Raw genomic sequence first — 57,671 nt, 5'->3', positions numbered from 1 at the left:
ACAGCGTCTTTATTACGTGAAGCAAGTAAACTCGCAGATGACAAAGAATTTGCAAACTACCTCAACTTACGTGCGGATGCCCTTTTAAATGATGAATACCAAGCATCAGATTTTGCTTGGATGGACATGAAGAATAACCCGATTGATGTCGTTATCGGCCCAATTGAAACCTACGAAGACCAATTATTTGGCTCTCGCGCAGCGTTTGAGTCTTACGTATTAGTTAAAGATTTAGCATGGTCTGAGCGTCTAGCAAAATTTGCCGCATTTTTACCTGAGTTACAAAAAGATTTACCCGTTGATGCTAAATACAAGCAAGAAGTACCCGGCTCTGACGCGGACTTAAATGCCTACGACGTTGTTTACTACGCAGGCCACTCCAATGCGGGCAGTAAAACAATTGCTATCAATTTACCAAATGACGAACAAGTGCAACTAGAAAAAGGCACGCGTCGCCTGCAACTTAAAAATGCAATGCGTGCAAAATTCGACAAAATCTTAGTACCAATTGCACAGCAACTCATTGTGCCTGAGCAGCGTAAACACATTACTTTTGATGCATTTTTTGCTAATACAATGTTCCATGAAGTAGCACATGGTTTGGGCATAAAAAACACCATCACAAATAAAGGCACTGTACGCCAATCATTGCAAGAACACGCCAGCGCATTAGAAGAAGGTAAAGCCGATATACTAGGTTTGTATATGGTTGAACAGTTACTTAAAAAAGGCGAAATCACTGAAGGGACTTTAGAAGATTATTACACAACCTTTATGGCTGGCATCTTCCGCTCAGTACGCTTTGGTGCATCAAGCGCTCACGGTAAAGCCAATATGATCCGTTTTAACTTTTTCGCCCAAGAAGGTGCATTTTCTAAAAACGAGCAAGGTCTTTATAGCGTAAACATGGAAAAAATGGGCCTGGCGATGGCCAAATTATCTAGCTTAATTTTAACTCTGCAAGGTGATGGTGATTACCAAAAAGTGGACCAGCTAATTGCGACCCACGGTGATATCAAAACTGAGCTTGCTAAAGACTTAGAAAAACTCAGCCAAGCAAATATCCCGGTAGATGTAACCTTTAAACAAGGTAAAGCTGTATTAGGGTTAAACTAACCCTAGGCTTTGTAAATATAAAACCGCTGCGGCGGTTTTATATTTAACCAGAACTCAAGTTGCGTTGTTACACATACTTAAAATAAAGCATGCTGATAGTTAACACTGTGATTAACAAATAAGGGTGATCCGATACTGCTTTTCTCGCTGGCATACCTTTGGGTGAGTAATTTCTGATAAATACTGTTTACCCTGTTTTGAAATAAAAACGAAAGGCACTTTCAGCCAACGCGGTGAACCTAGTTGTTGCCAAATAGCTGGTTCAAACGTTTCTACTAACTGATAATATTTATACTTAGCAACAAGCATTACCATCATTAAAACACCTAAAAGAGCTCTTTTAAGAGTGTAATTTGCGCATCACTATAAGGCACAGCTGAAAACTTCCCCCACACAGGCGCAGGCCACGCAACGTCTGTTTTAAAACGCGCTATATGATGGATATGTAGTTGTGGCACCATATTACCAAGCGCTGCAACGTTAAGTTTATCTGGATTAAATATGCTTTGAAGTAAATGGCTAAGTTTAGCTGACTCATTCATCAGCACAATTTGATCATCATCACTCAAATCGATACTTTCTTTTAAACCAGCCTGACGAGGCACTAAAATAAACCATGGGTATTGGCTGTCGTTCATTAGCAACACTTTGCACAATGGCCAATCAGCAACCTCTATACAATCGCGCACAAACTCTGGGGCCAAAGAAAATTCAACCGTCATTTTTATTCCTTTTAAATTAAACACAGTGCATTTTCGCTACTTTATAGCATTTAGTTGCAGTTGCCCACGCTTGGCTTTACCATCATTGCAGTTTTTATTCGAGCGAAGGTAAATACGTGTTAAAAAAAATTAAACACCTCTCATACTTGCTACCTCTAGTAGCAACAGCCATTACAGTCCAGGCCGAACCACTGACGTTAGAACGTGTCTTTGATGACCCTAGTTTAGCAGGCAAAGCGCCCGTACAACTTAAATTCTCGCCTGACGGCAGTCGCGTTACTTACTTGCAAGGTAAGGTAGATGACTACAACCGTTACGATTTATGGGAATACAATTTAAAAGATAAATCTAATCGTGTATTAGTTGACTCTGCACAGTTATTTTCAGGCCCAGAAAACCTCTCTGATGAAGAAAAAGCACGCCGTGAACGTCAACGTATTTTTGGCAAAGGTATATTAGAATATAAATGGTCTAAAGATGGTAAAGCGCTGCTTTTCCCACTCAATGGTGATTTGTATTACTATGATTTAGCCTCAGCAAAAAGCCGCAAATTAACCGATACCGATACATTTGAAACGGACGCACGCTTTTCACCTAAAGGTAATTTTGTATCCTTTATTCGTGAACAAAACTTGTATGCGTTAAATCTTACATCAGGTAAAGAAATTCAGCTTAGCAAAGATGGCGGCGGCGTAATCAAAAACGGCATGGCTGAGTTTGTTGCGCAGGAAGAAATGAGCCGTATGACGGGTTACTGGTGGTCGGGTGATGAATCTAAAATTGCCTTTACTCGCATTGACGAAAGCCCAGTAAAAGAAGCGATCCGTAACGAAATTTACGCAGAAGAAGTTAAGTTGTTTAACCAACGCTACCCATTTACAGGGACTAACAACGTTAAAATCCAATTGGGCGTCGTATCCCTCAATGATCAAGCCGTTGATTGGATTGATTTAGGCAAAGACGAAGATATTTATATCGCCCGTGCTAATTGGCTAAAAGATGATAAAACTCTTGCTTACCAATGGCAAAATCGTTCTCAGCAAAAACTAGAACTGCGTTTTTATAACAGCGAGACCAAGAATCAAAAAGTTGCATTGACCGAGACCAGTGATACCTGGATCAACCTGCATTTTGACCTGCAATTCTTAAACGATAAAAAACATTTTGTATGGGCATCAGAGCGTAACGGCTTTAAACATTTATACTTGTACCGTACCAACGGTAAATTAGTTCGTCAAATTACAGATGGCGAATGGGTTGTAGATGGACTAAAAGGGGTTGATGAGAAAAAAGGCGTCGTGTATTTTGCAGGCAGAAAAGACACGCCGCTTGAAAGTCATTTATACAGCGTACCATTATTTAAAAAAGGTAATATTAAACGTATCACTGAACAAGGTGCATACCATAAAGTTGTACTGGCAAAAGACAACAAAACCTTTATTGATAATAGCTCGTCTGTAAATAAACCAAACTCTGCTGCACTGCGTAAAGTAAATGGTGAGTTTATTACGTGGCTTGAAGAAAATAAGCTTGATAAAAACCACCCTCTTACACCTTACCTAGCTGACCTTGCTGAGCCAGAATACGGCACATTAAAAGCTGAAGATGGCCAAATAATGCATTATCGCTTATTCAAACCAAGTGATCTTAGCAATGGCAAAAAACACCCTGTTATTGTTAATGTGTACGGCGGTCCTCATGCACAGCGTGTTACTAATAGCTGGCGCAGTAAAAACCTGTATTTCCAATATATGGCGCAACAAGGCTATGTCATTTTTCAATTAGACAACCGAGGCTCGTACAATCGAGGTAAAAAGTTTGAAGACGCTATTTATAAAAACTTGGGTGTTGTAGAAGTGGCAGACCAAATTAAAGGCGTTGAATTTTTACGAACGCTTGATTATGTAGACCCACAACGTATTGGTATTTATGGTCACAGCTACGGCGGCTACATGGCTCTAATGACCATGTTTAAAGCCGGTGATTACTTTCAAGCAGGTGTATCGGGCGCGCCAGTAACTGATTGGGCATTATATGATACTCACTATACTGAGCGTTATTTAGGCCACCCAAACACTAATGCAAAAGGCTACACGGACAGCGCTGTATTCCCATATTCAGATGGCTTAAAAGGTCCATTAATGATTTATCACGGTATGGCTGATGACAACGTGCTGTTTACGCATGCAACAAAGTTATTTAAGCAATTACAAGATAACGAAAAGCAGTTTGAAATGATGACCTACCCAGGCTCAAAACACAGCCTTCGTGGTAAAAATGTGCAAACACATTTGCACCAAACCATTACCAGCTTCTTTAATCGTCATTTTGATGTTAAATAAAACGTATTAGTAATTTAATAACTAAAGGCTGATTGCAAAATCAGCCTTTTTTATGTTTAATAATAAACGCTATAAAACCCTTAATTCGATTAAGAAAAGAATACCTTAACTAGATTTCTACTCTTTTTTTACTACGCTTAATAGTACTCGCAATAATTGCGGCCTAACTAAGGAAGTACTATGTCGTATCTACGTCGCTTTACAATTTTTCAGCGTTTGGCTATGCTTGTCGGTGTCGTAGTCGTTGGGTTAATACTATTAAGTGTCACCAGCCTCGCTCAGCAATATAGTTCGCTCAAAACTGAGCAATATATAAAAACTAAAAATCTAGTCGAGACTGCCCATAGTATTATTGTGCATTATCACTCATTGCAGCTCAATAACTCTCTGAGCGAATCTCAAGCACAAGCTAGAGCACTAGAAACCATTGCAGCTATGCGTTATGACGACAGTAACTACTACTGGATTAATGACTTTCAACCAGCGATGGTTATGCACCCAATAAAACCACAGTTAAACGGTAAATCGCTATCTGAAACAAAAGATCCTGATGGTACGCGTCTGTTTGTTGAAATGGTTAATATTGTAAAACAACATGACAGTGGCTATGTCCCTTACAAATGGCCCAAACCAGGTAAAGATAAACCCGTTGATAAAATTGCTTATGTAAAAGGCTTTACGCCTTGGCAATGGATTATTGGATCGGGTGTGTATATCGATACAATTGATGAGTCGTTCGCTTCATTAAAAAGCCTAATGATTATTAATGCCAGCATCATTATTATATTGTTAATTAGTTTAAGTTATTTTATTGGTCGCAGCATTTTACGTCCTACGCAGCTTGCAGCCAATATGATGAAAGACATATCTCAAGGTGAAGGCGACTTAACCCAAACACTGGATGAAAGTGGCAATGATGAAGTATCACGCCTATCTCGTTACTTCAACTTGTATACAAAAAAAATGCGCGAGTCACTCAAGCAAGTCGCTCATAATGCAAATGAAGTAAACCAGCATGCTCACACCGTAGACGATGCCAGTAAAACAAACCACTCATTTATAGAGTTACAAAACGATAGCTCAACCCAAGTTGCTACTGCAATGGAGCAAATGACCCACCAAATACATGATGTAAGCCGTAACGCGGAAGCTGCCGAGCAAGCAGCATCACAAGCCGCAAGCAACGCATCTGACGGTAAAAATGTGGTTGCTAAAACAATCCAAGCCATCGAAACTTTATCCAAAAACATTGAAACGGTCAGCCAAGTAACTGCTGATTTAGCGCAAGAAACTAACAATATTGGCTCTGTACTTGATGTGATCAGAGGAATTGCTGAACAAACCAATTTACTTGCCTTAAATGCAGCAATTGAAGCAGCTCGCGCAGGAGAGCAAGGTCGTGGCTTTGCGGTGGTTGCCGATGAAGTTCGTACTCTCGCTAGCCGCACAGGTAAAAGTACCGATGAGATTCAGGCTATGATAGCCAAACTGCAAACAGGCGCACAAGCGGCTGTTGATGCAGTGACCGCAAGTCGGCAGTTATCAACAAATACAGTGCAGCAAGCAGAAACAGCCAACATATCGCTAAGTGAGATTGAGCGTTTAGTATCAGTGATCACCGATATGAACGGCCAGATCGCTCGTGCTACTGAGCAACAATCAAGTGCTGCAGATGAGGTGAATTTACGCATTGGTGAATTATCGCAATCAACTGAACAATCTCTAGCTAACACATCGCAACTCTCTGGCGCGAGTGATAACTTAAAGCGCAGCAGTCAAGCTCTTACCGAGGTCGTTAACCGATTTAAACTTGATTAGTTCTAGGGCGTGTTGACTTTTCGTGATTGATTTTGCAGCAGTATGTTTGGTATTTAGGCAAGGCAGAGCCTATGTCGTGTGGTTGTTCCCCATAAATAGGCGATAACGCAGTATAAATGCCAAACATGCGCTGCCCAAAGGGTTCTTTCTAGGGGCGATTAACTCTTTGTTGCTCGGTTTTTACTTAGCCCGCTAGGTTACAAACCTCGCGCCGCGATTAAATAGCCCCTAGATTGAACAAATTTCAATCCACAAAGGTCAACACGCCCTAGGCTCTTATATGGACTCCCTCTAAATGAATAGACACAAAAAAGCCCCGTTACATTATCAAACGAGGCTTTTTTGTATAATTGTGAATGTTATAGGCAATAGCGTGCGAATAAGCTACTTAAGCCCGCCGCAGTTGGTTTACCATGCTGCCAGTCACCACCTTCAACACCACTGCCAGCAATATCCATGTGAACGTATGGAATTGGCTCTGCAGAATCAGTACCGTGTTTATCAAGGCCACCAACAACAGCTAAAAATGCCATCGGGAACTGGTGCCCACGGGCTGTGACAGCTGAAGCTGCATTATTACTTGAAAGCACATCATCAGCGAGTGTACGTGGCTTGATAAAGTCATAATCTTCACGGCGACTACGCGAAACTTCTGCGCCATCAGCCCATAAATCACCACAATCAGCTAGCTTGCGCGACACATTTGCAGCACGTGCTGGTCCATTTTCAACATACGCGCTGTAAGGGCCCATCGCACGTGCAGCGTGGCCTGTTAACGTGGCGACAGTGAATAACTCAGGGTTCACTTCGCCTTTCGCTAAATCTTTCATTTCACTGAGTAAATCCCCCATTGCTAGGCGGCCTTCTGCATCCGTATTACCAATACGTACACGTACACCTTCACGGCTAGTAATTATTTCATCTGGTACAAAACAATCTGAGCCAATTGAATTACGTACAACGGCCAAGTAGGCAATTACTTTTACGCCTTGAGGCTGAAAATCAGCAACTGATTTCATAAGGCCAGCAACAGAAGCTGCACCACCTTTGTCACGGCTCATACCAGCCATGTAACCACCTACTTTTAAGTCTGCACCGCCTGTATCGTAAACCAAGCCTTTACCAACAAACATCAGCGTACGAGTAACATCGCCTTGCGGAATATACTCAAGTTTAACCACGCGTGGATGATGACGCTCAACGGCATAAGATGCACGCGCAACAGTACTTAACATTGGGTAATCTTTATCAATTTTTGCGATATCAGAAATCACTTCAACACTCACATTACTGCCTTTGAATAAATCAACGCAGTAGTCAGCAAAGCGCGGTGGCGCCATACGTTCAGGCTCGGTACCACATAGATCGCGAGCCGCATATTGGCCAGCGGCCATGGCATCAACAGCTTTCGCCGTTTTTTCATTTGCACCAATTAAAGTAATTTGAGTAATTGGTTCAATGTTTTGACCATGAAACTCACGCGCTTCAAGTGGTTGCCACAAGGCTTGGCAAGCACCTAAATAAGCAACTTCAAGGGCATATTGATAACGGCTTTCTTGACTTGCTTGCGGTAAATAAATAGCAGGCTGTGTGCAGCCTGATGCCTTAGCTTCATTAATCGCAAGTTTCGCTGCATCAAAATAACGGCGTACATCGTCGTAATCACGATTAAGCGGACCCGTAGGGGCTAAAATAACGCGCTTAGAATCGATTACTAATAGGGTAACTTGTTTGCCAATGCGTGCATCTACAGCCATCTGCGCGGCAATTGACTGGCTTAATGAGCTATCAGTTAAGTGTGAGAAGTCATTACCGATAATAATTAACGCATCATGTGCTGCGTCATCAAATGTTGCTGCTGCAACTGCGTGAGGATATGCCATAAAAAAGGTCCTGTTGTCAAAAGATAGGACCTTATTATCATTTATTTAAGTACCCATTGCCAGCAAAGCGAGACAAGCTAATACGCCGCTGGCAACTTGTGGTTACAGTGTAAAATAAATCATCTATTCACTACTTGCTGATTTACTCTCTGCTCGGTGCTTAGCAATAACAGACCATGCCTCAAGCATCACTAATACACTGATAACCAATACCACAACATCAAGCGTCACGAGCAACCAATTACCTTGTTGATAGTATTCACCCAGCTTTATTACACCTGCAAAAAAGGCCATCACTAATACAAAACTCATAGGGATCAATGTGTACTTAGCTGGACGGTTTGCTTTAATAAGCATCACAGAAATGACTAATAACGTTAAGCTTGCAAGAATCTGATTAGTTGATCCAAATAATGGCCAAATAATCATACCGCCACTTCCATCAGCGCCACCAGCACCAAATGCTAATAACAAGCAGCAAACGACAGCTAACAGCGTTGCAATAACGCCATTTTTTATAATCTTAATATTATAAATATCACCCCACTCTTGGATAATATAGCGCTGTAAGCGAACCCCAGAATCCATGGTTGTACCAGCAAAAAGTACAACCATAACGGCTAGTAAAGTAGACGCTATTTCGTGTGAGATACCCCAGCCACTTTCAATTAAGTTTGCGCCACCATTAACAAATGCACCTACACTGCCAGCTCCTAAGTGACTATATATTTCATGCCACTCTTCAGGGGATACAGCCAGTGCAACACCACTTACGGCGACTAACGTAATAAGTGCAAGCATACCTTCGCCAACAGCCCCTAAGTAACCCACAAAACGGGCATCTTTGTCTTTATTAAGCTGTTTAGAGCTAGTACCAGAGGACACAATGCCGTGAAAGCCTGATACCGCGCCACACGCGATTGTTACAAATAACAGTGGGATTATACTGGGTGTGTCCATCGCAACTTGGGTATTAAATGCCGGCGCCGTAATGTCTGGCATAGAGATAAATACGGCTCCATATAACAACACTAAACCTACAAGCAGTTGCATACCATTAATAAAGTCACGAGGCTGTAATAGCATCCATACAGGTAACAATGACGCAATTGCAGCATAAGCAAATAAAATTATAATCCAGTTAGCATTTGCGCTTAAACCAAATAATTCATCAGGTAATGAAATTGGCATGCTGCTGCCCAGGTAAATGGTGTAATACAAAATTCCAACACCAATAAAGCAAAGCGGTATTAGCGATACTTTTTTACGCAATAACTGGCCAATAACCAATGCCACTACAATTGCGGCCCAAGCAGGAAAAACAGCATTAGGACTACTGATAAATGATTTAGCAATCACCACCCCAAATACCGCGTTAACCATTAGTAGCACTAAAAAAACCACAATCATGAATAATGCACGCGTACGCTTACCAATCACGCTTTCAGACAATGCGCCCATTGATTTACCTTTGTTACGCGCACTTGCCCAAAGTGCGCCCATATCGTGCACACCCGCAAAGAATATTGTTCCAAAAACAACCCATAAAACCGCAGGCACCCAGCCCCAGTAAACAGCAATAGCAGGACCAACAATAGGTGCAGCACCTGCAACAGAGGTAAAGTGATGTCCCCAAAGGACGACTTTATTAGTGGGTACATAGTCCACACCATCTTCAAGTTCATGGGCTGGCGTGACAAAGCTGTCATCCATTTTGAAAATCTTCTCGGCGATAAATTTAGAATAAACAAACCAGCCAAAAAGCATCCCAACCATACCCAGCAGTACAATAACAACCGATTGCATAGCCTTCTCTCTTATAGTTAAAATTATTATTAATTAGGAAGCAACCAAACTATTGCGTATTTAAAGACAATGTTTTATCTCCCATCATCTACACTAACAATATTTAAACAACGCTGACTGTAAACCTTTAGTCTAATATGCTCAATTGCATATGCTGTTGAGGCTCACTTTTCACTCCAACACCAATGCCTAATAACCTAACGGGTTGTTGTACACCACGTTGATAAGCTTTACTCAATAGCTCGGTAAAAATGCTGCTATCTAATTGATGGTAGGCTTGATCGGCAGAAGTTACGACAAAATTGGCAAACTTTACTTTAACGCTCAGTTTACTAATTCGCTGATCTAAACCTTGCTTAGTTAAGCGCCGCGTTAACTCTTCTAACAATAACGGTAACTGCTCAAGACATTCTTGTAGATTAGTTTTGTTATATTCATATGTATGTTCCACACTTAATGATTTACGCACACGATTTGTAGATACACAGCCAATGTGAAGCCCTGCGCACTTTTGATAAAGTGAAACGCCAAAGTTCCCCACATGTTGCTGCATCCAATTAACGCCTTTAGCGCATACATCGGCGCCTGTATATAGCCCTTTTAAATTAAGCTTTTCCAGCGTAACTTTTCCCACGCCCGGTATTTTACCCAGTGGTAACTGAGCTAAAAACGCATCAACTTGATCTGGTAATACAACAAATTGGCCGTTTGGTTTATTTTCATCACTGGCAATTTTAGCAATAAATTTAATAGGAGCGATCCCAGCCGATGCAGTTAAACCCGTGGCGGCATAAATATCAGCGCGTATTTGTTGCGCCATTAAAGTCGCACTGCCATGACATGGCGTGCTGTCGGTAACATCAAGGTAAGCTTCATCTAAAGAGAGAGGTTCTATAAGGTTTGTATAACGCTGAAACACGGCACGTATTTGCTCTGAAGCATGTTTATAAACGTGCATTCGTCCTGGTACAATCACTAAATCTGGGCATAATTGTTTGGCTCGGTAGTTTGACATAGCTGAACGTACACCATACTCACGCGCTATATAGTTTGCTGTAGAAAGCACGCCACGGCGGCTATTACCACCAATCGCTAATGGCACGTTAGCAAGCGCAGGATTGTCTCGCATTTCAACGGCAGCATAAAAGCAATCCATGTCGATATGAATAAACTTTTTCATTTCCCCAACCAAACAACTGTATAAATAAACAGTTATTATTAATTAACTTTGATCTATTAGCAAGTCATGAGGGAGATGATTCTTCTTGTGACGATTTCTTACGATTAAATAAACGGCTGCCAAACAACCAAAACGCACCTTCAAGTACAAAACCAAGGATCACCAATGCAATTGCGCCTGAGGCATTCCCCATTGCATAACACACGAAGGCTAAACAAATTACCGCCAATAGCGCTAACCATTTTATAGCTTTGTTGGTAGGTATATTCATTATTAGCTCCTTTAAATTCAGCTAGACTCTTTATGTCAAGGTTAGTCATTAAACTTAGCACATTTCCCTCATTATTCTAATTATCTTGAGCTACCGCCACGCAATTGCTAACCTAGGTTTTTAGTTTTTACGGGTCATAGTCAATGCAATCATTTATAAAACAATACCCTATTCATACTCAAATTAATGTCGCCTGGGGTGAAATGGATGCCTTACAACATGTTAATAACGTCGTTTATTTTCGGTACTTCGAAACTGCCCGCATTGATTTTTTTAATCAAATAAATTTATTAGAAGATTTGCAAACCACAGGGATTGGACCTGTAATAAGTGAAAACAATGCACGGTATAAACGCCCAGTAACATTTCCTGATACAGTACTGGTTGGCGTAACCATTAGTGACATACAGGCTGATCGTTTTATGATGCATTACAGCGTATTTAGCCAACAGCAAAATGCAGTCACCACGTTAGGTTCTTCACAAGTTGTCATGTTTAACTTTAAAACGGGTAAAAAAGCGCTATTGAGTGAACCATTATTGGCCGCACTTCATACTTATTCACGAGATTAAATTAAAAATAAGGATTTATTATGCGTTATAGCCCACTAGGTCGCAGTGGTATCAATGTGTCACGGGTATGCTTAGGAAGCATGACCTGGGGCGTACAAAACACCCAAGCGGATGCGGATGAGCAGATTGCTTATGCTCTAGAGCAAGGCGTTAACTTTATCGATACGGCTGAAATGTATGCCGTACCGCCGACTCCTGATACATACGGTAAAACAGAGCAAATAATTGGCGACTGGTTATCACGTAATAAAAGTAAACGTGATGACATTGTACTGGCAACTAAAATTGCAGGTAACGGTCTTTCTTGGATCCGTGATGGCGGCGATATTACGCGCCAAGCAATCATTAATGCGGTTGATAATTCGTTACAACGCTTACAAACCGACGTAATTGACTTATACCAACTACATTGGCCAAACAGACAATCCCCCCATTTTAGTAAACAATGGCCCGGTATGATCCGCTTTAGTGACGCCAATACAGAGCAGCACACTGCCGGTATGCTCGATATTTTAGAAGGGCTCAATGACTGTGTAAAAGCAGGTAAAATCAAGCATTGTGGGCTTTCTGACGACACACCGTGGGGCATTAGTCAGTTTTTACGTTTAAGCGAAGAGCATAACCTACCGCGCATGGCCTCTATTCAAAATGAATTTAGCTTACTCCACGCAAAAGATTGGCCCTATCTAATAGAGCAATGTATTCATGAAGATATTGCATACCTACCATGGTCACCGCTGGCTGGCGGCATGCTTAGCGGTAAATACCTTAACGGCGCACGCCCAGAGGGAAGCCGCTGGACGCTAATGCAACGCAATGGCTTATTTCGTGATACCCCACAATCACAACAGGCAATAAGCCAATATGTAGAAATCGCTAAAACATATAAAATGTCAGCGGCACAATTGGCGCTAGCATGGTGCGACCAAGTGGATGGCGTATCGTCATCAATTATTGGCGCAACAACTATGGCCCAGCTAAAAGATAACATTGCTGCATTTAATATTGAGCTAAGCGAACAAGCGCTTACTGATATAGGCACTGTTTTTAGACAATACCCAATGCCATTTTAAACAGCCACTAAAAAGCCCAATAACTCATTGGGCTTCTAGGCTATCTCTAATACCTATCTGCATAAATATATTTGATAAACCTAAATGGCTAACCAGCGCTGCTCTAATAATAACTGCTGTGATAAATACAGTTGAGCAACAAACTCAGATCCCGCATTTACCACCCCGACACCAGCAGGCGTACCAGTCATTATAATATCGCCATCTTGCAAAGTCATAAACTCACTAATTTGCGCAAAAATAGCATCTGGTTTTGTGATCATCAACTCACAATCACCTTGTTGTTGTACCTGACCATTGATGTTCAAACTAAAACTAAATGCGGCTTTACTGTCATCTATTAGCACAAACTCACTAAATACAGCAGAGCCATCAAATGCTTTAGCTCTCTCCCATGGCAGCCCCTTACTCTTTAAATGTGTTTGCACATCGCGCTTTGTTAAATCAAGTCCAATTCCAACTGCCGCAAGGCGATTATTTTGTACTAAAAAACACAGTTCGGTCTCAAAATGCAATTCATCATCGTTATGGTGGCTTTTTAAATTAGTACTAATTGCGCTATTTGGTTTTATAAAAAGTAACAGTTCAGTGGGCGTTTCATTGCCAAGCTCTGCGATATGAGCTGCAAAGTTACGTCCTACACAAACAACTTTATTCGGACTAATTGACTCAGTAGTACACAATACTGTATTCATTAAAGATGTTCCTTTATGTCAAACATTAATCAGGTCTGTTAACAACGATAAATTAATCGGCTTTAACAGTACTTGTTCTATTTCCAACTGCTTAATTTTCACAGGATCTGGCTCCATACCACTGACAATTACCCGCTGTATTTTTGGATAATGTTGTTTTATATAGCTGGCCAGCTCCAAACCGCTGCCATCTGGTAAATGCATATCAAGCAGTACTTTATCAAACTGGCTGTCACTTTTTAAAACCGCAAGACAATGAACATAGCTTGATGCGATCAGCGTTTCGACTCCTAAGCTTTCCAGTAATAGTTGAGTTATTTGCGCAGCATCAGCATCATCTTCAACTAATAAAAAGCGTGCTCTACTTTCACTTACTTTATGCTTTATAGCTGTTTCTTCGGGTTGATTATTATTTATAAGCTTATCTTGCAAACACTGATACAATAAAGTTGAATCTACTGGCTTACCGATCACATCATTAAAGCCTAATGCGGATAACTCACTGTGTATTCCTTTCATTGTAGCGGCAGTCAGAGCAATAATAGCTCCCTTAAAACCCATTTTCCTGAGCTCTATTGTTGCCTCTTTTCCACCCATAACTGGCATATGAATATCTAAAAATATAATGTCGAAAGGGGTGCCATTTTGTTGCGCCTTACTAACCTTATCAAGCGCTTGTTTTCCATGTTCTGCATAGTCTACTTTAGCCCCTGCGGAGGAAATCATATGGCCAACTAAAACCCGTAAATCTCTTAAATCATCAACCACTAATACTCGACCAGTAACCTGACATGGCGCGGTTTTATGCTGCATATTTGGCGTTAAATCAAGTTTAAGAAGCTCACGTTCAACTCCCTCAATATTGCCAGGATAGAGAGAAATAGTGAATTTAGAGCCATTACCAATAGCGGACTCCAAAGATATGCTTCCTTGCATTCTACTTAATAACTCAGAGCATATCGCCAAGCCCAAGCCTGCACCACCAACAGATCTAGACTCTACATCCGCAATTTGTTCAAATGGTTTAAATATTAAGGCTTGTTTTTCAGGTGCTATACCAACTCCTGAATCTTTTATACTAAAAAATAGCATTTCCCGATTATTAACCACCTCGGTCCAGGCTCTAACAACAATTTCACCCTCATCAGTGAATTTAATAGCATTATTGACAATATTAATCAGAATTTGTCTAAACCGTGTCGCATCAACATTAATAATCAACGGCAGAGGTTGCAGTGACTCAAATCGAAGAGACAACCCTTTATCCAACGCCGATACGCGCATCAAGGTAAATACATCAGCCATTAAGCTATCTAAGTTTACATTACTGCAGCTGAGTTCAAGTTTATCTGCAGCTATTTTTGATAAATCAAGCACATCATTTAACAAACTAAGTAAGTGCTTACCGTTACGATAAATCACCCCCAATTCGTTATTTGCATGCTCACTGAAGTCACTTTGCATAAGTAACTCGGTGTACCCCAAAATAGACGATAATGGCGTACGTAATTCATGGCTTAAGTGCGCTAAAAAGCGATCTTTCGAGCGGTTTTCTGCCTCTGCTTTTAATCGTTCTAAACGTTCATCCTCAACATCACGTCGAGCTAACGCGTAACGAATTGAACGTGCAAACCGGCTACTACTCATCTCATTTTTTACAAGGTAGTCAACGGCTCCTGCATCAAGTGCAGCTGAATCTAGCGCATCATCTGATTGCCCCGTTAACATGATTATTGGGCCAGCAAACCCATTTTCTACCGCTTGTTTTAATACTGTTAACCCATCTGATGCACCTAACCGGTAGTCAAGGAGGCAAATATCATGTTCGTTTTTGCTTAGTACTTCAACAGCACTCAGAGGATCACTGATCCACTCTATGTCAAACGTATGCGAACTTAACTGCTCTAGATAATCACAAGTGAGTATATAATCATCTTCATCATCTTCAACAAGCAGCAATTTGGTTGCTTTAGTTAACATAATATCTCCCTATGCTAAAAAGCCCACTTAAACATATCTAAGTAGGCTCAAACCTAAACACCTCAAAACAACATTTACGACTCTTAATCAAAGCGGTTATTTTTTAAGGCGTTTGGATGTGTCTATTATTAATCGTTAAAAGTACTCGGCAGCTCAACAAACTCTACCCAATATTTTCCTAACGTTTTCATTAATTCAACCAACCCCTCAAATGTGACAGGCTTAGTAATGTATGAAGCAGCACCTAGATCATAACCTTTTACCATATCCTCTTCTTGCTTAGATGTGGTCAAAATAACAACTGGGATCCCTTTTAAATTAGGGTTAGCCTTAATTGCTTGTAAAGCTTCTCTACCATCCATACGAGGCATATTCAGGTCTAATAAAATTAAGCCCGGTCGTGGTGACGACTCTTTGCTTTCAAACTTTCCTCTGCGCTCAAGGTACTCTAAAAGCTCAACGCCATCTTCAACAAAGTATAGCTCGTTAAGTACGCGGCTTTCGGCTAATGCATCCTGTGCTAGTAAACGATCATCTTCATCGTCATCAGCCATTAATATCGTAATTGGTTTTACTTTAGTGAATGGCATTTACGCCTCTCCTTGCAGTGTGAAAAGCTCACTTTCCACAGGTAATTTTATGACGAAGGTTGCACCCTCGCCGCTTTCGCTTTTTGCAGTTATTGTGCCACCATGGCGCTCAACTATACGTCGACACACAGATAAACCAATACCAGTGCCTTTGTATTGCGATCGCCCGTGAAGACGCTGAAACGGCACAAAAATCTTATCTGTATATTCGGGATCAAAGCCAATGCCGTTATCTGAAACCCTAATAATTTGCCACGATAACTCAGTATTATGGTCATCGCTAAATTCACTATAATGCTCATGTTCAATAGTGATTACAGGCGCTTCATTTGGCCGCCTAAATTTAACTGCATTAGATATTAAATTTAAAAACAACTGCTGCATTTGACTTGGATCAGCCTTAATAATGGGCATTTCAGCTACGCTAACTTGTGCATCACTTTCTTTTATCGCAATTTCTAAATCACTTAATATCTCAGTCATCACAATGTTTAAGTCAGTGTCTGTAAAGTCCTTACCACGTGTTGTTACACGTGAAAACTCTAGCAAATCGTTGATTAGATTTGACATACGCTGCGCCGCATTTTTCATTCTGCCAATGTAATCAATGCCTTTTTCACCTAACTCGTCTTTATACATTGTTTCCAAGCGGTCGCTGAATGCCTGAATTTTTCGCAGGGGTTCTTGCAAATCATGACTTGCCACAAATGCAAAGTCTTCAAGCTCTCGATTACTGCGACTCAACTCATCTGAGTACAACGTAAGTTCTTGCGTGCGCTCGTTAACTTTGTTTGCGAGCGTTTCATTTTGATGTTCAAGTTTTAAGCGATACTTAGCTTCATTTCGCAAATTTAACCGCGTCAAAATAAACATGCCGATAATTAACAAAGCACTCGTAATCGCTGTAATCGCAAACGTTATTTTTGCTTCATTTTTAATTTGCCTTAACTTTGCAAATAAATGCGCTTTAAAAATAATTTCACGATCTTGAATTTTTGTTACAAGCGCTCTAATTTCTTTATAAAGTTCTCGGCCCCTATCAGTATTAAGTATACCTAATGCACGGCGCTCCTTATCATCTTGAGCCAAGTTAACAGTAAGCTTTAGCCCCTTAATTTTAGCGTCAACCAATAAAAATAATTCAGCTATATGCTGAGCTTGCTCATCGATTTCTGATCGCAATGACTTCAAATGCTCAGTTTGTGACTCTAACTGAGTGATCGCATCAAAATAAGGAAGCAAGTAATCTTCTTTCTCTGTCAGTAAGTAACCCCTCTGACCGGATTCAGCTTGCACAACGGATAAATGAAGCTGTTCTATTGCGGCTGTCAATGAGTTTGTGTTATCTAAACTGCCTTGTGTTTTAGTTAAACTTTGAATTGTGTTCAATGCTAAAAAAGCATTACCTACAATAATACAAAGCACAACAGCGATAAAACTTGCCCATACTATGTTTGTTTTTCCTTGCTGTTTCTTCACGCGTAGTTATTTCCTATATGCTTTATTGCGTATCACTAATTTTTTGCAAGCTATCACTGCATTGCTGACAATTACTGATGATTTTATCTAGTGCAGCAATTGCCTTATCTTTAGGCATGTCATTTTCTAGCACAAGCTTTATCAGTTCTGCATTCATTGATATACGATTAAGTGGTGCACGCGCATCATGAACTAATTTATTTAAAGGTTCTTTATCACTCATATTGCCCTCTATGATTACCTTGTTTACTTGTATTCACCTATGCCGCCGTAAGCATTTAGCCGGTTATAAAGTGTTTTAGTACTGATCCCTAGCATTTGAGCCGCCAAAGTCTTATTGCCTTGTACTTTATCTAAAGTCGCGTGGATCAGTTCTTTCTCAACTTCCTCAATAGTTTGACCGGCACTAACCTGATTAGCTTGGGTTTGCTTATTTGCACGTGAAAAAGGCGATTCTAAATTACCTGGTAACGTAATTACTTTCCCTTTTGGATCGCTCATTATAAAGGCACGATGGATTGCATGGCGTAATTCTCGTACATTACCCGGCCAATCATAGCTTTCAAGCTCTTTTAACTGGCTTGCTTGCCAGTTGAAATCAGTACCATTTTCATCATTTAACTGATCTAAAAAAGCTTTAGCAAGTAGCTCTATATCTTCCTTGCGCTCGCGCAATGCAGGAATATCGATAGGGAACACAGCCAACCTGAAGTAAATATCCTCACGAATAACATTGTTTTGCGCCAAATCAGTTAACGAACGGTTGGTAGCTGATATAACACGACAATCAACAGGTAGCTCACGGTTTCCACCTACTCGTGTAACCTTTCTACTTTCTAGAACACGCAGTAAATTTGGCTGCATATCAATAGGCATTTCAGTTACTTCATCTAAAAATAAGGTTCCTGTTGCTGCTTGCTCAAACACCCCCTCTTTACGGGCGATAGCCCCTGTAAATGCCCCTTTTTCATGGCCAAACAGTTCGCTGCCTATTAGTTCTTTTGATAAAGCACCACAGTTGGTTGCCACAAGCGGCCCCTCACATTGGCTGGCATTATGGATAGCCTGAGCGACCACCTCTTTACCTGCACCACTTTCTCCCATTAACATCACATTTGCGCTTGTATTCGCAACGCGTTCAATCATGGTATACAAACTCTTCATCACTTCAGATTCGCCGATTAGCGTACCAAAGTGCTTTTCAATGCTCGGCTTTGCTTTTTTCTTATTTGCTTTCTTTTTAGGGTTAAGTACTCGCTCAATATCTTCGCGCTGCAAAGGCTTAACCAAATGCCCTACGTTAGGCTCACACATCTCAGCTAATTTACCTTTAACTGAAGGATGACCAGAAATTAACGTGATCTTTGGAGTTTGCCCAATACTTTTTAAGTGCTCAACCAAATGCAAACCGCTGCCATCTGGCAGCATAAAATCTAAAAAAACATGGTCAAAGGTATTATTAACAAACCATTGTTCTGCTTCTGCCAAATTGGCTGCGGTATCAATGTTATGACCTAAAAATTCAACTATATGGCATACAACATCACTAAACTCGGCGTCATCATCGACTAAAAGTATGTTTAACATTTTAAATCCCTATGATTTTTTTCCTATTCTACGCACCCTAATAAATAAATAAAAGGTTCTGACTTTCTCTTATGACATAGAATACGCACTTAACTATATATGTACGCTTAACTGATACAATTGGTTTACTTAATAAGGTATTTTTTTAAATTTAAACAAGGAACTCTATGCGCTTATTAAAAACAGCAATCCACCCGAGTATAAGTAATGCAACTTCAACGCAGTTTACTCGCTTAACGGGTCGCGCAATTGTCCTACGTGATAATACTATTTTGCTTATGTTTACTAAACGCTATGAAGATTACAGCCTACCCGGCGGCGGCATTGACGAAGGTGAAACTATTGAGCAAGGGCTTATCCGCGAGCTACAAGAAGAAACCGGCGCCCAAAATATTAAAGTACTTGGTGAGTTTGGTTTATACGAAGAATTTAGGCCTTGGTACAAAGATGACTTTGACGTTATAAACATTAAATCTTACTGTTATTTTTGCAGTATTGATGCGCAGTTAGGACAATCGCAGCTTGAGCATTACGAGCAGCAAAATGGCATGGTTGCTAAGTGGGTTGATATTCATGAGGCCATAGCCCACAACGAGCGCACACTGGCCAACAGCGATAAACAAGGGCTATCAATTATCCGCGAAACTTACTTACTAAAAGAAATTGTAAAACAACTTTAATGCTCTGAATAAAAATTAAACCTGCTAACTTGCAGGTTTAATATCCTTAGGCAGCACATAAAAACGAAACAACCCAATCAGGTTACTCATTAAAAATAAACACTCCATTAATACCGCAACAGGTGAACCCACCAATATGTTGTGACTTATCCAAAAAGCAGTACCGAGCACCATAAATAGTCGCAACAATACATCCCGCTGTCGAAATGAAGCAAATGTTTGTATCAAGGTTGCGATTAACGCCAAACCGCTCAGCCAATCTTGCCAACTTAGAGCCACGGCAACACAGCTTAATAACATAAACCCTAACATCGCCCATTGGCTACGGTTAAAAATACAGTAAAAGTATCGTGTAGCGGCAATCAGCATCAATAAAGCGGCACTCATTTTATTCAATAAGAAAAAATGAGTGGCAGTTAAAAGCACCGAACTAAACAAGCACAGTAATATAAATTTTCGGGACTTAAATTGAAACGATGCTAAATCTAAAAGTGTGGCAACTGCAACCAAACATTGTGAAAGTATGAACATAGCGACTCCTGTAAAAACAGCAGTCTAACTAGCTTTATGTCGTTTCCCCTTAACTTAAGTTAAGGCGCTTACGAATTCTTGATAATGATATAGCCGATATCCCAATATACAGTGCGACTTCAGTTAAATTCAGTTGAGCAAGCCAATGAGGTTTTTCGTTCACTAAATAACAATACCGCTGCTCAGGTGTATTGAGCAGTAAAAATGCTTCTTTTGCTTCTTTAAAAATAAGCTGTTGAGTAATTAATTGCTGCTTTAAACATTGCCATGCAGGCTGAGTAAAAAGGCTAAGTGGCACAACAATTACTTTTGCAGATTTAATAACTTTCAATTGATAAAAAGCATCAGTATCCGTTAGCCAATTAGTAAATAGCAATGCAAACTCGTCTTTAAAATAAAACTCTTTACACTTCTGGCCGCCATCAGCAGTTGCATGTAATGCCCCAAGCACACCATCAAGTAACAAATACCCATAATATTGTTTTTGCCCTTGCTGCACTAACACGTCATCACGCTCAAATTGCTTTGTCGGATAACGCCCCGCTAATTTATCAGCCAAAGCATGCGCTAATTCACGGTTACTATCGCCCAGTGGTAATATGTGTGATTGTGGCATCTATACAGACCACTTACTCATTAATACCAACGACACTTCAGCTGCGCTCACATTCACTCGAGGAATATACTTTTGCCCACACCAAAGCGGTGAAAAACCACTTTCCTTACGCTCCTCGGCTTTAGATCTAAGCGCCGTGATTGCAATACTTGCATAAGGAAATGGCGGAACATGCTCAGGTATTGAGCCGAGTTCATTCATTACACGATTACAAATGCCTCTGGCTACACGCCCTGAAAACAACGTTGTTAATGATGTAGATCCATCGCCTTGCTTTAATATTGCATCACGATGAAGTGCAGATGTTGTTGCCTCATTACACAGTAAATAAGCACTACCAACCTGTACACCACTGGCGCCTAGTAGCTTCATATTCAGTACGTCATCCGCATCAGCAATACCGCCAGCAGCAATAATAGGAACACTCACGTTAGCCACACATTCTTTAACAAGCTCTGTGGTTGTTTTATGTAAATTCAAATCCATTGATAAAAAATGCCCACGATGCCCTCCGGCTTCTAAACCTTGCGCAATAATTGCATCCACACCATTGTTATTAAGCCAAATAGCCTCGTCGAGAGTCGTCGCGGTTGAGATTATTTTGCCCCCCCAACTCTTGATTTGTTGCACTATATTATTTGCAGGTAAACCAAAATGAAAACTCACTACTGGCGGCTTAAATGGGGCTATAACATCGACTATTTTTTGAGTTATGGGCTGTCGGGATGCCTCACTACTTAGTGCTCTTTCATCAACACCATACTCTGCAAAATAGGGAGCTAAAAGACAATGCCACTGCTGTGTTTGGATTGGCGTATAATCTGATTGCGCATGACAGAAAAAGTTAAGGTTATAAGGTTTATTAGTAATTTGTGTAAGTTGAGTTAATTGAGCTATAAGTTGCTGCTCACTTAACATCGCACATGGTAATGAGCCAAGCCCACCGGCTTCACACACGCTTGCTGCAAGCTTTGCATCTTGCACGCCGGCCATAGGCGCTTGAATAAGCGCAAGGGGAATATTAAAAAGTGACCTTATCATTAGACTCTCCTTGTAACATTTTCTGTTACGTGCATTTTTTACAGAATACAGCTACTTAATAATTTATATAAATAAAACCAAACAAAACACAAACCCCATTATTAACAAGTGGTTAAAAAGCTTATTTAGCTAAAAAATAAAGTGGCGTTAGCTTTGCAATATCTTCTGCACATGATTTGTAAGGAGATAAGTATGACTAACACAGTAACCACTATCAATCCGGCAACTGAAGAAACCATTGCTCAGTATACATTACTAACATTGGAGCAAGCACAGCAAGCAGTGGATAAAACCCACGATACCTTTTTAAAATGGCGCCAAACATCATTTTCTGAACGCACTGATTTACTCAATAATCTTGCCAGTATATTTGAAAAAAATAAACAACAACTGGCCGAGTTAATGACTTTAGAAATGGGTAAACTCTATTCACAAGGCTTACAAGAAGTCGAGCTATGCGCTGCAATTTGTCGTTATACCGCTGAAAATGGCGCGTCGCAGTTAGCGGATGAAACACGTCAAATGCAAAATGGTAAAGCAATTATTACTTACCAACCGACCGGGGTTTTATTGGGCATTCAACCGTGGAACTTCCCACTATATCAAGTGATCCGCTACGCTGTAACTAACATAATGGCAGGTAATACTACCGTACTTAAACATGCCGGTAATGTATTTGGCATGGCTGAAGAAATCGAATCTCTCTTTATTGAAGCGGGCTTTGAAAAATACTGCTTCACTAATTTATTAATTGACGGTAAAACTGCCAGCGAGTTGATTAGCCACCCAGCTATTCGTGGCGTGACCTTTACTGGCAGTGACGGTACAGGTAAAAAAGTAGCTGAACGTGCAGGTAAATACGTTAAAAAAACGGTATTAGAACTGGGAAGTAACGATGCCTACTTAGTCCTTGATGATGCAGACTTAGCGCTTGCTGTAAAAACCTGCTTACAAGGGCGAATGGTAAATAATGGTCAAACATGTGTGGCGGCTAAGCGCTTCGTCGTTGTTGATGCACTTTATGATGACTTTAAAAATGCCCTCAGCGAGCAACTTAAAAGCATGAAAATGGGCGACCCGATGGATAAGGAGACTAATCTTGGGCCAATGGCGCGCGAGGATTTACGCGATCAAATTCATCAGCAAGTGCAAGAATCAGTTGCAAAAGGGGCTACTGTCGTCGCAGGTGGCAACATTCCAGAGCAAACGGGTTTTTACTATCCGCCCACGCTACTTGAAAACTTATCGCCAGGTATGCCCGCATACGATGATGAACTTTTTGGCCCTGTAGCATCGTTAATTAAAGCTAAAGATAACCAAGACGCTATGCGTATCGCTAACGACTCACGTTATGGTTTAGGTGGTGGTATCTTCTCAAAAGATGAAAACAAAGCTATTGAGCTTGCCAAAAATCATTTTGAAACCGGTATGATCAATATAAACGGCTATGGTTTAGCGCAACCAAATTTACCATTTGGCGGAGTAAAAGACAGTGGTCACGGCCGTGAACACGGCGGTTTTGGCATACGAGAATTTGTAAATATTAAAATAATTATGATTAGCTAATTGATTACATCATTGCAAAGGGCCTTTATTGGCCCTTTTTTTATGCGTCCATCACCTTAATGTATATACTCAAGCCACCTCACAATGCAAAATGCAGCGTTCCACAGGTGTTTAATATCAAGGCATTACTTTGCTACAATGACACACCCTTTAAAATGTAGGCACTTGGCCTTTATCTAAATGCTCCATCATTAATGCATCAACATCCTCTTCTAACTCGGTATTCTCATCAAGATTTGAATGCTGCTCAATATCTTCATAAACCAACTCAGTGAGTAACGCAAAGTGATCAGAGCCATACTTGGCCAAACGCTTAATGCGCTTGACGGTAAACCCTGTACTATGAAAAAGATGGTCCAGCGGCCAGCGCATAAAAAAGTAACTCGCATGAAATGTATTAAAAAAGCCACGCCCTTTACGTGGATCTAATAGGCCACTTACTTGCATAAATAAACGAGTACTGCGAGACCAAGCCACATCGTTTAAATCTCCAGCGACAATCACAGGGCGCGTAGCATCTTTAAGCGCTTTGGCCACCATTATCAACTCACTATCTCGCGGGCGAGAGGAATCTTCTTCTGTTGGGCTCGGCGGTGCTGGATGAATGAAGTGACCTTGTATCTCTAAACCATCATCATTAACAAACAAAATGTGAATTGAAGGCACATCACTTTCAACAAGCTCACAAATTTGCGCCTGTTTAATTTTGTATTTACTAAATAGATGCATGCCATAGCGATTATCTTTTGGACAATCAATTGTATAAGGGTAGTCTTTTTTGAGCACACTGAGCTTTTGCTGCCACCAATCATCTGACTCAAGCGTGATCAGTAAATCGGGCTGATGCTTATCAACTAACTTTAGCAATGCATCACTATTATGGTTCGACATTAATACATTGGCTGACATAATACGAATACTATGCTGCGCGTTACTTTGGGCACTTTTAACCTCATGCGCAGCGCACCATGTGTAAGGAAATATCCACCAACCTTGAACACTAACAATAATACTGTTGGCCACCGCTACTGCTGCCCACCACAAATAATCTCCACCAAAAATAAGGAGCATCGACATAACTATAACAAGGTTAAACAACGCCAAATAAAAAACCTGCAGGCGAACAAAATCACAACTTCTCACTAAGTAATGCTGGCTATAAGACATAGGTAATACAGTAAAAATAAATAAAATAGTGGTTATTATTATCTCTGCTATTAACACGTTAGTTCCTTAATTAGGTTAAATATATACCCAAGCCACCTCAAGATGTGAGCGTCGTTGGAATTAAAAGCGATTTAGGCAAGGCATTGATTGCAAGTAATAGTGGTTCTATTGTTAAAATCAATCCCTTATAAAAATAACGCAGTATAAATCGCTTTAAACCAACCCATTGGGCGTTTCACAGTCACTTACTCTCATCGTTGTTCCTTCTTAAAAGGGATTGCCATTGTTGCAAAGCAACGCCTTGATATTAAGCCCCTGTGAAACGCTGAATTCTGCATTTTGAGGTGGCTTGGGTATAAAGCCATTTTAACTAATAATATACAGTACAGGCTGTTCATTAAATTTATTAGCCTAGCAAGATCATCTGAATTAAAGATGAAGAAATATAAGAGTTTCTCTATCTATTAACATTATTTTTATCGTTTTATTTGCTGTTTTTCATCATCGGTTAACGGCTGATACCAGCGTGGATAGGACCAGCCATATCCCCACCTAAATGATGTTGGTAAATAAGGACTCCCTCCCACTCGAACACCCGCTAACATAAGCTGTGCTATTGCAGGTTCGCCAACTTGAGCCACACAGTGTTGTAACTGCTGATCAGCTGTTAAACGCTGCTCATACGTGCCCCCCTGCCAATAAGCATAATCATGCTCTGTACAACAATTTAGCCATAGCTCTTTTTGCTCAAACGTACCATCAGGAAAAGCGCTGCACCCATCTGACGTAAAAGGCTTAATCTCTTCACTATGCGCGCTGTATGAGATTATAAAAAATAATAAAGTAAAAATATAACGCATAAATATTCCGTATCTTGAAAATATAAACCACCTGTTTACAAACCTAACTATCCGACGTGGGCTCGGCTCTTTTAATCGATGCCGGTACTATCATTTTATGCATTGGTTTTACAAACAACATATAAAGCTTACCTAAAAAATTATGCACATGAACCACTGTCGAAATTGAAATGAAATTACCTTGTATCTCATCCCTAAAAATAGAAACTTGCACGTCTAAATGTTTATCTGAATCACCTAAAACAACTTCTTCATCACTTAAATAAAGTAAGGTAAATATACCAACCCTATCACCAACTTTATAATCACTCTTTGGTTTACTTGAATCGAAACCACCTAAAGCACCCAGGTTTTTCAGACCAAAAAGGCCAACAACTCTATTGCGAGTTGTCATTAAAAAATTAACCCAAGCAGGTGTGGTAGCTGCATGATCTAACCACACTTGCAGTGAGCTTCTATTTTTAATATGTGAGTGAAATGAATACACATCAAAAAAATAAGCGTCATGCAATACTTTTGATATTTGACTATTATCTGGCACCTGCGTTTTCACAATATCTACGGACACGACTTAACACTCCTTTACTATTAAACCTTAATCGCCAAGTAATCAAAACAATTGAATATACCTCACGAATCCCTGCATCTCTAGCTGCCACTTTCAATAATCATACCCTATAGTCTCAATATAAACAGTTGATTATCTAAACTATTAATATGCTAAAACCACCTCTAAAAAATAAAAGCGTGACAACCTTATCCTTTATTGTTTAAGATAATCGCACTTTCCTAATGGAGTTTGCGCATTAATGAATAACTAACACCTGTTGAAATTCGTTTTATTTATTTGAATTTACAGGGTTAGTGGGCGCAAAATTCGTCATATTTCGACCTATCACAGTATAAAAATACTATTTTTGCGCGCCATGCCCTGCACTATCCAGAGGCATTATGCATACATTACACGTTCACAATTTGGGTTTTCAATACCCTGATGGTCACAACCAATTCAAGCAGCTTAATTTTTCAGTCACTGAAAAGCTCACTGCAATCATCGGCGCTAATGGCAGCGGTAAATCATTATTGGCAAACATACTAGCTAATAAGATCCAACCAACAGCTGGGAGTGTTGAATTTAGCGCCAATGTGTTACTCATTTCACAGCAACAGGTAAATGAGCAGCCCAAAAGCGCAGCTTCGCAAACAATTGCACAATTACTCGCTATAGATACAAAACTGGCTGCACTTACGCGTATTGCACAAGGCAGCAGCTGTGAAGCTGACTTTAACGCTGTAAATGATGATTGGTTGTGCGAGCAACGCTACCAACAAGAACTTTTAACCCTCGGTATTGATGCACCACTAAAACACAAGCTGACTGAATTAAGCGGCGGCCAACAAAGGCGCTTACTGCTATATTGCGCATTACAAGCTGCGCCAGATTTACTTATTTTAGATGAACCAAGTAATCACCTCGATATCCCAGCAAAGCGCTGGCTAATAGCACAATTACACGCATTTAAAGGGCTGGTAATTATAGTAAGCCATGATCGGCAACTGCTTAATGAATGTGATGCAATTATTGAGCTAAATTCACAAGGTGCTCATTATATGACGGGTAATTACCAACATTTTAGCGAGCAAAAAGCGCTGCAACAAACCGCGTTAATAAAACAGATTAATCACCTTGAAAAAGATCAAAAAAAGCACCAACAGCAAACGCAGCTAAATCACGAAAAAGCCCAACAGCGCGCAGCACAAGGTAATAAAATCCGTAACAATGCTAGTCAGCCAAAAATGATGTTGGATTTTAAAAAAAATAATGCACAAGCCAGTAAAGGTAATAGCGAACGTTTAGCAACAGCAAAACACCAAGCCATAATAGATAAACGCCAAGCGTTGAAAGAGCAACTGCCCACAAGTAGCACCATGAAGCTGCAATTTAACCTACAAACAACACATAAACGGCTGCTATTTGTTGAACAGTTAGTGCTTCCTTTTAAATCTGCATCGCCGATAACATTTAGCGTATTTAACAATGATAAGCTGCATATTAAAGGCCCAAATGGCTGTGGAAAATCAACCTTATTACATCTTATAAGTAACTCAGTTAACCCCCCGTCACGTTCGTTTTCAGGCGCAGTACAATTAAATAGCAAGATACTTTATATTGATCAACACTGCGCATTTTTAACATCATCACAAAATTTAGTTAATGCATTAGAGGTATATTGTAGTAACCTCGACATGCAGCACATGCGTCATTTACTGGCAAATATTGGTTTTAAGGGCGATGATATTTACCGCCCCATAAGTCAATTAAGCGGCGGTGAAAAAATGCAACTAGCAATGTTAATAGCAGCCCACAACGCACAAGCGTATTTACTGTTACTTGATGAGCCCGACAACCATTTAGACCTTGATAATAAGCAGTTACTCGCCAACTGCTTATCCGAGTTTAAAGGCAGCTTTATGCTGGTAAGCCACGATGAGGAGTTTATTTTGCAATGTAATGTCACGGCTGAAATCGACTTAAGCCTAGACTAACAGAACTTTTTAGGTATTTTACGTTCAAACTCATCGGATCGCTTATCACACCAATGTGAGGTTAAATTACCTCGTATTAGTTCATTATAATAATGAATAATAAGGAATAATATGAAAGTTCAGCAATTGATGTTGGTGATTATCATCACCTCTTTAGCAGGCTGTAGCACTTTTTTCAGCCAAAATACGAATCAAAAAACTCGCTCTAGCAGTTTAGTCGATTTTTTATACCCAGATGAGCAAAGCCGTCAGGCACATCTACCCAGTATGCCAACGCTGAATCTTCCTGCAACAGTAGGTATTGCGTTTATTCCAAACAAATATGATTCCGGTATACGCAGCAATGATGAAATAGCCTTACTTGAAAAAGTTAAAAACCAATTTATGCAGTATGACTATATTGACCGGATTGAAATTATTCCAAGTAGCTATTTAAAGGGAGGTCAAGGATTCACAACCCTTGAGCAAGTATCTCGCTTGTATGATGTCGACATTATGGCGCTTGTGTCGTACGACCAGGTGGCTCAAACGCTGGAAAATAATGCCGCTTTTTTATATCTCACCATCGTCGGTTTATACGTCATTCCGGGTAATGAAAATACGGTACAAACCTTTGTTGATACAGCCGTGTTTGATGTAAAAAGTAAAAAAATGTTATTTCGCGCCCCTGGTATTAATAAAGTTGACAAGCGAAGCACTGCCGTTGGTATTGATGATACTTTAAATACGCAATCTCAGCACAGTTTTAACTTAGCGGTTGATGATATGGCAGCTAATTTAGACGCAGAGCTTGGCCGTTTTAAAACACGCGTTAAAGAAGAAAAAATTGCCAAAGTAACCCACAAAAATGGCAGTAGTGGCGGAAGCATTTTTTGGCTACTCGCTTTGCTCAGTGGCGTATTTCTAATCAAGCAACGTAAATGGTTTATTTCAAATATTAAAGACTAAAGCTTTGTAACAACTAAAAAGTTATATACCCTTTAGCTTTAGAATTAATTAGGTAAAGGGTTTTCATGTTATATCGCTTACTGAGCATGGTAATAATTACACCACTGGCTTTTAATTCATTTGCCACACAAAGCCCAATTGAACGCATAACAACCACCGCATCGCGCACAGAAACATTAGCTGATCCGCTGCCTGTCGTAGTAAGCACTATCAGTGAGCAACAACTGGCCCTCATTGCCCCGACCCATATTGAGCAAGTATTAAAGCAAATAGCAGGTGCGAATATTCAGCACGGCAATGGCCAAGAATATTTACCCGCGTTACGCTCTGCGGTTTTAACTGGTGCTGGTGCCTGCGCCAGCTTACTTAGTGCTGAGGATGGCATTCCTTTACGCGCTGCTGGGTTTTGTAATATCAACGAGCTATTTGAAGCACACACCGAAATGGCAGAGCGTATTGAGGTTTTAAAAGGCCCAGGCTCTGCGCTATATGGCTCAAACGCTGTGCATGGTGTCATTAATGTCATCACCCCTGATACAACTTACGGCGATAGTTTACTGGGTATTGATACCGGTTCGTACGGCTATAAACGCCTAAAATTACGCAGCGGTAAAGACTTTGGCACACAAGGAATAGGCTTTAATGCCAGCATCACTCGCGATAGTGGTTATAGAGATGATGAAAGTGTATATCAAGAAAAAATCAACCTTCGTTATCGCTTTGAGAGTAACGATCTGCTACTCACCTCTGGGCTTACTTACACTCATTTAGACCAGCAAACTGCTGGGTTTATTACTGGCTTTGAAAGCTACAAAGATCAAAACCTTGCACAAGCTAACCTCAACCCAGACGCATTTCGTAAAGCGCGTTCATTTCGTGCTTGGTCAAAAGCACAGTGGCAATCAAGTAATAATATCGTCACTATTACGCCCTATTTTCGTAATCAAAGTATGGACTTTTTAAAACATTTTTTACCCGGCACACCGCTTGAAAAAAATGCACAAACAGGCTTTGGTATTCAGTCTTTATGGCAGCATAACTACAATAACGACATTCGTATTCACCTTGGTTTTGATACTGAATACACCGCGGCTGATTTTTTACAAAACCAGAACGAGCCAACACAAGGATCTGCGTTCTTAGTCGCAACAGTCCCCCAAGGCAAGCATTATGATTACGATGTAAATAGCACGCTTTACGCGCCTTTTATTAGTGTTAATTGGCACGTTAAGGCGCTTACCATAAGCGCAGGCGCTCGCTTTGAACATATACGTTATGATTACGACAATAACATGCTAGCTGGCCGCACTCGTGATGATGGCACAGTATGCGAAAAAGGTGGCTGTCGTTACTCCCGTCCTGCGAGCAGCAAAAATAGCTTTAGCAATTTATCGCCTAAACTGGGGCTAAGTTATCAATTAAATAACAATCACTATATCTACGCGAACGTGTCACAAGGTTACCGCGCACCGCAAGCCGCAGAGTTATATCAATTACAACGAGATCAAGAAGTAGCTGAACTAAAATCAGAAACCGCTGATAACTTAGAGCTTGGGCTAAAAGGCCACTATCAACAGTTGCATTATGTGCTTTCAGCATATGCGATGAACAAACAACACAGTATATTTCGTGACAGTGATTTTTTTACTGTGAATGACGGCAAGTCACACCATAGGGGAGTCGAGGTCGAACTTAATTACGCACTCAGTAAATCGATACAATTGGCTCTTGCTGCCACACATGCTAAACACAGTTACAGCTATAACCAAATTTTAAACGACATTAATATTAACGGGAATGATATAGACACCGCACCGCGTACCCTCGCTAACATGCAAATAAACTACCAGCCAACGGATACAACACAACTCGCTTTAGAATGGCATCATGTCAGCCGTTATTTTACTGATCCTGAAAATCGTCATGAATATACGGGTCATCATCTATTCAATTTGCGAAGTGCTTGGCAGCTAACACCACAACTAACTCTCGCAGCACGCATTACTAACCTTACCAACAAAGCTTACGCAGAACGAGCTGACTACACGAGCTTTAGTGGTGAGCGTTATTTTCCAGGAAAACCTCGCAGCTTTATGCTCTCAGCTAGTTATACGTGGTAATAACGCCATTGATGCTGCTTTTAATTCCAACGACGCTCGCATATTGTTTGGGTATTAAAAAGCGCTATTTTGAAAATTCAAAATAGCGCTTTTTAATTATTATATTCGCTCAAATGATATTGACTAACGTACCGCTAACATGATTAATCCTGGTACTATAAAGAAAGATCCTAATACATAACCCAGCGCCGCAGACTTATTATTTGCACCCACTTTAGCTAATTTTTCAGCAAGCGTAATTGGAATTTCTCTTAATACGGGTGTGCCGTAAATTAATGCCACTGCAAATACGTTAAACATGACATGCACCAAAGCAATTGTTAGCGCCACTTCAGCCATTGGACCTGTAATTGAGGTTGCAGCAAGTAATGCTGTTATTGTTGTACCAATGTTAGCACCTAGCGTAAATGGATAAATTTGACGTGTCGTGAATACACCGCTGCCGGCCAGTGGAATCATTAAACTGGTTGTTGTTGACGATGATTGCACCATGACTGTCACTGCCGCACCAGAGGTAATACCCGCGATAGGACCGCGACCAATAGCGCCATGTAATATGTTTTTAGCTTTACCAACAAGTGCTTTTTTCAGTAACTTACCCAATGCTGTTACTGCAAATAAAATCAAACCGATACCAGCAAGTACCATGGCTACACCAAGCATTTTAGTGTCTAAAAAACTAAACGCATCTTTAATCAAGCCCACTGCAGGCTTTACAAGTGGCTTGATAAAGTTATAGCTCTTTAATGACAAATCAGCATCGCCAACAAATAAGTGCGATAGACTCGCCGACATCTTTTGTAATAAACCAAACATGATTTCTAACGGTAAAAATATAGCAACCGCGAGTAAGTTAAAAAAATCATGTACTGTAGACGCTGCAAATGCACGCTGAAACTCTTCTTTAGAGCGAATATGACCAATCGATACGAGAGTGTTGGTAATCGTGGTACCAATATTTGCACCCATTACCATTGGAATTGCAATACTAAGCGGTAAACCACCTGCGACCAAACCCACAATAACCGACGTAACCGTTGAAGATGATTGCACTAATGCGGTTGCAAGTGCGCCAAGTAACAGCGCCACAAATGGGTTAGTTGCAAAAGCAAAAATTTCTTGTGCGCCCTGTGTACCGCCCGACGCTAGTTTAAAACCACCACTTACACTACCCACTGCAACAAGTACTAAATAAACTAAAAAGGCAATGGCAGCCCAATTAAGCGTTTTCATTAATAGCGTGTTCTGGTTTGATTCACTCATGTTTAAATCTCGGTTTTTGTCTTACCAATTATGGCATTTTGATGACGTTTTTGTTTCACGACGCATTAGAACACTCAAATATTACAGAAATATTTCAGTCAGATTAACACGCAGATTAATCACGTTTAATAAACAATGAAAATACTGGATGAAAATTTTACATCATCAAAAAAGCAATCAAATTCAATGAATTAAAAAACACTAAAGATAAATAGATCATACAGAGTGTTTTACATTCGTTTACAGTCAAAATAGACGCTATAACTATTATCTCAACCTCATTACAGCAATATGATTTAGCGAATCAAAATAAATATTAAATGGCGTGAATCTACAATTTTTGTTCATTACAAAACATTATGCTTATATCCAAATCCAATACACGAAAAGCAGCACTATGAATCCACAATTAAAATCGCTCAGTTTGTTTGCACTGTTCAGTATTAGCTTTGTTACAACAGCAAGTAATAGCGTGACCATAAATACATTAGTTAAACCTAATAGCCACCAGCTTAAAATTATAAAAAACGACCATTTACTTTATCATGCTAATACACAGTGGAGTGCATCCGATGTTGTACTTAACGTTAGCGTTGGACATCAAACTCAGCGCGGTAAAATAGTTATAAATCGCAATTCGGTCAGTGCTTTTAATGAGTTAGGTGAGCCGCTTTGGCAAGATGATAGGTTAGATAATAAAGTGTGTTTACCTGAGCTTTTTGCTGAGTTTATTCGCGCTAATTTAACCGAACTTAAAAAAGAGCAATCCATTACCTGTGTAGGTCCTGTTTTAAAAGCCAAAAAACTAGCGCCTTTCAAAGTAACTTTGTTATCACAAACCCCAGAACAACTAATTGTTAATATTGGTCCAGGGTCTTTTGGTATGTGGTTTTTTATGGATAATATTGAATTGATTTTAAATAACGATGCTACTTATGTATTAGCTTATAAAGGCATTACACCAGCCCCCTCATCCCTATCGGGTAAAATGAGCTACTTAAATATGACAGCCTCTTCTAAAGTAAGTTACCCGATAGCAAAAATTGAAAACACTATTTTATGGTAAAGGCTTAATGTTATTTTTGCATAGAAAGTTGGGCATACTGCTTTGGTGTCATGCCCGTCCATAACTTAAATATTCTCGAAAAATGCGCCTGATCAGCAAAACCACAAATAAAGCCAATTTCAGCTGCGCACGATGACTGTTCTAGTAAATAGTGGCTAGCGCTATTTACCCTAACTTCTTGCAATAACTTAGCAAAGCTATGACCTTGAGCACTTAAATGTCGCTGTAACGAGCGCTGTGAGAGTGCTAAATAACGCGCCACTTTATCTAACTCAATATCTAACAGACCCAGTGCGATGATTGCCTGTTTAGTGTTATCAACAATAGCCTGAGATGATGCCTGCTTTCCCTGTGCAACATGGCTCGTAACACTCGTATTTATTGATGTACTCCAGTGAATATACCAAGGCTCATCTGAATTTAATTCAGCTTGGTCACATGCTAATGCAGGATAGCTAAACATTCCTGTATTTACTGACTCGCTGCGACTTAAGTAAACAGTGTGCGCCGAGGTTTCATGCAACAATGCACATAACACACCTAAAACAACTAAGTCTTCCTCAAGGCTTGGTTGCTCTATTGCTGTGGATTTGTGCTTTACCTGTACACAGTTTTCAAAAAATTCGAATTCAACAAAATGCTGGCTATGAACATAACGCTCCAGCCGCTGCCACTTTTTTAAAAGCAGCAGCGGGTCCTTATCATGCAGTAGCGCTTGCCCTATGGGCGAATCTACAAATTTAGTCACCCCTGCGCCTATCTTTAATAACGCAGCAAGCCCATATTGCTCACTCACTGCATTTATAAACGCCCGCTTAGTCGCTAAGGGGATATGTGCATTGGATTGTAGTGGTGGGTGCTCATTCACTTTTTCCAATAATATATCCAACCCAGCACATAAAATATTAAGCATGGCTTTGCTAGCAAACGCGTTTGAATTACTTTTTTCATTAATGAGCATCGCCACCATACTTAATCGTTCCCTATTTTATATAAACTTAATCGCTCTGTAATTTGGGGCTAATCAGCTTTTCTATTTTCTTTCCTATTATAGGAAGTTTCATTAACCAATTTGGTGCTATTTTTATGACGCTTACAACACTGAAAAACCAAACCAACTTACCAATAAAAACAGTGCTTATAATGGTAGGTACACCTAAACCACTTAAAAAACTCAGTACCACCATCAATCGTGGCGGAGTGGGCAATAACGACATAGCTGCCAATGCAATAAAGCCATACTCTTTTATATAACCTTGCAATTCCACCCACCGTGAATACATTTTGCTATCTTGCGTTGGAACAATTAATTGTAAGTAACTATCTAAAACCGTTACTAAAAACAGTAAAATGCACGCCCCAACTGCAGCAGCACTGGCAAACGCCAGTGCTGTCAACGCCGCCTTTTTAGGTTGTAGCCATGCCAGTAATATAACGGATGTTTGCGTCGGTAATGCAGGTATAAAAAAATCACCTACGGAGACAAATGCCAATGTAGGGATCGCATTAGGCTTAGCACCATTTTTACCTATCCATGCTATAACTCGTCTTGAAACGGACTGCTGCTTTTTCATGTTCGTCCCTTTTATAGCTTAATCATAACGTTTTCGATCAAATTAGGAAATAAAGCCCGTACTTTCATTAATATACGCACCTTACCAACATGAATCTCTTTTTGGCCCTTTGCTGCACCTTTTATGACTTCGCGCGCTGCTTGTGCAGGACTTATTTTTCCTCGGCCATAGCCATTTGTCATGTCAGTTTCAACCATAGGCAATATTGCTTCACACACGGTTATACCGCTTTTATGGCGTGTAACCTGACCATTAAATGATTTACAAAACGCTCGAATACCGGCTTTGTTCGCACAATATATTGGCGAACTTTGCTTAGGCGATACAGCCAAGCCAGTTGTAATAAATACCCACGTACCCGCCACTTTCTGCACGTTTGAAAATAATAAACGAGTTAATAAAATGGGCGCGGTAAAATTAATCATGGTTTCGTTTTCAATACTAATAAGTTCGTTATTAGCCGTAAATAAATCTCTTTTTTGCTGCACTGCGGCATTATGGATCACAACATCAAACGACCTATTAATAATAGAAGACGCTAAGTTTTCTATGCTTTTAACACTCATTAGATTACATACTAGCCACTGCACATCAGGAAGTTCTAGGTTACTTTTAGCCACACTGTTTTCATTACTACCCGTTGCATAAACGCTGTAACCCGCCGCTAAATACTGCTTAACTAAAGCTCGACCAATGCCTCTCGTTCCGCCGGTGATCAATACGGTTTTATTCATTACCGTACTCCTTAAAAATAGAAAGGTCGACGGGATTATCAAAAATTGATCGGCCTAAATACTCCACATATTTACCGCGCAAATTACGATCCCTAGGCTCAAGCAAGCCCTCTATTTTAACAAGTGCAGGGACATCGCCTTGAAAATAATAGTTGGTTGAGCCAAATAACATACGCCAAAACCAGTTATTGGGAGTCACACTCACTACACGGTAAGCTCCTTGTTTTTGCATACGAAGGCTAACCCCCGTATGTGCTTGGACTTTTAGTACAGCATAATCAAATGACACAACTTCCCCCGCTAAAAGCGACGTCCAATGATGTGTAATTTCAAATAATATACTCAGTAAAGTGCATGGTCGGCGTGTAAAAGTTAGTTGCTTGATGTTTTGTTGATAGTTCGTTTTTTTGCTGTTTAGCACACTGGTGCTGCTATCGTGATTAATGTCCAAACTAGCAGATTCATCAAGGTGTGGTTGATGCATTGTAGCCTGTAGCAATCCTGCTTCAGGGCTCCAAAGTGCTGTTTCCATGGCAATATAAGGTGACTTTTCACATGGTAACGTATTCCCCTGCCACACTCGTTTAGCTTCAAATAAGCCATCTTTGCGCAACTGCATTGAGATCTCATATTCAAATGTAACTCGTGTACTTTGGTGTTTAAGATTAAACACCTTTGCCGTGGTAGAAAGAGCTTGGGGCTGATTTGCTAAATTCAAAATAACGTCTCACTTTATCAATAGGTAAATACATAAAATATATGCAGTCACATTACCTATTGAGCTAACGTTATTATTGAATATTTACGCCACATTTATCACAATTGTGAAGCTATACCCAAGCCACCTCAAGATGCGAGCGTCGTTGGAATTAAAAGCGATTTAGGCAAGGCATTGATTGCAAGTAATAGTGGTTCTATTGTTAAAATCAATAACGCAGTATAAATCGCTTTTAAACCAACCCGTTGGGCGTTTCACAAGGACTTACTCTCATCGTTGTTCCTTCTTAAAAGGGATTGCCATTGTTGCAAAGTAACGCCTTGATATTAAGCCCCTGTGAAACGCTGAATTCTACATCTTGAGGTGGCTTGGGTATAAATTTAAGTTATCTGCTATTTATTATTTTAAACCCATATTATTGCCAAGCAGTTCTTTATATTTAGGCGCTAACTGTACTTTTTGTTCGGGGTATTTTTCCAATAACTCAATTAGCAATAACTTGGCCTCTTCAGGCTGGCCTTTAGCAAGAAACATATCAACCTGCTTTAACGTAACAGCAAAGTCATTCGCAGGTGCTTGCTTTTTCATGCTACGACTACGCAGTAACTCTGTTTGCACTTCAAGCTTTAGCTCATCAGCCATTGGTTCTGCGAGTAACGAGGCTGGGGCTGCACGCTCACTTCGCTTAATGACTGGCGTTGAATTAATGTTCGCGTCAGGTTCGAGAGCTGGCAAGTCATTTACAGAGGTAAATTGATCTGTATTTTGCCAATACAGTAAACTAACTGACATTAACGATGCTGCTGTTGATAGCCGCCCATACCACGTTTGATAAAAACGTTTTGATTTTACTTTGGGCTGCACTGCATTCACTGCGTTTTGCAATATTTGTTGATCCAGCGCTGAACTTGGTTGCTCTGTTGCACCATCACGATAAAGCGAAGCAATGTTATTACTAGTGAATTTATCAGTCATCTATTCCCCCCATTTTATGCATGATGCACTGTTTTAGTTTGGCCAATCCATAACGTATCCTACTTTTAATATTATGAGCGGACTCCCCTACCAACTCAGCAATTTCATCTAATGTAAAACTTGCTTCATGCTTTAATAAAAAGGCCTCTTTTTGCTGGCGTGGTAATTGAGCTAAGCATGCTTTTAAGTAATGTGCTTGTTGCGATAAATAAAGCGCTTCATCATGCTCACGCTGAATACTTGCATGCTCACTCGACACACATTCACTTGGGGTATACTCCAAACTACTCCCTGATTTATCATCAATATTGTGGTCATCATTCGCAGCTATTACTTTATTGTAGGTAGCACTACGGCGGTAATAATCGACAAGCTCATTATGGGCGATCCGATACAACCAAGTCGTAAACTTTGCGCTGACTTGATAATTTGAACGCGCTTTAATCAGTTTGTTCCACACCTCTTGAAAGAGCTCTTCGGCTAGCGCTACCGATGAGCATTGACGAACAAAATAGCGATAAAGGCTGCTTTTGTGCCGTGTGTACAAAAGTGTAAATGCTTGCACATCACCTTGGCCATATTTAAGCATTAGCGTTTCATCTGCTACGTTTTTCTCGTCTTTCATGGCGCCCCTTTATGAATGGCTGATTTTTATATATTAGCCTCTTACATTAGTACTTTATATTTTAGTGAAGGACATCAGCAGTTTTTACCAGCTGAATAAACTCACTACGATAGCCAAACGGGTCATTCCCCTTATTTTTTATCGCTAATTTAGCGCAATCTTCATAGTGCCAGTCGCTGGTGTATTTTGCACCTTTAAGTAACTGAGCAAACCCAGCAACCGCAGTCGCAAATTTAAAATCTGTACTTGTATCTAACCAGTCACTATCGTTTTTTGGCATAAATACTGGAGTGCTGATTAATTCACTGCGCTCACTATTTGGTTGTTTATAACGCACTTTAACAAACGCAAGCTCTTGGCTATCGTTGCTTTTGTGCTGTGTGGTTTTATAACGTAAGTCATCAATACGTTTATTAGGCGAGTTTGCAAGTGTAATTTCATAAAGGGCTGTTACCGTGTGCCCCGCGCCAAGCTCTGCTGCATCAACTTTATCGTTATTAAAGTCTTCCGTTGCAAGTAGCCTATTTTGGTAGCCAATCAAGCGATATTCAGCCACCTGCTGCGGGTTAAATTCCACCTGAATTCTTACGTCTTTGGCAATAATTTGCATCGTACTACTTAGCTCATCAACCAGTACTTTACGTGCCTCGTTGATGTTATCAATGTAAGCATGTTGTCCATTGCCAATGTTGGCTAATTGTTCCATCAAACCATCGTTATAGTTGCCTTGACCAAAACCCAGCGTAGTTAACGCAATCCCTGTTTTACGTTTGTCGGCCACCAGCGTTTTAAGCGACTCGGTCGATTGTAAGCCGACGTTAAAATCGCCATCGGTGGCTAAAATCACTCGGTTCACACCTTCTTTTTTAAAGTTTTGCTGTGCTATTTGATACGCAAGCTCAATGCCTTGCTCACCATTGGTTGAGCCTCCCGCAGCTAATTGTTTTAGCGCGGTGGTTATTGCCTGATGATCATTACCTTTAGTGGCAGGCAACACAACACCAGCTGCGCCGGCATATACAACGATTGCCACGGAGTCATTTTCATCGAGTTGTTTAGTCAACATGGCTAAACTGGTTTTTAATAAAGGCAATTTGTCTGGCGTATTCATTGAACCCGATACATCCAATAAAAAAACCAAATTAGCAGCTTTTAAATCTGCTTTTTCAATTTCAAATCCTTTAATACCAATTTTTACAAGCTGCCTACGTTCATCCCACGGTGCAATACCCAGTTCAGTATGCACGTTAAAGGGCGTGTCTATACTTGTAGGCGCGCTGTAATCGTAGCTAAAATAATTAATAAACGCTTCTTCTCGCACTGCATCAACCGGTGGTAACTTACCTGCATTTAGTATACGACGAACATTACTGTAACTGCCTGTATCCACATCCACCGAAAAAGTAGAGACAGGCTCAATAGCAGCCTGTTTAACGGGGTTTTGTTGTGACTTTATGTATTTTTCACGATCTTGCTCTGTCGAAAATACAATATGATCACTTGGATCAGGGCGTTTTTCTATCATAACGTTTGAAAGCATTAACCCTTGTGGCTGCGCGGCATAACTAACAGGAGCCAGACGTCGCCTTGTTTGTACATCAGCGTGTATTGCATCATTGGCTAATGCATTAGTTTCTTGTTTGCTTTGAATTATTACAATTGCCTCAGACTGCTGTTTTTTCTCATCATTTGCCTTTTCGCTCATTTTATTTGAGCTTTGGTTACAGGCCGTTAGCCCTAACAAAACACTAAAGCTAATTGCTGCTAAACGATAGTTACATTTTATACCATTAATTTTTTTTGAAGAGTTGTTCATAGAGTCACCTTATTTAATACACTGCTACTAATGCTATTAACGGATGACCTTTGGAAGTGGGGTTAAATTTTTAACTAATAAATTAAATAATATTTTATTCCTCCAAATTTATTACTTTCACCTCATTTATTACCAAGTTCTCTGACGATTAGTTACCATAGGGCTACGTTTTTCATAATTGATGATGTTAGTTTTGTATTCCACTCCCGCTAATCGCACTTTATTTTCTTCTGCTATTTTAATTCTCGGTATTTTTTTTATTGCCGCCAACTTACGCGCACCTGTCACAGGAATTGCACCGGTACTTGATCAAATCATTTTGGCGTTTAGCTTAACGCCAACACAAGCCGGTATGCTCACCACGTTACCTTTAATTGCATTCGCTTTAGCCAGCCCAATGGCAGCAAGCTTAGCCAAAAAGCAAGGGCTTGAAATCTCTCTTTTTATTGCGCTTTTACTTATTGGTGCAGGCCTTAGCTCTCGATTAATTGACTCTGCTTCCGCTCTTTACTTCGGTACAGCGATTATTGGAGTGGGTATAGCCATTGGCAATGTACTCTTACCAAGCTTAATTAAACGTGATTTTCCTCATAAAGTCGCTGTGATGACCTCTTCTTACGTACTTGCCATGGGTATTTTTGGTGGCAGTTATTCAGCATTAATTATCCCTTTGGCCGACTACAAAAATATGGGCTGGCAACTGGCGCTAGCCTGCTATGGCTTACTCACGATTGTAAGTCTTGTCATTTGGTTGCCGCAATTAAAGCTACATACAAAACCTGATAAAGCACTACTCAATAATACCAACAGCATAAAAGTATGGCGTCAACCGCTGGCGTGGCAAATTACTTTACTACTCGGGTTAAATTCGTTTTTTACTTACATAATGATTGGTTGGTTACCCAGTATTTTAATTGAAGGTGGCCACTGTGCACAGCAAGCTGGGGCACTGCAAGGGAGCTTTCAGGTAGCATCAGCGATACCAGGTATCATACTAATTCCTTTATTGGCAAAATTAAAAGATCAACGTTTACTTACTTGTATATTGGCATTATTAGCAGCTTGCTGCTCACTGGGGCTACTATACTTGCCTGAGTTTGCATCTATTTGGTCAATCACATTAGGGTTTTGCTCTGGGGCATGCTTTATTTTGGGGCTGTCGTTTATAAGTTTACGCACGCATGATTCTCGCCAAGCGACTTCGCTCTCAGGTATGGCGCAATGTTTTGGTTACTTACTTGCCGCATCAGGGCCTATTTTAGCTGGCTCGTTACATAGCCACTTTGGTAGCTGGTCAACCACGTTGTGGTTATGCGCGTTCGCCAGCGGCTTATGTGCCATATTTGGCTACCTCGGTGGACGTAATGTCACCATGCCAAATAACGTTTAAACCATTCTATACCCAAGCAATCTCAAAATGCGAGTTTCAGTTGGAATTAAAAGCGATTTAGGCAAGGCATTGATTGCAAATAATAGTGGTTCTATTGTTAAAATCAATAACGCAGTATAAATCGCTTTTAAACCAACCCTTTGGGCGATTTTACAGCATGCTTTTGCGCCCACTTTTTATTAATAGCCTCACGCTGCTCACGGCGCACTTGCGCCAAGTTAGCTTTTGCGGCAAAGCTTAGTCGCTGCTGATCACTTAATTCGTTATCAAAGTTTATCTGCGATTTTTTTACTGCTCGGCTACTTTTCACTGATGAACACATATTATTATCTCCAAATAACTCGCATTACTTATATAGAAGACATGGCGTGATGTGTTTTTATTTCAAGCATCATTAAAATAACGATTTGATAATGAGCAAAACAGTCTCAGCTCTTTTAGCGCTGTGTGATTTAGTGTTACTTAATACTTGAATTCAAGCAACAAAAGCTTTAACGATTTTTATATTGTGTTTTGCAATGGCTTCGCATAACGGCGGGATCGCGTAACTTAAGATGCTTTGTTGTTCGCCCTGCATGGCGTTTACGCCATACTTTAAACGAACCCGCAGATACATTGCTGCGCATAAAGCCAACTAACTGGGAGTGATTTAAACTATATAGGTTTTCTATCGCTTCAAATGGCGTGCGATCTTCCCACGCCATTTCAATAATTCGAGATTTTTGACTGTCACTGAACTGCATATTGCACCTAAATTGATTTTATACGCAGTAGCGTCAATTTCGGTGCAATAAAGTGCTAAAGAAATACGAACGCCTTACGTATTATTTACTTGGTACAGATTAGCTTGTTTTATACTAGCAAAATCATTGAATCGCACACCGTGATGCTTCATTACTTCAAGGATTTTTTTGCTGATCATTTGGCGTAAATAAAACGGCTGATTAGGCACAAAGTGATGAATAGTATGGGTATGACCAAAGTTAAAACAAAACAGGTTAAATGGCATAAACACACGACTAGTTAACACATGTGTTTGTTCAAGCATGTTATTCACTCCCCCGTAGTAATGCATTGATGAGGTAACAAAGTTAAGTGAGCTTGAGCGAATAATGTTAGGCACGATTAATACCACCATTAAAAACTCAAACACAGCCATAATATCCAAAAGCCATACAGGTGAACTTTGCTCAAGCGGCATAAATACGTTAACCCCATGAAACACAATCACACTGTATAAAATAGCAAAATACACCGTTGTGACAGGGAAACCTGCATTAAATACGTTTAAGAAACTAAAGCCTTTGATTTCTTTACTAAAGCGCTTAGCGTTAATTAATAATCCAAGTAACCCATCAACAATCACTAATACGCGTAAGAATGGGTTTTTAATACCATTACCGACTAACCGCTCTTCGAGGTCTTGCTCTGTGCCGGACACCTTATGATGATGTAAGTGCATTTTACGGCGATACCACGGGTTAACCGTATTAGGTCGCATAAGCCATACTGTCAGCATCATAAAATTATGCATAAATGGCTGATTACTAAAATATTGCTTATGAATAAGGTCGTGTTCTAGCTCATGCGAAATCGACGCGGCAATAGCAGCTAAAATAATACACAACCACGCAGGGATGATTGCAAAGTAATATAAAGTACCCACACCAATAAATGCACTAAGCGATAAGAGCAAAATAATTAACCCTAAGGTATTTTGGTGGGTTAACAGTGGGTGTTTTTGACGAAGCCGTGCTTCTTCACTTTTAATAGCCTTAACAATGGCTTGAATGTTTTCCTTGGCACTTAACGTGGTCATAAATAGCAACTGAGAATCAAAGTTGCACAGATGATACCCGAATCAAGATAAACCTTCCATAGTGATCAGCGGATACGTACCCCCGCCCCTGATGAAATAAGCACTGCACTTAAAAGTATTAATAGCTCAGCAAAATATGAAGAGCAGCTATTTAATCCGATGTATTAATGCCTAAAAGAAAAAAGTAAGAAACAACCCATTTTGCGCTTCAAATGGGTTGTTTTTGAAATCAAGTTATCTTGCTTTAGTAATTAAAACTTCCAACCAACAACTAATAATAGGTCTTTTACTTTATGTTCATATGAATGAGTGGCAACACCAAGATCTGTTACCTCTGCTTTGTCTTTCGCTTTAAATAGTGAATACTCTAAACCTACATACAAATTTTTTGTTAATTTGTAATCAAACCCAAGTGAAGCATATGGAGCGTTGCCACTTTTGCCAATATCATAATGCGATGAAGGATGAGAAAGTTTTAAAGGGGTGCTCCCAGTATAATTCCAATGAGCAAGACCAAACCGCCCGTTAACTGAAAAATCATCAAATAATTCAAGCTCGCCTTTGACACCAAATCGTATCGATTCTATATCTATTGGAATCTCAGCCTCGAAACGGTGCTCTAAAAAACCATGTTGCTCAGGAATAATTACTGTAGCGATATTATCACTACTACCATGTTTATGTTTCGATAATTCTAGGGTTAAGTAATCTGTAAAATTTAAACCTACCCTAAAACCGGTAGAATTCGTATTTTGCTTGGATGAGTAATGCTTTTTAGCGCTTTCTGATTCCGTTAAAGAGTAAATATCGTTACTCGATTTACCAATTAAAACTTCTGTTATTATTTTTGTTTCTGCGTGAGAGAATAAAGGAAGCACACAAAGAGCTCCCCCTACTATAATTTTTTTCATTTAAGTCTCAAAGTTAATATAATTATTAAATATAATAAACACTTAACATAAAAAAACCAGACTACCGGACAATTTAGTTCCTATTAATAAAACAGCATTGCTTTACTTGTGACATAATTCAATTACCTAGTACAGCCCCGCGTCAAGATTGGATTCTGGTTTTTGAAACTAAAAGACCGTTACATTTTAAATACAAAGTAATACTTAAATTCAAGCACTTGAATAATGAAAAAGCTATTTTGAGTAAACTTATTATTGAGGTTTCAGGTTATTAATTCAGGTTTTCTGCCAGCATTGCTAACTTTTCTATACCGTGATCTGGCGTCCACCTTTTAAACTCAACAAAGCCATGTTTTTTATACAGCTTAATAGCAGGCCCATTCAGCACGGCAGTTTCAACGACTGCGGTTGTTATGTTGGTTGGCGCTACAAAGCTGTTTAACACATAGTCTATTAATTTATCTGCGATACCCTTTCTAAAATGATCGGGGTCTACCGTTAAACTATTTATTTCTAACTGCTTACTCGTTATCGCTAGTTCAATTACACCTGCAAGGCACTCTTCTGCAATATAACCATAAAAAACTGTTGTCGAATTTTTTATATTATTAACGGTGCGAGATAATGGAGGAAAGTTAAGCGACCCGATTAGCTGCGCTTCAATTGTATAAGAACGTTGAAAAGTAGTATAAATTTGCTTTGCTATTGAATCATTGGTGCTATCTAACTTTGCAATCATTTACTTAAATCCCTGTTGTCACTTACTTTAGTTAAATACAACAATCCACTCACGTGTTTTAAATTCTTAACTGTGGTTGTGCCTATGTACAATCCATTCAAACTTGTATTCTAGCGCTTAGATGACTGTTTATCAAAAATAAAGCAACGTTTATAACATTAGGTTCAAGACGCTTCAATACTAGATACACCACCTATAACTATTTACTACATGACTCTTCGGTTTTTAATTTTGCAATAATACCGAAATAAACACATACCAAAACCATAACGAAACACCAAACTATACCAAAGTAAAATTTGACGGGGTTGCTACTTGCTGTGATTGTAATTTCACGCCCCATAGAGTTGTAAGAAAGCGCACCAACAACTAATAAATTATATAAAAGAAAACTAAAAGCTAAACCAAAAATGCGCGCTATAAGACGTGACTTTTTATCGACCGTTTTCATTTAATGTACCAATAACGAGCCAATGAAGTTGCTCGTTTTTAAATTTATTTTTATTGATGCATCAACCATAGCCGAGTTCCTATTTTGGTTCAATCGTTTAGTCGTTTTCTACTTTTATAGTCATTATCGCCGTTGAGAATTGCCTTATTGCCTTATCGCACTATAAGCGTTAGTTTTTGAGGTTAAAAAAGCTGTCGCTTGAATGTTTTAGGTAAGCTTTTTATTTGAAGAGTGCAGATTCAATACTTATCACTATTACAGCATCTGAGATGGTTACTATCTCAATGATCGTCATCTAAATGATCGACCTATATACCAAGCCACCTCAAGATGCGTTTTGGGTATAATCCCCCATTATAAAACCAACGTAAAACTAGCCCCCAAACCAACTTCAGACTCGACCTTTATCCGTCCTTTATGACGATGGATTATTTGTTGGCTCAACGCCAACCCAATTCCTGAGCCTTTTGTTTTGGTGGTGAAAAAGGGGATAAAAATTTTCTCTAATGCACTTGATTCTATGCCATCGCCATTATCGTTAATTTTAATCTCACTTTTGCCATAGCGATTAATTTTTGCCGAAATCGATATTGTTTTTTCAGGCTTACAACTCAGCTTTAGGGCCTCTACTGCGTTACTTAGCAGGTTAATAAGCACTTGCTCTAACATTTTTTTATCAACCGAGATACTAAGCTGCTTAGGTTCAATTTCAAAGTTGCATGTAATATCGCAGTCGAATAACTGAGCGTTAATCAAAGGCTGCAAATCGTCAAAAAGATCCTGAACTAATATTGGCTGTAAATCTAAATGCGGTACATGGGTCAACTTCCGGTAGTCTTCCACAAAACCCAACAAAGATTGGCTACGAATACCAATCGCATTAAGGCTTTGTAGATAGTCATCTACTAAATCTTGATCTGCCAATTCATGGACGAGCTGCTGCTCAGTGATAGTGACAAGCGTGTTTGCTAATGAATGTATTGGTGCAACTGAATTACCTATTTCATGAATAAGAACGCGAATCAGCTTTTGCCAAGCGTCTATTTGGGTGCTTTCTATTTGTTGAGAAATGGCCGTAAACAGCCATAATTCATATTGGTTATTATGATAGGTAAAGGCAAGGTATTTAAACAACATATCATTTGCAACACTCTCTCCCTGCTTTGCCAGCTCGAGGACAGGCAGTGATGCCATAAGTTCGTTGACCGTGTTGGTATTACGAATGTCCAATGCTTGCTTTGCACTATTATTACACACCACTATATCGCGCTGATTTTTAGTGAGGATAACACCTGCATCAACGTGTTGCAGCATGGTCTCAAAAAGCGCGACTTGTTCGGCTTGTTGGAATTTATCGGCTTGAACACGCTGAATGAGATCGTTGCAAATTGCTTGCTCTTTAGCGCCCAGTGTATGCTCTGCACTCAGTCTAAAACTGCTATCTTGATACTTAAGCGCATTGATAACTTCATTAAATTGCGCCTGTTGTTTATAAAATATTTTTAAGGTCAAGCCCACACAAATTAACGCAGCCATAAAGGAGATGGTACTGAGTAATATTGCATGACTAAAAAACACACCATACAAACCTAAGCAACTGAATATTAATGCAACAATAAATAGTGTTAATACATGATAGCTGGTTTTATTAAACACCGTACTTCTCCATTTTTCGATATAAAGAAGGACGGGTGATCCCCAGTGCTTTAGCTGTATGACTGATGTTGCCTTTAAAATCAGCAAGCGCCTGCTCGATAGTTATTTGTTCAATCTCCGCTAAATTATAAGTAATCGGTTTAAGTGCTATTGCTTCGCTGTGTTGTGTATTTGCAAGCTGAAAATGTAATTGATTACCATCTGATAAAATAACCGCCCGCTCAACTAAATGTTGCAACTCTCGAATGTTACCAGGCCATGCATAGGTAAATAATTCATCTAAGGTGTTATCACTAATACTCTTTACAGGAAGCTTATATTTTTCACTGTATAAGTGAGTATAAAACTCAACCAGTAATGGAATGTCTTGTGGCCTATCTCTCAGTGGCGGAAGTGTGATCTCAACGGTATTGATTCGATAGAGCAAATCTTGTCGAAAGCTACCTTCGCGCACCCTATCGTAAAGGTTCACGTTAGTGGCAGTAATAAGCCTAATATCTATCTCTATTTGTTTACTGCCACCAACGGGAGTGATCACTCTATTTTGAATGGCTGTTAACAGTTTGCCTTGTAATTCTAAGGGAGTGTTAGCTATTTCATCTAAAAACAAAGTCCCCATATCGGCCAATTCAAATCGCCCTTGTTTGTTCTCTTTGGCGTCAGTGAAAGCCCCCTTGGTATGCCCAAACAACTCACTCTCAAAAAGCGAGCTTGCGATAGTCCCCATATCAACTGATAAAAATGTGTCTTTTGCTCTCAATGAATGTTTATGAAACTCCCGTGCAATCACCTCTTTACCTGTGCCGCTTTCACCTAAAATCAATACGTTAGCATCTGTTTTTGCTGCTTTTTCGATGGTTGTAAAAACCTGCTCCATAGCGGGACTTGCTGCAATCAGGTTTTCAAATGGGCGATTCTGTGCTGCAAGCGACAATTGGGCTATTTGATTAAGCTTTTTCGTTTTTTGTCGCTGTGTACTTAAGTCAATACAATTGGCCACCGTCGCCAGTAACTTTTCATTTTGCCAAGGCTTAAGTACAAAGTCACTAGCGCCTAGCTTAATGGCCTCAACTGCCATCGACATATCTCCAAAGGCGGTAAACAGCACAACCACGGCATCTTCATCAAGCGCTTTAATTTGTTTCAACCAGTAAAAGCCTTCTGCGCCTGAGGTTGAGTCACGGGTGAAGTTCATATCAAGCAGAACCAAAGAAAAAGACTGTTTGGCAAAAGCTTGCGCAATATCGTGAGGGTTATCCAGCGTCATTACTTTTTTATAGTGCTGTTTTAATAGCATTTTAGTGGCAATTAAAATTTCGGCATTATCGTCTACCACTAAAACTGCTTTATCTGAGAGGCTCATGGGTTATTCCTTCAATCGAACTGTACGATATCGTACATCAAGTGTTTAATTTTTTTACACCTTTATTTTTTAAATTAGTAAAAAAAACAGTAACAACATGTTTTATAAGAGTTATATTTTTTGGCACACAACTTGTTATATCTATACCAACGTTGAGTTTTAGATGGGTAGTTATGGATAAGCAGATTAAAAAAAAACGTACTTTTAAACTCTGGTGGTTGGCCTTGCCTGCCGTGGCAATTAGCTACTTTCTGTTAAGCAATACGGTCAGTGGCAGTGGTAGTCGGTATAACGTTTCAAGCGACAAGGTAAAAGTTAGCACTGTGGTAAAAGGTGAATTTAGCGATATGATCCCATTACGGGGTAATATCACCCCCAGTAAATCAGTTTTTCTTGATGCTATTGAAGGCGGCCGTGTAGAGCAACGCTTTGTTGAAGAAGGAGCAATCGTTAAAAAAGGCGATAAGCTCCTCGCTTTGAGTAACACAGGTTTACAGCTAGATGTAATTTCCCGTGAAGCACAGATCTCAGAACAGCTTAACAACTTACACAATACCCGTTTGGCCATTGACCAAAATAGGCTAAACCTAAAACGCAATTTGTTAGAGCTCGACTTTGAAATTAAGCAAAGCGAGCGAAAAATGGCGCAACACAAAAAACTGGTAGCAAACAACCTTGTTTCACAAGATGAGCTAAAAACAGTGATTGATAGAACACTGTATTTAAAAGATCGCCGTACGCTTGTGGTAGAACAACAAGATCAGGATGAAATAATAAGAACGACGCAAATAGCACAACTTGAAGACAGTGTGAGCCAGCTAAATAAAAATCTACGCTTTGCACGTAAAAACCTTGAAAGCTTGATAATCAAAGCCCCTATTGATGGCCAACTGACCTCGTTTAATGCCGAGTTAGGAGAATCTAAAGCACGCGGTTCACGCCTTGGCCAAGTTGACATTATGAATGAATATAAAGTCACCGCTTTTATTGATGAATTCTACCTTGGCCGAGTTTTTGCGGGGCAAACTGCCACGCTTACTCATCTTGGACAAGCCTATACCTTAACCCTGAGCAAGGTTTACGCTGAAGTATCAAATGGTCGTTTTGAAGTTGATTTAACCTTTAATGACTTATTGCCACAGCGTATTCGTCGAGGGCAAAGCTTGCAAATGGAGTTACTACTCGCTGATGCAAAGCCTGCCACTATGCTTTCAAATGGTAGTTTTTACCAAGATACTGCGGGCAAGTGGGTATTTGTCATTGAAGAAGGTAGCCAAGTGGCTGTTAAAAAACAGGTAAAATTTGGCCAAATAAATAATAAATTCATTGAAGTGCTGTCGGGCTTAAATGTAGGAGATCGCGTGATCACCTCAAGCTACAGCAATTATAAAAACATAGAATCAATCAAATTAATAAATTAAGGGCAATTGCCATGATCAACCTTAACAACATCAGCAAAATATTTAGAACTGAATCGGTCGAAACCTACGCCCTAGACAGTGTATCTTTAACCGTTGAACGCGGTGAGTTTGTAGCTATTATGGGCCAGTCTGGCTCAGGTAAATCAACCTTACTGAACATTGTCGGTATGTTAGACCACATAGACCAAGGTGAGTATATTTTTGACGACAAGGACATCAGTGGGTTTACCGAAAACAAATTAGCTGATATTCGCAAAGACAACATTGGCTTTATCTTCCAAAGTTTTAACTTAATTGACGAACTTACCGTATTTGAAAATGTTGAACTCCCTTTGGTCTACCAAAGAATTAGCAAAAAAGAACGCGACCAACGCGTATTAGCTATTTTAGAAAAAGTAAATATTGCCCATCGTAAAGATCATTACCCGCAGCAGTTATCAGGGGGACAACAACAAAGAGTTGCAGTAGGACGAGCGATAGTTGCTGAGCAAAAAATGCTGCTTGCCGATGAGCCAACTGGCAATTTAGACTCTAAAAACGGCGAAGAAGTGATGCAACTTTTAGCGCAATTAAACCGTGAAGGAGTCACCATCGTCATGGTCACTCACTCTGATCATCATGCTAATTATGCACACCGCGTGATCAACGTATTAGACGGCCATATTGTATCTCAGAATATGCAGGAGGCGCGTAGTGCTTAGTAATTACTTAACCATCGCTTATCGAAGCCTTTTAAAACAAAAGCTATATTCAAGTATTAATATTTTAGGTTTAGCAATCGGCCTTGCTATTTGTATTAGCATGGCTATTTTTGTAGAGTCGGAGCTTGGCTACGACACCTTTATTGAAGATCATAACAACATTTACCGTACTTCGTTAAAATTAACTGTACCGGGCTCCCCAGAGCAAAATTTTGCTCCGGGCTCTGTGTATAACGCTGAGCGTTTTAGTGTTTATTTTGATGAGATAATTGAAGCTGCTCGCCTTCGCGAAATAGGTGCAACCTTAGGTTACGGCACCCAGCACTTTAGCGATGACGGCATACTACTGGCTGATAGTAATACCCTTGATTTTTTCTCATTAGAATTACTCCAAGGGGATAGTGCTACAGCATTAAGCGCACCTAATTCAATTGTTCTAACTGAATCTGCCGCCCAGAAACATTTTTCAAATCAAAATGCGGTAGGTGAGACATTAATATTAGCAAACCGTATTTCACTTAAAGTAACGGGTGTTATCAAGGATTTACCTAAACGTACCCACTTAGATGTATTTGCACTCATTAGTATGAGCACAGCGCCTGCATTTTTGAATAATCCAAACTGGGATCAAAACCCAAGCTTTAACTATTCGACCTATTTTAAGTTAGCGCCACTTACTGATGTAGCAGCACTTGAAGCAAAAATCCCTGATTTTTTAGACAATCACATTCGGGCTAACACCAGTGACTCTTTGCATTACACCTTAATACCTGTGACTGATATTTACCTAAAATCAAATTTGTATGGTGAACTTAAAAACAATGGTGACATAAATATCGTCTATTCGTTCAGTATTATCGCTGCGCTGATCCTATTAATTGCCTGCGTTAATTTTATGAACCTCTCTACTGCAACCGCAACCAAACGCGCCAAAGAAGTGGGGGTTCGTAAAACCTTAGGCGCTAAAAAATACAGCCTGATTGCGCAATTTATGATTGAAGCAATCATGCTTTGTTATATTGCGCTATTTATTGCAATGGCGTTAGTTGAAGCAAGCTTACCCATGTTTGCGAGCTTTATTGGCAAAACACTGAGCTTTAATTATTTAGATGGCACACTCCTACTCACTTTATTATTATTGGGTCTTGTGATTGGAGTTATTTCTGGCGCCTACCCCGCATTTTATTTAAGTGCATTTAAACCTGCAAAGGTACTCAAAGGCGAAGTAACTCAAGGTAAAGCTGGGGCACTCCTTCGCCAAGGGCTAGTAGTATTTCAGTTTAGTGTGGCAATTATTTTAATTGTTGCGACCACAGTTGCCAGTTCACAGCTAAACTACGCACGTAACATCGAGCTTGGCTATGATAAGTCGAACACCTTTGTAATAAGAGGTTTATATACTAACGAAGCGAGCAGTAAACGTGATGCATTAAAAACTCAGCTGCAATCACACCCCAACATTATTAATGTAACTGCCAGCTCACGTTTTCCTACAGGCACATTAACCGACTCTTTTGGTCTTATAAACCCAATCACAAATGTATTTCAGATGATGCCAGTATTATCGGTAGATGAAGATTACTTTACTGGTTACAACATCAATATTATAAGCGGTCGCAGCTTTAGTCTTGATTTTCCTGCAGATAAATACCAGCAACCAAGTGACGAAAATCCAGCCCCCGCCTTTTCTGTAGTAGTAAACCAAATGGCGGCAAAAAGTTTAGGATTTAGTGCGCAAGAAGCGGTAGGTAAGCAATTTAAAGTACTCGCCGGACGCCACGGCAAAGAAAGCATTGCAACGATTGTGGGTGTATCAACTGATTATTACTTCTCATCGCTAAAAACTGAGATTAGCCCCACTTATCATTTATTAAATAGCGACGCGGGCTATTCAATGTCAATTAAGTACGACAAAAATGCAACTCAAGTTCGCGACTTTATTGAGCAAACGTGGGCAACTTTAATCCCTGAGCAACCTATATCACTTGCTTATTTAGAAGAGACATTCGAACAAATGTACCAACAAGAAGACAAAGAATTTATTGTATTTAACCTGTTCTCATTACTCGCCATATTTATTGCGTGTTTAGGGTTGTTTGGTCTGGCGTCTTTTACAACCCAGCGTAGGACTAAAGAAATTGGCATTCGTAAAGTATTAGGCGCCTCGGTATTTGATATTGTAATGCTGATTAATAAAGAGTTTTCAAAGCAGGTATTAATCGCCAACGTTATAGCTTGGCCTATCGCTTACCTTATCATGCAGCAATGGTTAAATAATTTTGTATACCGTGTTGATTTGTCGATATTCCCGTTTGTGTTAGCAGCATTATTAGCATTCGTGATTGCATGGGTAACAGTTGGCTCGCTATCAGCCATTGCAGCTAAGGAAAGACCAATTAACGCACTGCGATATGAGTAATATAAGGTTATAAAAATTAGCCATATTTCGAGGCTACAAGTTACTTTCTAAGATAGCTAAAGCTTGTGTGTATTTACCTTTACCACTGATTGCTCGCCTAAAACACGCGCAATTAAGTGGTATTAGGGTTAATAATACTAAGTGCACAAAGATTACACCGGTTCTTTTTATTATTTATTTTAAAGTCTAAATTTCGGTTAAACCCCAAACAATTGCCACAACCGTCGTTAATGCCATTAATATAAAGTAGATAATACCAACAAAACCATAAGTGAAAAAAGCGAATATATAACCTTGTTTGTAAATACGTTTTTGCATTATAAACAAGTAAATAGGTATCCATATCAGCAAAGCAAATCCAATGAATCCTAAAATACTCGCCGCAGCAGTAGCAAACCCACCACCCAGTGCCTTAACATGATCATGTGCTACATCTAACAGATCAATTGATAATGAACTGACAAAAATAAAGCTATGACTATGCAGTGCCACAGTTAAGTGCTCCATATAAAGACGCTTTGAGAAGATAAAAATCACCTTAAGTAACAGCGCAAATATAGGCAAAAGTACAAACATTAATTGTGGTAGTTTTCCTAATACTTCATTGATTAAACGATTAGTATCCGTGGTAAACGTTTTCTTCGCTTTTTCTGCTAATTTTTTAGCAGAATCATCAAGCTTCTTATTACTTTCATCGGATAAAAAATCAAATGACAAACTACCATCAGCACTATTTGAAATAGTAATGCTATTACTTTTGTCATCTGTACCTAAATTAGCGCGCTCAAGCTCTATGGTAGCAAGCTGTCGAGTCGTACTCACCAGTTTGGCATTTTCAGCAATAGAAATATCAAGCTTTAAATCATCAAGGTAGCGATTAAACCTCGCTAAATCGGCATCAATGCTCGCTATATTTTTATTATCTGGTGTCGGCTGAGCTTGTAATTTTTTTTCATTAAGCGTTTTAATATGCTCTGTAACTTGAGTAATAGCAGCTTTGTTATTATTCATTTCAATCGTTTGTTGGTCTTCTCCAGAAACAGTTAATTTTAGAGTTAAAAAAAACATAATACTAATGAATAAATATAAACGCAGTGGCGGCACGTAATGCACTCGCCTGCCCGAAAAATACTCATTAGTTAAAAAACCGGGGCGAAATATTAACGGCCATAAAGTACGACTGGCACGGGAATCAAAGCTAAAAATATCATCGAGTAGATGTAAAATAACCACCCAAAAATACTTTAACGTGGAGTCGAGCGACTGCCCGCAGTTAGAGCAAAATGCCCCCTCAACTGATTGGTGGCAATTATCACAAAGCGTTTGAGCCACCGCCTCACTATCATTAATAACGGAGACTTCTTCTTGTGAAGAAAGTGAACTATTTATATTCACTACCTGATTTTCTTGAGACATAAGCTCACTATGACTATTTAAACTATCAATTAAGTAATACATAAAACAATAGCACGATGTAACATGTAAATTACAAATAATTTATAAAAAACCAACTATTAAACGTGCTGCCTGCCAAAGGATCTGCTAAATTCAACAATGACAATAAGCTAATGTTAATGTTGTCTGTCATAGCGATTATTTACTGTGACCATATAGCCAATACAGGAGAATTATAATGGCGTTTGAAGTTAAGTTTGAATTATCAGATACCGATTTAGAGCACTTTCGCGATGTGATGCGTAAAGCACAACAGGGCGCTAAATTACTAAGTGAGCAGGTAATAATTAATAATGCTAAAAAAATCAGCTCAAATATAATAGACAATGTGCCTGAGTTTGTACGCCTTCGCATCAAAAAATTAGAAACATTTATCGCAATGATTGAAGATACTGAATGGCAAATCCCTGAAGAAGAACGCGTAGAAATATTAAGTGCGTTGGCTTACTTTAGTGATCCTGAAGATTTAGTGCCTGATCATATTCCCGTACTAGGCTTTTTAGATGACGCGATTATGATTGAACTGGTTGCTGGCGAGTTCAGTGACGATGTTGAAGCATTTGAAGAGTTTTGCGCCTATCGTAGCCGTGAAGAAAGCCGCAATGGTAACGCAACCGTTACTCGTGATGAATGGCTAGACGCAAAACGTCGCGAACTACACAGCCGCATGCGTAGTCGTCGCAATGAACGTCGCTCATCTGGACGCTCTTCATTTCGCTCAGTGTTTTAAGCACGACCAACTACAAGGCAATAAAAGCTGATTTAAGCTCTTTTATTGCCTTTAATTCCAATTATAGTAACGCATCCAGCCCTAATATTTATTGATAATAGATACGCCTTGTACACCCAAACCACCTCAAGATGCAGACTTCAGCGTTTCACAAGTGTTTAATATCAAGGCGTTACTTTGCAATAATGGCAGTCCCTTTTAAGAAGTAACAACGATGAGAGTAAGCGCCTGTGAAACGCCCAACGGGTTGGTTTAAAAGCGATTTATACTGCGTTATTGATTTTAACAAGGGAACAACCATTATTTGCAATCAATGCCTTGCCTGAATCGCTTTTAACTCCAACTGAAACTGCATCTTGAGGTGGCTTGGGTATATACACAACATAAAGCCATTCCCCGAATTAAATATCTAAATTTACAGTATTAAAAGTGGGAGGCTTTTTAGCTCCACTTTCTTAACGTCATCTTCTTAATGCCCTTATCAAATTTAAACAGTCTAAAATATGAACTACTTAGTTAGGTGAATGTAAACCAAGTCTATTTCCTTCGGTATCTATAAACAATGCGAAAAAGCCACTTTCGTCCGCATGGGATGTTTTGGATACAAGTACTTTCCCGCCATACACTTCAACCTTAGATAAAACGACTTGTAGGTCTTCACCTGCATTTAAATACAATGTAAGGCCAGCAGTAGAGGGTAAATAACCTTCTCCTTGAATAATGATACCAACCGTAGATTGATCCTTATATGGAAATAACCCCATCTTCATTCCTGGAATATCCATAGTTTCGATGGTTAAAGTAAAAATGTTGCTATAAAATTTTACAGCGCGATCTAAATCGGTCGCAGGGATCTCAAAAATCGATGCCAAACTTTGCATTTCACTCTCCTTATTATTTACGTTTTACAGTCAGTAAACCGAGTCACTAACACTATTATTGATGGGAACGTTCTCACTCGTATTTCTTCGAACGACCACATTTTCAATATAGGCATAGGAAAGCATAATAAATTGTAAAAAAACGACAGGGCCGTTTATTTATAGAAAAGCAAAGAAAGAGCCATACTTTTGTCACCAAGAAAGTTACGCGGCTTTACCCCTGTAAACTCTTTAAAGTCTTTAATAAAATGAGATTGATCATAGTAATTGCATTTGTACGCTATATTAGTAAGGCTTTCGTCATGATTAATTAATAACTTCAAAGCAGTTTGTAAGCGAATAAGCTTACTCAACTTCTTAGGGCTAACTCCAACTATATCTAAAAATTTTCTTTCTAATTGTCGTTTTTGATTGGGAGCTGAACTTATAATTTTGTTAATGGGTATATTGCCATTGTTCGAAAAGAGAATCTCAACGGTTGCTTTTACAACATTTTCAATAGTTCGCGGATTACTAAGTTTTGAAAAAAGAAATGCTTCAAGTATTTCAATTCTTTCACTTGTGTTTAGAGCTTTAATAATACTTTTTTCTAGCTCCTCTGATTCATTGCTTTCAAACAATTCATAAATTGATGTTTCTTTATTTTTTAGATTATTGATGGGTTCAGAAACGAAATTAGAAAAAGCATAAGGTAAAAAGCTGGCAGCAAAGGTATGAACATAACCTGTCGGTTGAATATAAAAAGGGGAAACGGTTTGCCCAAGTACCATTGCACGTGGTTGAATTATGTAATGATTATCTGAAGTGTACCTTTTAATGTCATCACCTAAAATGAAAGCCAATTCAATACTTCCATCAGGTACAATTCTCTGCTTTTCTGAATTTTCTTCTGGAGAGACCTCGAGTGTCCAGAAAAAATTAACAAAAGAGGCTATATCTTTACTTGGTAAAAATGTTTTGTAATCCATAAGCCATCCAAATCAGTACGAAATTCACACTGAGTATACTAACATGCCATATGTATCAGATCTTTCTGGTGACTTTTAATGTTTTTACACAACATATAAAAAGGCCTCCGACTTAATACTTCCCTGTTTTAATATATGTTACGATTTTATCTGCATGATCCTCAATAAGTCCCTTTGATGTCCCTACTGCAGCTTTATTTCTTGACGTAACCTTTAACCTAGCGATAGTTTCATCGCTTTTTACATCCTTAATAACAACTATCGTTGAAATATTATCTGTTCCAGCCATGAAACCGCCTAACGCTCTGGCTGCGCCATGCCTCATTTTATAATCAATGAAGGTAATTTCAATTTTCTTATTAGCATCATTACTAGTGCTTAGTCCAAATTGACTCATTTGTGCTTCTAGCCTTGCTTTGAATAGAGACATCCCTTTTTCTGGAACGCTCGCTTCATCAATAACCTCTTGAGTAAATACATCTGACAATTGGTAGGTGTAACTACGTTCAACTATTAATTTTGTACTTGAACAACCTGTTAATACAACAAAGCTTAATATAGTCACTAAAAATCTAACGTTTTTCATAATTTCTCATGGTAGTACATGGTGATTTATAAGAGGAACTAAAGTTAAATAAACTAGCTAGAACATATATGTCCTAACTAATTTATTTAAATGTAAAGTACCAGACGCTCCTAATCTAAGTAATTCAAGCGATAAACTTCATGTTGACGCCAAAGCAAAGGATCTTGCATTTTACACTTACCTTCATACTCAGAAAGTGCCCAATTACTGTAGTTACATG

Annotated in this window: 55 protein-coding genes (2 of these 55 running past the window's edge); 16 read left to right on the top strand and 39 right to left on the bottom strand. The window is 39.5% G+C overall.

Annotation, left to right across the window (positions count from 1 at the left end; all coding sequences use genetic code 11):
- On the top strand, positions 1-1,116 hold the 3' portion of the coding sequence (locus tag HH219_RS04845) for a Zn-dependent hydrolase (RefSeq protein WP_054455243.1). The gene continues 573 nt to the left of window position 1, outside the view; the window shows 1,116 of its 1,689 coding nt (coding positions 574-1,689); the start codon falls outside the window, past its left edge; it ends in the stop codon at positions 1,114-1,116.
- Between the two features lie 111 nt (positions 1,117-1,227).
- Here HH219_RS04845 and HH219_RS04840 read toward each other — a convergent pair whose 3' ends face one another.
- Both HH219_RS04840 and HH219_RS04835 read right to left on the bottom strand, forming a co-directional pair.
- A complete protein-coding gene (locus HH219_RS04840; protein ID WP_169326801.1) occupies positions 1,228-1,434 on the bottom strand; it encodes a hypothetical protein in 207 nt (68 codons plus the stop codon).
- An 8-nt stretch (positions 1,435-1,442) separates the two neighbouring features.
- A complete protein-coding gene (locus tag HH219_RS04835; RefSeq protein WP_169326800.1) occupies positions 1,443-1,838 on the bottom strand; it encodes an HIT domain-containing protein in 396 nt (131 codons plus the stop codon).
- 116 nt (positions 1,839-1,954) lie between these two features.
- Between HH219_RS04835 and HH219_RS04830 the strand changes: the two genes are divergently transcribed.
- Together HH219_RS04830 and HH219_RS04825 are read left to right on the top strand one after the other, a co-directional pair.
- Positions 1,955-4,180: a S9 family peptidase gene (locus tag HH219_RS04830; RefSeq protein WP_169326799.1), complete on the top strand. Its 2,226-nt coding sequence runs from the start codon at positions 1,955-1,957 to the stop codon at positions 4,178-4,180.
- 180 nt (positions 4,181-4,360) lie between these two features.
- Positions 4,361-5,998 (top strand): methyl-accepting chemotaxis protein, encoded by a 1,638-nt coding sequence (locus HH219_RS04825; protein ID WP_169326798.1) that lies wholly within the window; start codon positions 4,361-4,363, stop codon positions 5,996-5,998.
- 359 nt (positions 5,999-6,357) lie between these two features.
- On the opposite strand, the gene HH219_RS04820 is transcribed toward HH219_RS04825, so the two are convergent.
- The 4 genes from HH219_RS04820 to HH219_RS04805 form a co-directional block, all read right to left on the bottom strand.
- Positions 6,358-7,881 carry a leucyl aminopeptidase family protein gene (locus HH219_RS04820; protein ID WP_169326797.1) on the bottom strand — a complete coding sequence of 508 codons (1,524 nt, stop codon included), beginning with the start codon at positions 7,879-7,881 and terminating at the stop codon, positions 6,358-6,360.
- Between the two features lie 123 nt (positions 7,882-8,004).
- Positions 8,005-9,687 carry a carbon starvation protein A gene (locus HH219_RS04815; protein WP_054455249.1) on the bottom strand — a complete coding sequence of 561 codons (1,683 nt, stop codon included), beginning with the start codon at positions 9,685-9,687 and terminating at the stop codon, positions 8,005-8,007.
- Positions 9,688-9,814: 127 nt separating this feature from the next.
- Entirely contained in the window at positions 9,815-10,867 is a 1,053-nt protein-coding gene (gene dinB / locus HH219_RS04810; protein WP_169326796.1) for a DNA polymerase IV, read from the bottom strand.
- 64 nt (positions 10,868-10,931) lie between these two features.
- Positions 10,932-11,138: a hypothetical protein gene (locus tag HH219_RS04805; protein WP_054206172.1), complete on the bottom strand. Its 207-nt coding sequence runs from the start codon at positions 11,136-11,138 to the stop codon at positions 10,932-10,934.
- A gap of 143 nt (positions 11,139-11,281) precedes the next feature.
- Here HH219_RS04805 and HH219_RS04800 point away from each other — a divergent pair, with 143 nt between their 5' ends.
- The gene (locus HH219_RS04800) at positions 11,282-11,710 is read left to right on the top strand and encodes a thioesterase family protein (RefSeq protein ID WP_054206173.1); all 429 of its coding nucleotides are present in this window, start codon (positions 11,282-11,284) and stop codon (positions 11,708-11,710) included.
- A gap of 20 nt (positions 11,711-11,730) precedes the next feature.
- On the top strand, positions 11,731-12,783 hold the full coding sequence (locus HH219_RS04795; RefSeq protein ID WP_169326795.1) for an aldo/keto reductase: 1,053 nt from the start codon (positions 11,731-11,733) through the stop codon (positions 12,781-12,783).
- Positions 12,784-12,863: 80 nt separating this feature from the next.
- Here HH219_RS04795 and HH219_RS04790 read toward each other — a convergent pair whose 3' ends face one another.
- From HH219_RS04790 to HH219_RS04765, 6 genes are all read right to left on the bottom strand, one after another.
- On the bottom strand, positions 12,864-13,478 hold the full coding sequence (locus HH219_RS04790) for a fumarylacetoacetate hydrolase family protein (protein WP_169326794.1): 615 nt from the start codon (positions 13,476-13,478) through the stop codon (positions 12,864-12,866).
- 18 nt (positions 13,479-13,496) lie between these two features.
- Positions 13,497-15,458, bottom strand: a complete 1,962-nt coding sequence (locus HH219_RS04785) for a response regulator (protein WP_169326793.1) — start codon at positions 15,456-15,458, stop codon at positions 13,497-13,499.
- A 128-nt stretch (positions 15,459-15,586) separates the two neighbouring features.
- On the bottom strand, positions 15,587-16,048 hold the full coding sequence (locus HH219_RS04780) for a response regulator (protein WP_054206177.1): 462 nt from the start codon (positions 16,046-16,048) through the stop codon (positions 15,587-15,589).
- Positions 16,049-17,527 (bottom strand): sensor histidine kinase, encoded by a 1,479-nt coding sequence (locus tag HH219_RS04775; protein ID WP_169326792.1) that lies wholly within the window; start codon positions 17,525-17,527, stop codon positions 16,049-16,051.
- A gap of 22 nt (positions 17,528-17,549) precedes the next feature.
- Positions 17,550-17,750, bottom strand: a complete 201-nt coding sequence (locus tag HH219_RS04770) for a hypothetical protein (protein WP_054206179.1) — start codon at positions 17,748-17,750, stop codon at positions 17,550-17,552.
- A gap of 23 nt (positions 17,751-17,773) precedes the next feature.
- Positions 17,774-19,114 carry a sigma-54 dependent transcriptional regulator gene (locus HH219_RS04765; protein ID WP_169326791.1) on the bottom strand — a complete coding sequence of 447 codons (1,341 nt, stop codon included), beginning with the start codon at positions 19,112-19,114 and terminating at the stop codon, positions 17,774-17,776.
- A 167-nt stretch (positions 19,115-19,281) separates the two neighbouring features.
- On the opposite strand from HH219_RS04765, the gene HH219_RS04760 reads away from it, so the two are divergent.
- Entirely contained in the window at positions 19,282-19,794 is a 513-nt protein-coding gene (locus tag HH219_RS04760) for an NUDIX hydrolase (protein WP_169326790.1), read from the top strand.
- Between the two features lie 24 nt (positions 19,795-19,818).
- Here HH219_RS04760 and HH219_RS04755 read toward each other — a convergent pair whose 3' ends face one another.
- From HH219_RS04755 to HH219_RS04745, 3 genes are read right to left on the bottom strand one after another with little or no spacing between them, the layout of a single operon-like run.
- Positions 19,819-20,325 carry a YgjV family protein gene (locus HH219_RS04755; RefSeq protein ID WP_169326789.1) on the bottom strand — a complete coding sequence of 169 codons (507 nt, stop codon included), beginning with the start codon at positions 20,323-20,325 and terminating at the stop codon, positions 19,819-19,821.
- Between the two features lie 49 nt (positions 20,326-20,374).
- Positions 20,375-20,941 carry a Crp/Fnr family transcriptional regulator gene (locus HH219_RS04750; RefSeq protein ID WP_054206183.1) on the bottom strand — a complete coding sequence of 189 codons (567 nt, stop codon included), beginning with the start codon at positions 20,939-20,941 and terminating at the stop codon, positions 20,375-20,377.
- Complete coding sequence (locus HH219_RS04745; RefSeq protein WP_169326788.1) at positions 20,942-21,982, bottom strand: nitronate monooxygenase; 1,041 nt, start codon at positions 21,980-21,982, stop codon at positions 20,942-20,944. It lies immediately after the preceding gene.
- A gap of 192 nt (positions 21,983-22,174) precedes the next feature.
- Here HH219_RS04745 and HH219_RS04740 point away from each other — a divergent pair, with 192 nt between their 5' ends.
- Entirely contained in the window at positions 22,175-23,548 is a 1,374-nt protein-coding gene (locus HH219_RS04740) for an NAD-dependent succinate-semialdehyde dehydrogenase (RefSeq protein ID WP_169326787.1), read from the top strand.
- 150 nt (positions 23,549-23,698) lie between these two features.
- On the opposite strand, the gene HH219_RS04735 is transcribed toward HH219_RS04740, so the two are convergent.
- The 3 genes from HH219_RS04735 to HH219_RS04725 form a co-directional block, all read right to left on the bottom strand.
- On the bottom strand, positions 23,699-24,715 hold the full coding sequence (locus HH219_RS04735) for an endonuclease/exonuclease/phosphatase family protein (protein WP_169326814.1): 1,017 nt from the start codon (positions 24,713-24,715) through the stop codon (positions 23,699-23,701).
- Between the two features lie 476 nt (positions 24,716-25,191).
- Positions 25,192-25,575, bottom strand: a complete 384-nt coding sequence (locus tag HH219_RS04730; protein WP_054206187.1) for a hypothetical protein — start codon at positions 25,573-25,575, stop codon at positions 25,192-25,194.
- Positions 25,576-25,618: 43 nt separating this feature from the next.
- Positions 25,619-26,143: a DUF2867 domain-containing protein gene (locus tag HH219_RS04725; protein WP_169326786.1), complete on the bottom strand. Its 525-nt coding sequence runs from the start codon at positions 26,141-26,143 to the stop codon at positions 25,619-25,621.
- Between the two features lie 383 nt (positions 26,144-26,526).
- On the opposite strand from HH219_RS04725, the gene HH219_RS04720 reads away from it, so the two are divergent.
- The 3 genes from HH219_RS04720 to HH219_RS04710 all read left to right on the top strand — a co-directional run bounded on the left by HH219_RS04720 (position 26,527) and on the right by HH219_RS04710 (position 31,190).
- On the top strand, positions 26,527-28,122 hold the full coding sequence (locus HH219_RS04720) for an ATP-binding cassette domain-containing protein (RefSeq protein ID WP_169326785.1): 1,596 nt from the start codon (positions 26,527-26,529) through the stop codon (positions 28,120-28,122).
- Between the two features lie 111 nt (positions 28,123-28,233).
- The gene (rhlP, locus tag HH219_RS04715) at positions 28,234-29,070 is read left to right on the top strand and encodes a rhombotarget lipoprotein (RefSeq protein ID WP_169326784.1); all 837 of its coding nucleotides are present in this window, start codon (positions 28,234-28,236) and stop codon (positions 29,068-29,070) included.
- An 86-nt stretch (positions 29,071-29,156) separates the two neighbouring features.
- Positions 29,157-31,190 (top strand): TonB-dependent receptor, encoded by a 2,034-nt coding sequence (locus HH219_RS04710; RefSeq protein ID WP_249118454.1) that lies wholly within the window; start codon positions 29,157-29,159, stop codon positions 31,188-31,190.
- A gap of 123 nt (positions 31,191-31,313) precedes the next feature.
- Here the strand turns inward: HH219_RS04710 and HH219_RS04705 are convergent, their stop codons facing one another.
- Complete coding sequence (locus tag HH219_RS04705; RefSeq protein ID WP_054206192.1) at positions 31,314-32,453, bottom strand: Na/Pi symporter; 1,140 nt, start codon at positions 32,451-32,453, stop codon at positions 31,314-31,316.
- Between the two features lie 397 nt (positions 32,454-32,850).
- Here HH219_RS04705 and HH219_RS04700 point away from each other — a divergent pair, with 397 nt between their 5' ends.
- Positions 32,851-33,519: a hypothetical protein gene (locus tag HH219_RS04700; RefSeq protein WP_054455274.1), complete on the top strand. Its 669-nt coding sequence runs from the start codon at positions 32,851-32,853 to the stop codon at positions 33,517-33,519.
- A 10-nt stretch (positions 33,520-33,529) separates the two neighbouring features.
- On the opposite strand, the gene HH219_RS04695 is transcribed toward HH219_RS04700, so the two are convergent.
- The 7 genes from HH219_RS04695 to HH219_RS04665 all read right to left on the bottom strand — a co-directional run bounded on the left by HH219_RS04695 (position 33,530) and on the right by HH219_RS04665 (position 39,961).
- Positions 33,530-34,489, bottom strand: a complete 960-nt coding sequence (locus HH219_RS04695) for a helix-turn-helix domain-containing protein (RefSeq protein ID WP_211841998.1) — start codon at positions 34,487-34,489, stop codon at positions 33,530-33,532.
- Between the two features lie 28 nt (positions 34,490-34,517).
- The gene (locus tag HH219_RS04690; RefSeq protein ID WP_054455276.1) at positions 34,518-35,093 is read right to left on the bottom strand and encodes a hypothetical protein; all 576 of its coding nucleotides are present in this window, start codon (positions 35,091-35,093) and stop codon (positions 34,518-34,520) included.
- An 11-nt stretch (positions 35,094-35,104) separates the two neighbouring features.
- Positions 35,105-35,827 (bottom strand): SDR family NAD(P)-dependent oxidoreductase, encoded by a 723-nt coding sequence (locus HH219_RS04685; protein WP_169326782.1) that lies wholly within the window; start codon positions 35,825-35,827, stop codon positions 35,105-35,107.
- A complete protein-coding gene (locus HH219_RS04680) occupies positions 35,820-36,446 on the bottom strand; it encodes a hypothetical protein (RefSeq protein WP_249118451.1) in 627 nt (208 codons plus the stop codon). The genes HH219_RS04685 and HH219_RS04680 overlap by 8 nt, the downstream gene beginning before the upstream one ends.
- Positions 36,447-36,944: 498 nt before the next feature.
- Entirely contained in the window at positions 36,945-37,520 is a 576-nt protein-coding gene (locus HH219_RS04675) for a hypothetical protein (RefSeq protein ID WP_169326781.1), read from the bottom strand.
- Positions 37,513-38,145 carry a sigma-70 family RNA polymerase sigma factor gene (locus HH219_RS04670; protein WP_169326780.1) on the bottom strand — a complete coding sequence of 211 codons (633 nt, stop codon included), beginning with the start codon at positions 38,143-38,145 and terminating at the stop codon, positions 37,513-37,515. The genes HH219_RS04675 and HH219_RS04670 overlap by 8 nt, the downstream gene beginning before the upstream one ends.
- A 61-nt stretch (positions 38,146-38,206) precedes the next feature.
- The gene (locus tag HH219_RS04665; RefSeq protein ID WP_169326779.1) at positions 38,207-39,961 is read right to left on the bottom strand and encodes a VWA domain-containing protein; all 1,755 of its coding nucleotides are present in this window, start codon (positions 39,959-39,961) and stop codon (positions 38,207-38,209) included.
- A 181-nt stretch (positions 39,962-40,142) separates the two neighbouring features.
- Between HH219_RS04665 and HH219_RS04660 the strand changes: the two genes are divergently transcribed.
- Positions 40,143-41,351: an MFS transporter gene (locus HH219_RS04660; protein WP_169326778.1), complete on the top strand. Its 1,209-nt coding sequence runs from the start codon at positions 40,143-40,145 to the stop codon at positions 41,349-41,351.
- 127 nt (positions 41,352-41,478) lie between these two features.
- Here the strand turns inward: HH219_RS04660 and HH219_RS04655 are convergent, their stop codons facing one another.
- The 8 genes from HH219_RS04655 to HH219_RS04620 form a co-directional block, all read right to left on the bottom strand.
- Positions 41,479-41,673 (bottom strand): hypothetical protein, encoded by a 195-nt coding sequence (locus tag HH219_RS04655; protein ID WP_169326777.1) that lies wholly within the window; start codon positions 41,671-41,673, stop codon positions 41,479-41,481.
- A gap of 169 nt (positions 41,674-41,842) precedes the next feature.
- Positions 41,843-42,094 (bottom strand): TIGR03643 family protein, encoded by a 252-nt coding sequence (locus tag HH219_RS04650; RefSeq protein WP_169326776.1) that lies wholly within the window; start codon positions 42,092-42,094, stop codon positions 41,843-41,845.
- A gap of 74 nt (positions 42,095-42,168) precedes the next feature.
- Positions 42,169-43,170 (bottom strand): fatty acid desaturase, encoded by a 1,002-nt coding sequence (locus HH219_RS04645; RefSeq protein ID WP_169326775.1) that lies wholly within the window; start codon positions 43,168-43,170, stop codon positions 42,169-42,171.
- Positions 43,171-43,421: 251 nt separating this feature from the next.
- Positions 43,422-44,081: an outer membrane beta-barrel protein gene (locus HH219_RS04640; protein WP_169326774.1), complete on the bottom strand. Its 660-nt coding sequence runs from the start codon at positions 44,079-44,081 to the stop codon at positions 43,422-43,424.
- Between the two features lie 271 nt (positions 44,082-44,352).
- Positions 44,353-44,820, bottom strand: coding sequence for an N-acetyltransferase (locus HH219_RS04635; protein ID WP_169326773.1), 468 nt, complete (start codon positions 44,818-44,820; stop codon positions 44,353-44,355).
- A gap of 199 nt (positions 44,821-45,019) precedes the next feature.
- Positions 45,020-45,271, bottom strand: coding sequence for a hypothetical protein (locus tag HH219_RS04630; RefSeq protein WP_054206205.1), 252 nt, complete (start codon positions 45,269-45,271; stop codon positions 45,020-45,022).
- A gap of 354 nt (positions 45,272-45,625) precedes the next feature.
- A complete protein-coding gene (locus tag HH219_RS22385) occupies positions 45,626-46,927 on the bottom strand; it encodes an ATP-binding protein (protein WP_349251606.1) in 1,302 nt (433 codons plus the stop codon).
- Positions 46,920-48,290 (bottom strand): sigma-54 dependent transcriptional regulator, encoded by a 1,371-nt coding sequence (locus HH219_RS04620; protein ID WP_169326772.1) that lies wholly within the window; start codon positions 48,288-48,290, stop codon positions 46,920-46,922. The genes HH219_RS22385 and HH219_RS04620 overlap by 8 nt, the downstream gene beginning before the upstream one ends.
- A gap of 173 nt (positions 48,291-48,463) precedes the next feature.
- Between HH219_RS04620 and HH219_RS04615 the strand changes: the two genes are divergently transcribed.
- From HH219_RS04615 to HH219_RS04605, 3 genes are read left to right on the top strand one after another with little or no spacing between them, the layout of a single operon-like run.
- Positions 48,464-49,711 carry an HlyD family efflux transporter periplasmic adaptor subunit gene (locus HH219_RS04615; RefSeq protein WP_169326771.1) on the top strand — a complete coding sequence of 416 codons (1,248 nt, stop codon included), beginning with the start codon at positions 48,464-48,466 and terminating at the stop codon, positions 49,709-49,711.
- 11 nt (positions 49,712-49,722) lie between these two features.
- Entirely contained in the window at positions 49,723-50,412 is a 690-nt protein-coding gene (locus HH219_RS04610) for an ABC transporter ATP-binding protein (protein WP_169326770.1), read from the top strand.
- Complete coding sequence (locus HH219_RS04605; RefSeq protein WP_169326769.1) at positions 50,405-52,831, top strand: ABC transporter permease; 2,427 nt, start codon at positions 50,405-50,407, stop codon at positions 52,829-52,831. Before HH219_RS04610 ends, HH219_RS04605 begins: the two co-directional genes overlap by 8 nt.
- A gap of 186 nt (positions 52,832-53,017) precedes the next feature.
- Here HH219_RS04605 and HH219_RS04600 read toward each other — a convergent pair whose 3' ends face one another.
- Positions 53,018-54,247, bottom strand: a complete 1,230-nt coding sequence (locus tag HH219_RS04600) for a DUF3667 domain-containing protein (protein ID WP_169326768.1) — start codon at positions 54,245-54,247, stop codon at positions 53,018-53,020.
- 217 nt (positions 54,248-54,464) lie between these two features.
- Between HH219_RS04600 and HH219_RS04595 the strand changes: the two genes are divergently transcribed.
- A complete protein-coding gene (locus HH219_RS04595; RefSeq protein WP_169326767.1) occupies positions 54,465-55,016 on the top strand; it encodes a YkvA family protein in 552 nt (183 codons plus the stop codon).
- Between the two features lie 512 nt (positions 55,017-55,528).
- Here the strand turns inward: HH219_RS04595 and HH219_RS04590 are convergent.
- The 4 genes from HH219_RS04590 to HH219_RS04575 form a co-directional block, all read right to left on the bottom strand.
- On the bottom strand, positions 55,529-55,897 hold the full coding sequence (locus HH219_RS04590; RefSeq protein WP_054206213.1) for a glyoxalase: 369 nt from the start codon (positions 55,895-55,897) through the stop codon (positions 55,529-55,531).
- 155 nt (positions 55,898-56,052) lie between these two features.
- Entirely contained in the window at positions 56,053-56,865 is an 813-nt protein-coding gene (locus HH219_RS04585) for an AraC family transcriptional regulator (RefSeq protein WP_169326766.1), read from the bottom strand.
- 112 nt (positions 56,866-56,977) lie between these two features.
- The gene (locus HH219_RS04580) at positions 56,978-57,451 is read right to left on the bottom strand and encodes a DUF4410 domain-containing protein (protein WP_054455302.1); all 474 of its coding nucleotides are present in this window, start codon (positions 57,449-57,451) and stop codon (positions 56,978-56,980) included.
- 110 nt (positions 57,452-57,561) lie between these two features.
- Positions 57,562-57,671, bottom strand: partial view of a hypothetical protein gene (locus HH219_RS04575; protein ID WP_169326765.1) — the 3' portion only. 1,390 nt of this gene lie beyond the right edge of the window; the window shows 110 of its 1,500 coding nt (coding positions 1,391-1,500); its start codon lies beyond the right edge, outside the window — the gene reads right to left on this strand; it ends in the stop codon at positions 57,562-57,564.

The sequence above is a fragment of the Pseudoalteromonas sp. NEC-BIFX-2020_015 genome (assembly GCF_012952265.1).
GTDB lineage: Bacteria > Pseudomonadota > Gammaproteobacteria > Enterobacterales > Alteromonadaceae > Pseudoalteromonas > Pseudoalteromonas neustonica.
This window is presented reverse-complemented; position numbering and strand designations above follow the sequence as displayed.

Excerpts from the sequence above, each read along its gene's own strand:
- HH219_RS04840 (WP_169326801.1), bottom strand. The coding sequence starts at position 1,434 with ATGATGGTAATGCTTGTTGCTAAGTATAAATATTATCAGTTAGTAGAA.
- HH219_RS04835 (WP_169326800.1), bottom strand. The coding sequence starts at position 1,838 with ATGACGGTTGAATTTTCTTTGGCCCCAGAGTTTGTGCGCGATTGTATA.
- HH219_RS04825 (WP_169326798.1), top strand. The coding sequence starts at position 4,361 with ATGTCGTATCTACGTCGCTTTACAATTTTTCAGCGTTTGGCTATGCTT.
- HH219_RS04820 (WP_169326797.1), bottom strand. The coding sequence starts at position 7,881 with ATGGCATATCCTCACGCAGTTGCAGCAGCAACATTTGATGACGCAGCA.
- HH219_RS04815 (WP_054455249.1), bottom strand. The coding sequence starts at position 9,687 with ATGCAATCGGTTGTTATTGTACTGCTGGGTATGGTTGGGATGCTTTTT.
- dinB (WP_169326796.1), bottom strand. The coding sequence starts at position 10,867 with ATGAAAAAGTTTATTCATATCGACATGGATTGCTTTTATGCTGCCGTT.
- HH219_RS04805 (WP_054206172.1), bottom strand. The coding sequence starts at position 11,138 with ATGAATATACCTACCAACAAAGCTATAAAATGGTTAGCGCTATTGGCG.
- HH219_RS04800 (WP_054206173.1), top strand. The coding sequence starts at position 11,282 with ATGCAATCATTTATAAAACAATACCCTATTCATACTCAAATTAATGTC.
- HH219_RS04795 (WP_169326795.1), top strand. The coding sequence starts at position 11,731 with ATGCGTTATAGCCCACTAGGTCGCAGTGGTATCAATGTGTCACGGGTA.
- HH219_RS04790 (WP_169326794.1), bottom strand. The coding sequence starts at position 13,478 with ATGAATACAGTATTGTGTACTACTGAGTCAATTAGTCCGAATAAAGTT.
- HH219_RS04785 (WP_169326793.1), bottom strand. The coding sequence starts at position 15,458 with ATGTTAACTAAAGCAACCAAATTGCTGCTTGTTGAAGATGATGAAGAT.
- HH219_RS04780 (WP_054206177.1), bottom strand. The coding sequence starts at position 16,048 with ATGCCATTCACTAAAGTAAAACCAATTACGATATTAATGGCTGATGAC.
- HH219_RS04770 (WP_054206179.1), bottom strand. The coding sequence starts at position 17,750 with ATGAGTGATAAAGAACCTTTAAATAAATTAGTTCATGATGCGCGTGCA.
- HH219_RS04765 (WP_169326791.1), bottom strand. The coding sequence starts at position 19,114 with ATGTTAAACATACTTTTAGTCGATGATGACGCCGAGTTTAGTGATGTT.
- HH219_RS04760 (WP_169326790.1), top strand. The coding sequence starts at position 19,282 with ATGCGCTTATTAAAAACAGCAATCCACCCGAGTATAAGTAATGCAACT.
- HH219_RS04755 (WP_169326789.1), bottom strand. The coding sequence starts at position 20,325 with ATGTTCATACTTTCACAATGTTTGGTTGCAGTTGCCACACTTTTAGAT.
- HH219_RS04750 (WP_054206183.1), bottom strand. The coding sequence starts at position 20,941 with ATGCCACAATCACACATATTACCACTGGGCGATAGTAACCGTGAATTA.
- HH219_RS04745 (WP_169326788.1), bottom strand. The coding sequence starts at position 21,982 with ATGATAAGGTCACTTTTTAATATTCCCCTTGCGCTTATTCAAGCGCCT.
- HH219_RS04740 (WP_169326787.1), top strand. The coding sequence starts at position 22,175 with ATGACTAACACAGTAACCACTATCAATCCGGCAACTGAAGAAACCATT.
- HH219_RS04735 (WP_169326814.1), bottom strand. The coding sequence starts at position 24,715 with ATGTCTTATAGCCAGCATTACTTAGTGAGAAGTTGTGATTTTGTTCGC.
- HH219_RS04730 (WP_054206187.1), bottom strand. The coding sequence starts at position 25,575 with ATGCGTTATATTTTTACTTTATTATTTTTTATAATCTCATACAGCGCG.
- HH219_RS04720 (WP_169326785.1), top strand. The coding sequence starts at position 26,527 with ATGCATACATTACACGTTCACAATTTGGGTTTTCAATACCCTGATGGT.
- rhlP (WP_169326784.1), top strand. The coding sequence starts at position 28,234 with ATGAAAGTTCAGCAATTGATGTTGGTGATTATCATCACCTCTTTAGCA.
- HH219_RS04710 (WP_249118454.1), top strand. The coding sequence starts at position 29,157 with ATGGTAATAATTACACCACTGGCTTTTAATTCATTTGCCACACAAAGC.
- HH219_RS04705 (WP_054206192.1), bottom strand. The coding sequence starts at position 32,453 with ATGAGTGAATCAAACCAGAACACGCTATTAATGAAAACGCTTAATTGG.
- HH219_RS04700 (WP_054455274.1), top strand. The coding sequence starts at position 32,851 with ATGAATCCACAATTAAAATCGCTCAGTTTGTTTGCACTGTTCAGTATT.
- HH219_RS04695 (WP_211841998.1), bottom strand. The coding sequence starts at position 34,489 with ATGGTGGCGATGCTCATTAATGAAAAAAGTAATTCAAACGCGTTTGCT.
- HH219_RS04690 (WP_054455276.1), bottom strand. The coding sequence starts at position 35,093 with ATGAAAAAGCAGCAGTCCGTTTCAAGACGAGTTATAGCATGGATAGGT.
- HH219_RS04685 (WP_169326782.1), bottom strand. The coding sequence starts at position 35,827 with ATGAATAAAACCGTATTGATCACCGGCGGAACGAGAGGCATTGGTCGA.
- HH219_RS04680 (WP_249118451.1), bottom strand. The coding sequence starts at position 36,446 with ATGCAGTTGCGCAAAGATGGCTTATTTGAAGCTAAACGAGTGTGGCAG.
- HH219_RS04675 (WP_169326781.1), bottom strand. The coding sequence starts at position 37,520 with ATGACTGATAAATTCACTAGTAATAACATTGCTTCGCTTTATCGTGAT.
- HH219_RS04670 (WP_169326780.1), bottom strand. The coding sequence starts at position 38,145 with ATGAAAGACGAGAAAAACGTAGCAGATGAAACGCTAATGCTTAAATAT.
- HH219_RS04665 (WP_169326779.1), bottom strand. The coding sequence starts at position 39,961 with ATGAACAACTCTTCAAAAAAAATTAATGGTATAAAATGTAACTATCGT.
- HH219_RS04660 (WP_169326778.1), top strand. The coding sequence starts at position 40,143 with ATGATGTTAGTTTTGTATTCCACTCCCGCTAATCGCACTTTATTTTCT.
- HH219_RS04655 (WP_169326777.1), bottom strand. The coding sequence starts at position 41,673 with ATGTGTTCATCAGTGAAAAGTAGCCGAGCAGTAAAAAAATCGCAGATA.
- HH219_RS04650 (WP_169326776.1), bottom strand. The coding sequence starts at position 42,094 with ATGCAGTTCAGTGACAGTCAAAAATCTCGAATTATTGAAATGGCGTGG.
- HH219_RS04645 (WP_169326775.1), bottom strand. The coding sequence starts at position 43,170 with ATGACCACGTTAAGTGCCAAGGAAAACATTCAAGCCATTGTTAAGGCT.
- HH219_RS04640 (WP_169326774.1), bottom strand. The coding sequence starts at position 44,081 with ATGAAAAAAATTATAGTAGGGGGAGCTCTTTGTGTGCTTCCTTTATTC.
- HH219_RS04635 (WP_169326773.1), bottom strand. The coding sequence starts at position 44,820 with ATGATTGCAAAGTTAGATAGCACCAATGATTCAATAGCAAAGCAAATT.
- HH219_RS04630 (WP_054206205.1), bottom strand. The coding sequence starts at position 45,271 with ATGAAAACGGTCGATAAAAAGTCACGTCTTATAGCGCGCATTTTTGGT.
- HH219_RS04620 (WP_169326772.1), bottom strand. The coding sequence starts at position 48,290 with ATGAGCCTCTCAGATAAAGCAGTTTTAGTGGTAGACGATAATGCCGAA.
- HH219_RS04615 (WP_169326771.1), top strand. The coding sequence starts at position 48,464 with ATGGATAAGCAGATTAAAAAAAAACGTACTTTTAAACTCTGGTGGTTG.
- HH219_RS04610 (WP_169326770.1), top strand. The coding sequence starts at position 49,723 with ATGATCAACCTTAACAACATCAGCAAAATATTTAGAACTGAATCGGTC.
- HH219_RS04600 (WP_169326768.1), bottom strand. The coding sequence starts at position 54,247 with ATGTCTCAAGAAAATCAGGTAGTGAATATAAATAGTTCACTTTCTTCA.
- HH219_RS04595 (WP_169326767.1), top strand. The coding sequence starts at position 54,465 with ATGGCGTTTGAAGTTAAGTTTGAATTATCAGATACCGATTTAGAGCAC.
- HH219_RS04590 (WP_054206213.1), bottom strand. The coding sequence starts at position 55,897 with ATGCAAAGTTTGGCATCGATTTTTGAGATCCCTGCGACCGATTTAGAT.
- HH219_RS04585 (WP_169326766.1), bottom strand. The coding sequence starts at position 56,865 with ATGGATTACAAAACATTTTTACCAAGTAAAGATATAGCCTCTTTTGTT.
- HH219_RS04580 (WP_054455302.1), bottom strand. The coding sequence starts at position 57,451 with ATGAAAAACGTTAGATTTTTAGTGACTATATTAAGCTTTGTTGTATTA.